Genomic DNA, 55134 nt, shown 5'->3' with positions numbered 1-55134 from the left:
CCGGAAGTGCTGCTGTTCACCATCCTCACGCCGCTGCACGTGACGTTGATCGAGGATGCGTTGAACCGGCGCTTCAATCCGTGGGCATTGGTCGCGGCATTGGTGGCGGTGCTGGGCGCGGCGGTGATTCGCTACGACCGGATCAACCCGGACTTCTTCATGGGTTTCCTGCTGCTGCAACTGGCCAACTTCACCTACGCCGCCGGGCAGGTGCTTTATAAGCATCTGGTGGCGCGTCACCCGAGTGATCTGCCGCATTACCGGCGCTTTGGTTACTTCTATCTCGGTGCATTGGCGGTGGCGTTGCCGGCGTTCCTGCTGTTCGGCAAACAGAACTTCCTGCCTGAAGCGCTGCTGCAATGGGGCGTGCTGGTGTTCCTCGGGCTGGTGTCGACGGCGCTGGGTTTGTACTGGTGGAACAAAGGTGCGTGCCTGGTCAATGGCGGGACGCTGGCGGTGATGAACAACCTGCATGTGCCAGTGGGGTTGCTGATCAATTTGTTGATCTGGAATCAACATGAAGAGTTGGGGCGGTTGTTCCTTGGCGGATCGGTAATTTTGATGGCGGTGTGGATTAGTCGGTTGGGCGTCAGACGAGAAGCTCTGCCCGCGCAGGAACGACAATGAAAGATCTGATCGCTACCATCGAGCAGGTCTACAAGCCCGCAGGCATGACGTTAACGCACGAGGCCCGACGCGAGGAAGAGAGTGCCGAGTACGGCGCCTGTCGCTTTGGCCTCGATGGCCAGACGATTGTCTTTCGCTTAGCGAAAACCACGCCGACCAAGATTGGCCAGTTCGTCACGCTGTGGAAACGGCCGACGCCGGCCAGCGAGATTGCACCGCTCGACGTCGGCGATGGCGTGGTCATTGTGGTGGTGAGTGTTGCTGATGCAACGCACTGCGGGCAGTTTGTGTTTGACCGGGAGGTATTGGCGGCCAAAGGGGTTATGTCGATTGGCGGTGAAGGCGGCAAGCGCGCGATTCGCGTCTATCCACCCTGGGTCAAACCCGTGGCCAAGCAGGCGATCAAGACGCAGCAATGGCAGCTCAAGTATTTCCTTGCGCTGGACCAGAGCGGTAATGCCGACGCCGTTGAAGTGCGCCGACTCTTCGGGCTGAACACAAAAAACCTGTAGGAGCTGCCGAAGGCAGCTACAGGGGGATTTTGGTGCTACATGACATGTTTTTCCGGCTCGGGAATATGGCTCGCGCCCAGCACCGCCGGCAGCAACCCGGACCGTAGATCCCCGCCACTCGGCTGCTGATACAAACTCAACCCAAACTCCGGCAGCACCGCCAGCAGATAATCGAAGATATCGCCCTGGATCCGCTCGTAATCGGCCCACGCGGTGGTGCGGGTGAAGCAGTAGATTTCCAGCGGGATGCCTTGGGCGGTGGTCTGCATCTGGCGGACCATGCAGGTCATGTTCGGCTGGATTTCCGGGTGGCTTTTCAGATACGCCAATGCATAGGCGCGGAAGGTCCCGATGTTGGTCATGCGCCGGCGGTTGGCTGACATTGCCGCGACGTTGCCCTGGGCTTCGTTCCAGGCCTTGAGTTCTGCCTGTTTGCGGCTGATGTAGTCGGTCAGCAGGTGCACCTGGGCCAGTTTCGCCTCTTCGTCATCGCGCACAAACCGCACGCCGCTGGCGTCGATGAACAGGCTGCGCTTGATCCGTCGTCCACCGGACTGCTGCATGCCGCGCCAGTTTTTGAACGATTCGGACATCAGGCGCCAGGTCGGGATCGACACAATTGTCTTGTCGAAATTCTGCACCTTGACCGTGTGCAGCGTGATATCGACCACATCACCGTCAGCGCCGACTTGCGGCATTTCGATCCAGTCACCGACCCGCAGCATGTCGTTGCTGGTCAGTTGCACGCTGGCGACGAACGACAGCAGGGTGTCCTTGTAGACCAACAGAATCACCGCCGACATCGCACCCAGACCCGAGAGCAGCAACAGCGGCGAGCGGTCGATCAACGTGGCGACGATGATGATCGCGCCCAGCACGTACAAGACCATTTTCGTCAGTTGCACGTAGCCTTTGATTGAGCGGGTGCGGGCGTGTTCGGTGCGGGCGTAGATGTCCAGCAACGCACTGAGAAGGGCACTGGCCGCCAGCAGCAGGAACAGGATGGTGAAGGCGAGGGCGACGTTGCCGAGGAAGATCAGGCTGGTTTTGCTCAGTTCCGGCACCAAGTACAGGCCGAACTGGATCACCAGCGACGGCGTCATTTGCGCCAGCCGATGAAAGACCTTGTTGTGTCGTAGGTCGTTGATCCAGTGCAGCGCGGGTTGGCGGCCGAGCATTTTGGTCGCGTGAAGAATGAGGTAGCGCGCCACTCGTCCGAGGACCAATGCCACCACTAAAAGCAGGATCAGCGCCAGGCTGGAATGCAGGAGTGGGTGCTGGTCGAGGGCGCCCCAAAGGTCTTGGGCATTGAGCCAGAGCTGTTTCATATCCATGGGTAAAAACGATTCTTCTGTAGGTTGCGACGGGGCGATTAGAGCATTTAAGACGTTGCCGATGAGGTTTGGAGACAAATCAGGCAACAAAAAAGCCACTGTTTACTGTCGATTGCATAAAGAAACTCGGCCTCGGCGCTCGAAACCGTTACCCTATGCAGCTGTTTTTTTGTATTTCTTCGAGGTAGCACCCGTGTTTTCCCAATTCGCCCTGCACGAACGCCTGCTCAAAGCCGTGGCCGAGCTTAAATTTGTCGAGCCAACGCCAGTGCAAGCAGCGGCTATTCCGCTGGCGCTCCAAGGGCGTGACCTGCGGGTGACAGCGCAAACCGGTAGCGGCAAAACCGCTGCTTTCGTTTTGCCGATCCTCAACCGTCTGATCGGCCCGGCGAAAGTCCGCGTCAGCATCAAGACCCTGATCCTGCTGCCGACCCGTGAGTTGGCCCAGCAGACCATCAAGGAAGTCGAGCGCTTCGCCCAGTACACGTTCATCAAGTCCGGCCTGATCACTGGCGGTGAAGACTTCAAGGTCCAGGCCGCCATGCTGCGCAAGGTGCCGGACATCCTGATCGGTACGCCGGGCCGGATGATCGAGCAACTGAACGCCGGCAACCTCGATTTGAAAGAAGTCGAAGTGCTGGTGCTCGACGAAGCCGACCGCATGCTCGACATGGGTTTTGCCGAAGACGTGCAACGTCTGGTGGAAGAGTGCACCAACCGTCAGCAGACTATGCTGTTCTCCGCCACCACCGGTGGTTCAGGCCTGCGCGACATGGTCGCCAAGATCCTGAACAACCCTGAGCACTTGCAGCTCAACAACGTCAGCGACCTGAACGCGACCACGCGTCAGCAGATCATCACCGCTGACCACAACCAGCACAAAGAACAGATCGTGAACTGGCTGTTGGCCAACGAGACCTATCAGAAGGCCATCGTGTTCACCAACACCCGGGCCATGGCCGACCGTATCTACGGCCGCCTGGTGGCGCAGGAATACAAAGCGTTCGTGCTGCACGGTGAGAAGGACCAGAAGGATCGCAAACTGGCGATCGACCGCCTGAAGCAGGGCGGCGTGAAGATCCTGGTTGCCACCGACGTCGCCGCTCGCGGCCTCGACGTGGAAGGCCTGGACCTGGTGATCAACTTCGACATGCCGCGCAGCGGCGACGAATACGTTCACCGCATCGGTCGTACCGGGCGTGCCGGCAACGATGGCCTGGCCATCTCGCTGATCTGCCACGGCGACTGGAACCTGATGTCGAGCGTCGAGCGCTACCTCAAGCAGAGCTTCGAGCGCCGCACCATCAAGGAAGTCAAAGGCACCTACGGCGGACCGAAAAAGGTCAAGGCTTCGGGCAAAGCCGTTGGCGTGAAGAAGAAAAAAGTCGACGCCAAAGGCGACAAGAAGAAAACCGGCGCCAAGGCACCGACCAAGCGCAAGATCGCTAACCGTCCGAAGACCGACGCTCTGTCGCTGGTCAGCAAGGACGGCATGGCGCCGCTCAAGCGCCGCAAGCCGGAAGCGCCTGCTGCTGAATAACGCAGCGTAACGACCGACGCTCGTCAGTTGGCGAGTGCAAACCTGTGGCGAGGGAGCTTGCTCCCGCCGGGCTGCGCAGCGGCCCTAAAAAAGGGACTGCTGCGCAGTCCAACGGGAGCAAGCTCCCTCGCCACAGGTTCAGTGTTGCTTCAGGTTGACTGGTATTACCCGCAGCATTCCAATAAAAAACCCGGACAGTGTCCGGGTTTTTTTATGGCCAGCGTTTGTCAGCTCCCCAATAGCCCACTGGTGTCTGCATCAAAGCGTTGCTTGGCTTGATCAGCCGCTGGCTTGAGCCGGGCGAGCAGCTTGGCTTCGCTGTACAACTGAGTGACCGCCAGCTCCTTGGGCGTCGGCTCAATCGGGATCAGCACGTCTTCACTGTCGGCATGCAGCCAGATCGCGACCAGGTGAACTGCCGAAACAAACAGCACCCGCAGTTCAACGGTTTTACCCTGCAGTTGCGGCGATTGCTCTGCCAGTTTTAACGCAGCGACCGTGGCGGCCGCCATGGCCCCGTGGTTCAGCGAGGAGAACTCGACATGGCCGCGGACTTCCGCCAGTTGTGCATCGGCAATGGTCACGCCACCGGAAAACACCAGGTAATGCCAATCGCCAACCTTGGCGTCTTTCAGGCCTTTGCCTTGGGTCAGGTCCTCCAGGCTGAGCGAGTAGCCGCGGTAGGCTTCGCTGAGGCTAATCTTGCTGGCCGTCGCGCTGGCGAACTGGCGATTAACGCCGAAGCCTTGGGATTGCAGGGCGGCTTGAAGCGCCGGACGCAGTGTCTGCACGCCGTTGGAAGGCGCCTTTGGATAAGTCAGTTGCATGATGTGCCCTCCTAGTTTTTACGGGTGAAGTAAGTGTTGGTCCAGTTGCCGCCACCGTTGTACGAACCGGGGAATGCATTCAGCGCTCGGGTCGAGTAACCGTAGATGGAATCCGCGATCAGCAGGTAGTTGCCATTGGTGCCATAGATCGCCAGAAAGTGCGCACCGCCGCCGTACCAGGCACAACGCAAGCCGATCGGTCGGCCCATGTTGATCTGGTTTTCGATAGCCGACAGCTGCAGCGAACCTTGATTCATACCGTTGAAACTGCGCGTGATCGTCAGCGCTGAATCCAGATAGCCGTAAACGTTGCACGGCCCCGGTTGATTGCAGCAGTTGCGGTCCAGCGCAGCGGTGGCAACGCCGCATTGGGTCCAGGACCCGGTGCCGTAATAGTTGCCGACCGAGGCGGAAACGGCCGCCCAGCACCAGTTGGTCTGGGTTTGCTTCTGCATCGTGAAGTTGAGGCTGGCAGCGGCCGACGCCTTGAGCGGTGCAGCCGATTCGACGTCGGACAATTGCGGGTTAAGCAGATGACCGGTCAGGCACCTTGGCAGTGTCTCGCCGATGAATTGCGTTGCTTCAGTGGTTAACATTTTTTCAATCCTCCATGAGTGAAAACAAGCGTCCAGCTTGTGGGTGTGTAGCGGTGTTGCTGAGCGATCGGCGTGTGCGGTTTGCCCTGTTTGATGGCGGCTCCGATCTCGGGCTCGAGGTGACCTTAGGCCTGTATATGCGTTTATGCAAATAATTAAATGCACTAATGCAAATTCCAGTTCGAAAGATCGTGATCTTGATCTTGCCTGTTAACCCTCAGCCTTTTTGCCCGCCGCATCCAGTTCCTTCAAACGCTGATCGATCAACTGGCACTTGTCCGGCAGATCCGCGCTGGCCGTGCCCAAGTCCATCTTCTGCAACTCATCGTTGATCTCCTTGGCCTTCTTCGGATTCTGTTGCGTGAGCTTGGCCACTTCCTGGGCCAGTTGTTCGCGCTTGGCGGTGGCTTCCTCTGGCGTGCAAGCCCAAACGGGGAGGGCGCAGGCGAGGGTCGCGGCGAGGGTGAGTTTCAGCAGGGCTTTCATAGACTAGGCCTCAGTTCCGGTTAAGGCGGGTTATCCGGTTGAGGGTTCGAGGATGGGAAAAGTTCATTGATCGTAGCGGTCACCGCCACCGTTCCGCCTTCTTCAACAATCCGCAGCGCTCCCGCCAGGCCGATGCCACGGGTGCCGCCAGTAATCAAAATGCGTTTTCCGGTAAATCTGCCCATCCGTCGTCTTCCTGCTGTTTTGAACACAGATCCAGTATTGCGGCAGGGGATTGCTTTGATAATGCGTTAGTATCCGGACGACTTATTAAGGAACCCATACATAATGCGAGGCAGTGAATACGCCCAGCTTCGGGCCTTTGTCGCGGTGGTCGAGCACGGCAGTTTCGTGCGGGCGGCGGCTCATTTGGGCATGTCGGCGTCGGCGCTGAGCCAGACCATCCGGCAACTGGAGGAGCGTCTGGACGTGCGCCTGCTCAACCGCACCACCCGCAGCGTGTCGCCCAGCGATGCCGGCGCGCGGTTGCTGCTGCGGCTGCAACCGGCCCTCAACGAGGTGGACGCGGCCCTGGCCGGCGTTACGCAAACACCGGATACGCCGAGCGGGCGCCTGCGCATCAACGCGCCACGGGTCGCGGCCATTCATTACCTGGCGCCGCTGATCGGCCCGTTCCTGAACACCTACCCCGGCGTGAGCCTCGACATCGTTACCGACGAGCGTTTGGTGGATATGGTCGCTGGCGGTTTCGACGTAGGTATCCGGCTAGGAGAAAGCCTCGATCAGGACATGATCGCCGTGGAACTGAGTGGGCACCTGGAAATGATGGTCGTGGCGTCCCCGGCGTACATTGAGCAATTCGGCACGCCGCACACGCCTCACGATTTGAGCGAGCATCAGTGCCTGTCCTATCGCTGGCCCACCGACGGCAGCCTGTATCGCTGGGAGTTCGAGCGTGCAGGCGAACGGCTCGCGATCTCGGTCAACGGCCCGCTGGTGGTCACCGAGCCGGAAATGCTCACCCGCGTCGCGCTTGAAGGTGCGGGCATCGCGTATCTGTTTGAGCATCAGGTTCGAGAGCACATTAGCGCTGGCCGGTTGGTCCATCTGCTTCAGGACTGGACGCCAGCCTTTCCGGGTTTTTACCTGTACTACCCAAGTCAGCGGCAAATGGCCCCGGCGCTGCGGGCGTTTCTGGACTTTGTGAAGAAGCCTTTGCGGCCGGATTCCTGATACTTGCTATAGCGGTGCATCAGTCACCATCGAGTTTAAATGGTGGTCAGTCATCGCGAGCAGGCTTGCACACGGGGGATCACATTCCAGTGTGGGAGCGAGCCTGCTCGCGAATAGCCGTGCCTCGATCTCCCGGGCTTATCCCCCATGACAGCAGCTAGAGGGCGATTTGCTTTCATACCGATCGTGATGCCTCACCCACTCCATGATTTCCTCTTCATTGCGGCCCTTGGGCGTGAGGTCCAGGTAGTTGTAGGCGCCCACCAACATGTCCAGGCCCCGGGCGTAGGTGGAATAGGTGTGGAAGATGTCGCCGGCGTCGTTGCGATAAAACACGCTGAGGCCGGGGAGTTCTTCTTCGGCACCGTCGGATTTTTCGTAGTTGTAGGTAGCCGTGCCTGCGGCGACCTCTTCGGCTCGGGCCGACACGCCAAAGTCGTAGTTGAAGTCGCTGTTTTCGGACGATACCCAGTCGAACTTCCAGCCCATGCGTTGCTTGAAGGCCTGGAATTCGGCGAGCGGTGCGTGGGAAACCGCCACTACTGCCACGTCATGATGGGCCAGGTGCTGGTTGGCACCGTCGATGTGGTCGGACAAAAACGAGCAACCGGGGCAGCCTTCATCCCAGCCTGGGGCGAACATGAAGTGGTAGATGACCAACTGGTTGCGACCGCCGAACAGGTCGGCCAGTTTCTGTTCGCCATGGGTGCTTTGAAAGCGGTAGTCCTTGTCGATTTTCACCCAGGGCAGGGCGCGACGCTCAGCGCTGAGTTTGTCGCGTTCCTTGGTGAAGGCTTTTTCGTTGGCCAGGTGTTGTTTGCGGGCGGCGAGCCATTCTTCTCGCGATACGACCGGATGATTCTGAATGTTCATGGGGGTTTCTCCTGCGCGGTGCTGGGAGGCGACGTACACAGCCTAGTCGTTTGACCTATGCAAAATTCGACATACCGCCGATCGGTGCCGTTCAAAACCTCGGCTGAACGGCTTCCCGCCGTGTCGGTCACAACCTATGAAGGCCATCACACTCACTGGCTTTGGAGGTTGAATCAGGATGACGACTTATAACTGGGATTTGATTGAACGCTTGCTGCACGAAGTGCAGAACAGTGCCGGCCATAGCTTTACTCCAAGGCCCTACGCTGAACAGCTTTCGGCGGAAAAGGCGGAAGAGGGCGAGCTAATTGGCAACCTCGACCACCTGAAAGTGATCGCCACCGAGTACGAAAAGTTGCTGCTGGATCGTGGCTTTATCGCATCGCGACCTGAGGACGAGGGGGGAAATGGCGAGAACTTCGTTTTGACGCCTCGTGGCTCGAGTTTGTTGAGCCTGATCGACAGCAGCATTCCGGGCAATGACCATCCGCGCCAGGTGCTGGATGAACAGGCGGATGCGCTGGATGACGTGACGTTTGATGAGGTGGCGTCGAAGGCACAGATTGCCTGACTTCCTGCAAACAGCAAAAGATCGCAGCCTTCGGCAGCTCCTACAGGTGTACACAAAACACTGGAGCTGCCGAAGGCTGCGATCTTTTGATCTTGTTTTTACCCCTGCTGCACCGCCTTCAAACATTTCAAATCAGTGAAGTCCTTCCTTACCCCATCAATCTTCTTCAACAACCGCTGACGCTGAGCCGGTGTGCTCTCGGCCATCAAATCCACCAGCAACCCCCGCGCTTGAGCCTCGGTGTTGGCGTAGGCCAAGCGGTAATCCGCTGTCCACAAACTCTCGCGATTGACCAGAAGTGTCTCGATTCGCTGTGGGAATTCTGGACTATGGCGCTGCGCGACTGCCGCACTGAACTGTTTTTGCCAATGGACGCGGTTGGCGATCCATTGCTGATTCTGGTCACTCAAGGCGTTCGACCAGGCCACAACCCGTTGTTGCTGACTGGGGCTGAGCGGGCCGAGCCAGTCGTTCAGACGTTTGTCCATGCGCACGCCACGCTCCTTGATTTGCTGATCAAGGGACGGCTTGAGGTATTCCTCCTGACGTTTGCGCTGGTCCTTGGCGAAGGCATCGTTCATCTCTGCCACCTGCTGGTCATCCAGCCCCTGCAACAACTCGATGGCGGATGGGGTTATTTCCCGAGCGGTCTGGGCGATGGCTTTTTTGGCTTCCTGGGTGCGGGCCTGCAGCGCTTCGTCAGTGACTTGATTGGTCTCGACCATGGCCTGCAAACGGTCCAGCCAATCCAGGTAGCCCGGCAGTTGGGTCGTGCAGTGCCAGCTCAGATGCTCCTTGAGGCGCTCGTTGAACCAGCCTTTTTGCTCGCCGTTCATGTCCAGATAGTCGCTGAGCGTCCACGGAATGATCACGTCGAGATTGCGGTACGCCAGCCCCACGCGGCTACATGCGCCGAGGGCGAGGGAGAGGGTAATCAGGACGGCAATGTGTTTAAACCAGCGCGACATGGGCGAGTCCTTGCGAAGGCCTGGCTTCTTTGATGAGGGTCTTTATGTGAACGCAAGATAAGCCCGGCAGTTCAAGCCGATCAATAAAAGCTGCGTTCAGCCTTGAGGGTCACTAGCCCATCGCACTGGCTGTTGTGCCCTGAGTAGGCGGAGCATTCACTGCCGCTGAGGTTGGAATCGCTGTAGATCAGGTTCAGGTCGACCCCCATGAACGCACGGGACAGTTGCAACGACCAATCGTTGAAACTGCTGACCGAGCCTCCGTCGACGGAGACCGGTGAATTGAGCTGGTGGGTGGTGTATTTCAGGCTGATCCCGATTCCGAACGGCTGATTGCCACCCAGATCGGCAAACACGGTGCTGTTCTGTTTGTCCGGGTCGTCGCTGAAGGCTGCGCCGAAACGGCTGCCCAGGAAGGTCAAGCCACCGAACAGCTCCTGGCTGTCGAGCGTGTCCAGTTTTGGATAGCTGTAATGGATCATGCCGACTTCGTAGCCGAGGGTGTGATCGAAAGGCTGTTTAAAGCCCATGTAGGAATCGACTTCGAGGTTACTGCCCGGGGTCAACCCTGCGCTTGGTGACCATTGGCCGACGTAGAATCCGCTGTCATGGCTCAAGTCGAGGCCGCCATGGAATGAGCCGGTACTGGCGGGCTTGACCAACCCCTGAGCCATGCTGCGGCTGGGAGTGGTGCCGAGTTTGAGGTCGAAGTCGCCCAGTTCGCGCTGGAAGATTTGCGCATTGGCAACCGGGCACGACAGCAGAAGGCTGCAGAGCAATAAACAGGAGGGTTTGAACATGCGTCACTCCATGATCAGCGAGGGAGCAGTCATCAAAGTCTGCTGAAACGCTTAATCTAGACGTGTGCAAGCATACCGGCGAATGCTCGGCATCGAGGGCCGTTCGTCGATTTTTGGAATATTGATGGGTTTTTCGGGGTGTTGCGGGAGGGTTCCAGTCCAAGCGCTTCGAAGCTCAAAGCGCTTATGGACCAGTTAAAGCACCGTGTTACTTTTTGCCGAGCGTGATTTGCTTGGACGGGCCGAATGTCTGGCCGCTGACGCCTTTGGCAATTTGCTGGATTTCACCGCCGGACTTGAGGAACGCAGCAATCTGGTTGTTGATCGATTCGCTGGTTTCAACGGCTGGAGCTGGCTTTGCTTTGCTGTTGGATGCTTTTACACGCATGGCGGCCATTAACCTGTAGAAAATTAACTTGGCCAGGCATCGTACAGGAAATACTTGACAATTGCTTGGTAAATATCCCCCTGAAATAACCTGGGCCATCACTCGATTATTCACAAGTTATTGTTCGAAATACCCGGCTAAGCTGCTGTTTTAAATAAGAAGACAGCTGGGAAAATAGCGCCTTCGGCTCGACGGATGATGGCCATTGGCGCCAGGTCAGTCTGACGAGCGGCCGCGAGCCTGGCGCCAAAACCCAGGAAAATTAAGGCCTTCGGAGGATTTTCTCGCGCCACCGGGCTGGCCGGCGAGCGCAGCCCGTAAAACCGGGTAGAATGCCGCCCACGCAATGAGGGTATTGGAAATGGCTTTAGTCGGGCGCTACAACAGTTTGCAAGTGGTTAAACACACTAACTTCGGTTTATATCTGGACGGTGGCGCGGATGGTGAAATCCTTCTGCCTAATCGTTATATCCCCAAAGATATTCCCAGCGAAGATGAAGACTGGCTCAACGTTTTTGTTTATCTGGACAGCGATGACAAACTCATCGCAACTACCGAAACGCCGAAAGTTCAGGTCGGTGAATTCGCCAGTTTGAAAGTCGTTGAAGTCAACAGCATCGGCGTGTTCCTGGATTGGGGTCTGCCGAAGGACCTGTTGCTGCCGTACTCCGAAGAAAAACGCCAGATGACCGCCGGCGAATATGTGGTGGTGCACGTCTACCTCGACAAGCACACCCGCCGCATCACTGCGACCGCGCGTCTGGACCGTTACCTGGACAAGACCCCGGCCAGCTACACCCCGGGCCAGGAAGTTGATTTGCTGGTTGCCGAAGCCACGGACATGGGCTTCAAGGCAATTATCAACAACAAGCACTGGGGCCTGATTCACAAGAATGAAATCTTCAAGTTCATGCGCGCCGGTAAAGAAGAGAAGGGCTTTATCAAAGAAGTCCGTACCGACGGCAAGATCAGCCTGAGCCTGCAACCGGTCGGCGAAGAAGCCGCCACCAGCCTGAACTCGAAGATCCTCGCCAAGCTGCGCGACAACAACGGCACGTTGCCGATCAGCGACAAGAGCGATCCGACCCTGATCAGCAGTATGTTCGGCGTCAGCAAAGGCAACTTCAAGAAGGCTATCGGCGCGTTGTACAAGAACGGCCAGATCGTCATTCATGCGGATCGCATTGAACTAAGCTGACCTCGCATCGGCTCCTGTAGGAGCTGCCGAAGGCTGCGATCTTTTGATCTTGATCTTATAAAGTCAAAAGATCGCAGCCTGCGGCAGCTCCTACACGGAGTTCACATGAGGTCGGGTGCTATGAAAAAAGCCTTGTTCGCCTACGCCGGCACCTTGCTGGCGTTTCTCCTGCTCGACGGCCTCTGGCTCGGCGTGTTGATGGCCCCGACTTACCGGGCGCTGCTCGGACCCCTGATGCTCGATCAACCGCTGCTGGTTCCGGCAGCGGTGTTCTATCTCCTTTATGTAATCGGTTGTGTGGTGTTCGTGGTATTGCCCGCGAGTACCTGGCAGCGAGCTGCGCGGATGGGCGCGTTATTGGGGTTGGTGGCTTACGGCACTTATGACTTGAGTAACTGGGCGACGCTGAACGGCTGGTCGGCGCAGTTGGCGGTGATGGATATGGCGTGGGGCACCTTGGCCACCTGCATTGCATGCACGGTCGGGTATTGGGTTGCGCGCAAGGCGCCGTGATCTGAGTTGTTTGCAATGACGCCTTCGCGAGCAAGCCCGCTCCCACAGCGGATCTGTATTTGGCCTAAGTTCTTCATTCCACATAAATCCCTGTGGGAGCGAGCCTGCTCGTGATTGACTGCATAGCAGTCACTCCCTTCCAGTTGTATACAGAAAATCCTGCACTGTTTGCAGGCGCTAGCGCCCTGTTCATGGGCAATTTCCCTTCCTATATGATTTTGAAATCAGTCCATGTTCCGGACTGAAAGCCAGCTCTGTCACAGCTTTCACACCTATGGCACGCATTCTGCGTAGCAACCCGTATACAAACCATGCCAGCTCCCGTACGCAGTGTGGTCGCCACATCAATCCCGGGGGCCGCGCCTGTACTGACGAGGAGCCCCGCGATGACCGAGCAAGTGCCCAACGGCTACAGCCCACGCCTGTATAACCAGGACTTGGGGCCGCTGCCGCAGAAATGGAATTGGTACAACATCTTCGCCTTCTGGATGAGCGACGTGCACAGCGTCGGTGGTTATGTGTTCGCCGCCAGCCTGTTCGCCCTCGGGCTGGCCAGTTGGCAGGTGTTGATCGCCTTGCTCGGCGGGATCTGCATCGTGCAATTGATCGCTAACCTGGTCGCCAAACCAAGCCAGCAAGCGGCGGTGCCTTACCCGGTAATTTGCCGACTCGCATTCGGGGTGTTCGGGGCGAATATTCCTGCGGTCATCCGCGGCCTTATCGCAGTCGCCTGGTATGGGATTCAGACATATTTGGCGTCTAGTGCACTGATCATCGTTGTGCTGCGGTTTTTTCCTACGATGGCGGCGTACGCCGAACCGCATTTCGCCGGTTTGTCCTACCTCGGCTGGTTCGGTTTCCTCAGCCTGTGGTTCGTTCAGGCGCTGGTGTTCTGGACCGGCATGGAATCGATCCGCCGCTTTATCGATTGGGCAGGGCCGGTGGTTTATGGCGTGATGTTCATGCTCGCGGGCTGGATCGTCTGGAAGGCTGGCTGGAGCAACATCAGCTTCACCCTCGCGGAAAAATCCCTGTCCGGCTGGGAGGCTTTCGGACAAGTCATCGTCGCGACGGCGTTGGTGGTGTCGTACTTTTCCGGGCCGACCCTGAACTTCGGTGATTTCAGTCGCTACTGCCGCAGCATGAAGGACGTGCGCCGGGGCAATTTCTGGGGCTTGCCGGTGAATTTTCTGGCGTTCTCGCTGGTGACGGTGGTCATCGTCTCAGGCACCTTGCCGGTGTTCGGTGAAATGCTCCACGACCCGATCGCCACCGTGGCCCGCATCGACAACAGCGTAGCGGTGCTGCTCGGTGCGTTTGCTTTCGTGACCGCCACCATCGGCATCAATATCGTCGCCAACTTTGTGTCCCCGGCGTTCGACTTCGCCAACGTCGCCCCGAGCAAAATCAGCTGGCGTGCCGGTGGCATGATCGCTGCGGTGGCGTCGATCTTCATCACCCCGTGGAACCTGTTCAACAACCCCGACGTGATCCATTACACCCTCGATGTACTCGCGGCGTTTATCGGGCCGTTGTTCGGGATTCTGCTGGTGGATTACTACCTGATCAAAAAGCAGCAGATCGATGTGGACGCGCTGTTCAATGATGGTCCCAGCGGGAAGTATTACTACAGCGGCGGGGTCAACTGGACGGCGGTCAAGGCGCTGATTCCTGCAACGTTGTTGGGCGTGGCGATTACCTTCACCCCGGTCCTGCAACCGATGGCCAACTTCGCCTGGTTTACCGGATGCTTCCTGGGCGGGGCGATTTACTTCCTTTTGGCTTGGCGCGAGCAGACCCAGCAAGCAGCAGTGGTCGCCACGGCGGGATAACGCAATCCCCTTGTGGGAGCGGCGGTGCGACGATTCGACTTGCTCGCGAAAGCGGTGTGTCAGTAGACATTTCTATTAACTGACACGGCCTCTTCGCGAGCAAGCCCGCTCCCACAGGGAATTTAAAGGTCTCTGGCAGGCGGCATTTTCTGGCCACCTGGTTGATAATCGACAGCATAATTTTTCGCCCCCGACCTTGAGTCGGGGGCTTTGCTTTTACTGTCGAGTCACTGCCATGGATTGTGTTGTCGAGGTGTTCCGGTGAGCGCCACCCGGCGTAGCGCCGATAAATTTGCCCTGCAAGTGATGATCGGGCTGTGCCTGATCTGGGGCGTGCAACAAGTGATGATCAAGTGGGCAGCGCCCGACATCGCGCCGGTCATGCAGGCTGCCGGGCGCTCGGGTATTTCTGCGTTGCTTGTAGGACTTCTCATCTGCTGGAAGGGCGGTTGGGATCAGGTCAGCACAACCTGGCGCGGTGGACTACTGGCCGGTGCGCTGTTTGGCCTGGAGTTCTTCTTCATTTCCGAAGGCCTGCAACTGACCACCGCTGCGCACATGTCGGTGTTTCTCTACACCGCACCGATCTTCACCGCGTTGGGCGTTCACTGGCTGTTGCCGAGTGAGCGTTTAAGGCCGGTGCAATGGTTGGGGATTTTTCTCGCATTCGTCGGGATCGCCATCGCGTTTGCCGGCGGTGTGTCCTGGGACAACCTCGACCACCGCATGTTGATGGGCGATGCCTTGGGCGTGTTGGCCGGTGCCAGTTGGGGTGCGACCACCGTGGTGGTGCGTGCTTCGCGCCTGTCGGAAGCGCCGGTGACCCTGACCCTGTTCTATCAACTGATCGTCGGTTTTGTCGGCCTGTTGCTGATCGCCATCCTTAGCGGCCAGGTGACCCACGTCAGCCTGACCACCGTGGCGGTGGCCAGTGTGCTGTTCCAGGGCCTGGTGGTGTCGTTCTTCAGTTACCTGACCTGGTTCTGGCTGTTGCGCCGTTATCTGGCGGCGAACCTTGCGGTGTTCTCGTTCATGACGCCGCTGTTCGGCGTCACGTTCGGCGTGGTGTTGCTGGGTGAAGACCTGAGCCTCAACTTTGTGGTCGGCGCGGTGCTGGTGCTGCTCGGCATCACGTTTGTCAGCGCTGAACAGTGGGTGCGCCGTCGTTTGCGCAAAGCCCTCGGCCAGCAGTGAGTGGGCCCAGCAGCAAACCGCCGGCGATCAGCAAACCGCTTCCGGCGATCACCAGCGCGGGTTGCAAACCGCCACTGAAATGGCTGCTCAATGCGGCCAGCAACGGCCCGCTGAGCTGACCCACGGCAAAGCACGCGGTCAGCAGCCCGGCGTTGCGCTGGGTGGCGTGGGGTGCCAGTTCCCGGGAGCGTTGCATCACCAATTGCATGCAGGCCAGGAACGGCGTGCCGCAGAGGATCACGCCCAACGCCAGGCCCGGGCCGCTGCCCAGCAAACAGGCGAAAACCCCGGCAGCTTGTAGCCATAACGTTGCCATCAGCCAGTGCCGCGTGGCGTTCGGGTTGTGCCGGCGCAAACTCACCAGTACGACCCCGATGGCCGCCGCAAGACCGAAGCACGGCCAGAACAGATCGGCCATCCACTGACCGTGGAACTGCGCGTTGGCCATTTGCGAGAGAAACGTGGCCGGGATGATGTAGCCCAAACCGTACAAGGCGTAGATCACCCCTAAACGGCCGATGCCTTGATTGCCTGATGTATTGGCCGTCGGTGTTGGTGCTGCGGCAGTCGATTGTGGCAGGAACGGCAGGATGACCAGCAGCATCACCAGCGCGACAGCGGCATACACCAGCCACAAGGTCGCGGAGGATTGCCCGAGGAGGTTCGAGCCCAAGGCCAGCAACCCCGTCAGAAAAATCCCCAACCCCGGTCCGGCAAACACCAGCGCGCCAAGCCGTGGACGACCGGCCGCGGCTGCCAGTGGCTGGCTCAATGCGGTGATCATCACCAACACCCAGGCGCTGGCGACGCCGGTGCCGAAGCGCAGCAGTAGATGAGACCAGAAGCCGTTGGCCCAGAACGATGCGAGGGTCAGCAGCACGCAGAGCCATAAGCCACCGAGCAGGCGCCGGCGGACTTGCTCGGGGCGGCGCGAGAACATCGCGTCCACTGCACCGACGAAATAGCCGAGGTAGTTGGCCGCTGCAATCAGACCGGCGGCGGTCAGGTCGATCTGCCCTTCGCTGAGCAGGTGCGGAAGTTGTGGCGTCAGGGCGAAACGCCCGATGCCCATGGCCATCATCAGGGCGATGAAGCTGGCGATTAAGCGAATCAGAGGGGACATGGTCTGAATTCCATTCGAGGATCAATGACCGTCAGGCTAGGACTGATTGACTTTCTTTTAAAATGAATAATAGTGAGTAACTTGTTCTGTATTGGAGAATGGTGTGGAATTCAGCCAATTGCGGATTTTCCAGGCTGTGGCGCAAGAGGGCTCGATCACTCGGGCTGCCGAACGCCTGCACCGGGTGCCGTCGAATCTGTCGACTCGGCTCAAACAACTGGAAGAGCAACTCGGTGTCGAACTTTTCCTTCGCGAGCGTCAGCGTTTGCAGTTGTCGCCTGCGGGAAAAGTCCTGCTGGATTACACCGCCAAGCTGTTTGCCCTGCACGACGAAGCCAGCGCGGCGGTGCAGGGCGGGCAACCGGCCGGTGACTTCGTGCTTGGCACCATGTACAGCACGGCGGCTATCCACCTTCCGGGGCTGTTGGCGCGCTATCACCGCACGTACCCGGCGGTGAACCTGCAAGTGCAGTCCGGTCCCAGCGGCGAATTGCTCGAAGGTTTGCTCACCGGGCGTCTCGATGCGGCACTGGTGGACGGTCCGCTGGAACTCGCGGGCCTCGACGGCGTGCCGTTTTGCGACGAACGGCTGGTGTTGATCAGCGAGGCCGATCACCCGCCGATCCACAGTGCGCTGGATGTGGAAGGGCGTTCAGTGTTCACCTTCCGGCAGGGTTGTTCCTACCGGATGCGCCTGGAGGCCTGGTTCGCCCATTACCACGCGGCCATGGGCCGGGCGATGGAGATCGAGTCTTATCCGGGGATGCTCGCCTGTGTGATCGCTGGCTCCGGCGTGGCGTTGATGTCGGAGTCGATGCTCGCCAGCCTGCCGGGTCGAGAAAGCGTGGCGGTGCACCCGCTGGCCGAGCCATTTGCCAGCGCCACCACGTGGCTGATGTGGCGTAAAGGCATGCTCGGGGCGAACTTGAACGCGTGGCTTGAGCAGCAGCAAGCGGTCTATCCGGCGCTGCCGAGTCAGGCTCGGGCGACGGCTTGAACTAACGGTCAGCTATTTGGATCAATTCAGTAACAGATCATTGCGATCTTGGGCGAGCATTGCGTAGGACTTCGGACTATTATCAGTGCGAAGTGGCTACAGAATTCCGGCCACTCGGCACTACCCTGAAGGGGGCACCATGAAAGAGAAAATCCAAAACTGGCTGCATGACCTGGGTGTCGCACTCGGTTTGATCGAACCGCCTCTGCAACCTGTGCCTATTCGCACTGACGACGAACAGCGTCGACGCCAGCAGCGCCGCCGGTAACTGCCAGAACGGAGCCTGCGGCAAGTGGGCTTGTTGTGGCGAGGGGGCTTGCCCCCGTCCGGCTGCGTAGCAGTCGTAAATCGGCTGCCTCGGTCAATCTGATTCAACTTGGGTGAATGGTTTTGGGGCTACTCCGCAGCCCAACGGGGGCAAGCCCCCTCGCCACAAAAGCGGCCCTTGCCAGAGATTTCGGGTGTATTTGGCAACCCCTCTCAATCCCTCCCGATCTTCACTAAAAACCGACTCAAATCATTCGCTGTCCTGGCGGTCTTGAGCATCCGGTCTTCCTCCGCCGTAAACGCGGTCAACCCCAGCTCATCTTCCAGATGGAAGATCAGCTCCTCGATATCTTCTTTATCCAATCCCAACTGCGCCAGGCTGACGTGGTCGTCGAAGTCCTTCCGATCTTCCAGCAGGCGGCTGATAAAGTGATGCACAGCAGCACGAACGGCAGCTCTTTTCATGGTCGCTCTTCGAGGGCGTTATTGTTGTTGTCCCTGCGCTGAGTACAGCAGGCTTCAGCCGTGCGAGCGCTGCCACTCGTCAATCATCGTGCGTAAATGCTCCCCGGAAAAACTCCCGAAATGCCCGCCATGTACCGTGCGGATCGGCAACGCATGCAAGCGTTGCAGGCTGCGGGCGTAGTCGTCGAGGTTGGAGTGGTAGGCGTCTTCGATCAGCGGCCCGTCGTAGATGATGTCGCCGCTGAACAGCGTCTCGGTTGCCGCTTCATACAGGCTGATACCACCCGGCGAATGCCCCGGCGTGTGCAGCACTTGCAGCACGCGATCACCCAGGTCCAGCACATCGCCTTCTTCAATCATGCCCGTGGCCGGCGCGGCTTTGACCCGGTATTCGGCGTAACACAGCGGGCAATCGGGATGCGCCTCGAACATCTCGTCGCCGACAAACGCCGTGCTCAAGGTGTTCTCGCCGTTGGGCGCAGCGAGAATCTGCGCTTCGGCCGGGTGCACCAGTCGTTCAGAAAATTCGTGATGCCCGGCGATATGATCGAAATGGCAATGGCTGGCCACCGCCACCAGCGGCCGCTCGGTGATCCACGGTAGTTGCTCGCGCAGGCTCACCAGCCCCGAGCCGCTGTCCAGCAGCAAATCCTTGTCGCGGCCCTGGATGTGCCAGAGGTTGCAGCGGTAGAAGGGACGGATGTAAGGCTCGTGAATCAGGCGAATGCCGTCACTGAGCTGTTTGACCTCGAACCACTGATCGCGGCTGACGATCTTCATAAGTTTTCTCCAGACGAAAAAAAACGGGTGTGGCAACCGACGCCACACCCGTCGAAGAAAGCATCAAGTCGTTATGTTCAGCTTAGGCGGCGCTAGCCACCACTGCCGGGCGACGGGACATCAGGCTGACCAGCACAAAGCTCACCAGACCTACGCCGAGGCTGTAATAGATCGGCGTGTTGGCGTCCAGACCGTCCTTGAACATGAACACCAGCGCGGTGGCGAAGCCCATGCCCATGCTGGCGATGGCGCCGGCGGTGGTTGCGCGCTTCCAGAAAATCGCACCGATCAACGGGATCAGCATGCCGCCCACCAGCAGGTTGTACGCCAGGGTCAGGGCGCTGATCACGTCGTTGACCACCAGGGCGATGCCGAGCACCACCAGGCCGGTCAGCAGGGTGAACAGACGGTTCATGCCCAGGCTCGACTGTTTACCGCCGCGCAGTTTCGGTAGCAGGTCTTCGGTCAGGGTGGTGGCAGCGGCGAGCAGGCCGGCGCTGGCGGTGGACATCATCGCAGCCAGTGCCGCGGCAATTACCAAGCCACGGATACCGTCCGGCAGGGACAGCTTAACGATGGCGGCGAAGGCGTTGTTGACGTTGTCCAGGTCCGGAATCAGTACGTGAGCGGCCATGCCGATCAGGGCGCAGGCCAGTCCGTAAAGGATGCAGTAGAAGCCTGCGAATGTACCGGCGACCTGAGCCACTTTGGCGCTCTTGACGGTGAACACCCGTTGCCAGATGTCCTGACCGATCAGGATGCCGAAGAAGTAGATCATGAAGTAGGTAATGATCGTGTCCCAGCCGATGGTGGTGAAGCTGAAGGCGCTCGCCGGCAGTTTCAACACCAACTGATCCCAACCACCGACGCGGTACAGGCAGATTGGCAACAGGATGAACATCAGGCCCACGGTCTTGATCACGAACTGGACGATGTCGGTCAGGGTCAGCGACCACATGCCGCCGATGGCCGAGTAGATCACCACCACGCCACCACCGAGCAATACCGAAATCCAGAACGGCAGGCCGAACAGCACTTGCAGCACGGTGCCAATGGCCAGGATCGAGACCACGCCGATCATCAGCGCGTACGCCAGCATGATCACCGCGCTCGCCGAGCGGGCCATCGGGTTGTAGCGTTTTTCCAGCACCTGGGTAACGGTGTAGATCTTCAGTTTCAGCAGCGGTTTGGCGAGGAACAGGTTCAGCGCGACGATCCCGCAACCCAGTGCGGCGCACAGCCAGAAACCGGAGATGCCATGGACGTAGCCCAGGCGTACGGTGCCAACGGTGGACGCGCCGCCGAGTACGGTGGCGGCCATGGTGCCCATGTAGAGGCTCGGGCCGAGGTTACGACCGGCGACCAAAAAGTCTTCGTTGGTCTTGGCTTTGCGCATGCCGTAGTAGCCGAGTAACAGCATCGCGGCGGCGTAGATGAGTACGACGGTTAAATCCAGTGCCATGATGGCGTGTCTCCGATTGTCTTTTTTATGGTGAGGCTGAATAGCATTGCTGTGATGCGGGCTTTTGTGGCGAGGGGACTTGCTCCCGCTGGGCTGCGAAGCAGCCCCAAATTCCGCAACCGAGTTTCTTCAGGGGAAACCCAATCGCCTGTTTTGCGACTGCTGCGCAGTCGAGCGGGAGCAAGCTCCCTCGCCACAGGTATTCACCACATCAGCATGTTTTGTTTATCAGGCGGCTTGGCGCATCGCCGGTTTAGCGAGCGAATCCGTGCCCTTGCTGCGTACATCGTCCGGGCCAAACACTTCCCGCGATTCCGGGAACAGGCTCAACAACGCCAGGTACACCAGCGACGCCAGGCCCAGGGTCACCGGCAGGCTGATGTCGATACCGCCGGCCAGGTTGCCCAGCACACCCACAAATTGCCCCGGCAGGTTCACGAAGCACAAACCTACCAACGCACTCGGGATCCAGGCACCCAGGCCACGCCAGTTCCAGCCGTGGGTGAACCAGTAGCGGCCACCTTTCTCGCCGCGGGTGAACACTTGCAGGTCATCCGGGCAGTAGAAGCCGCGGCGCACGACCAGGCCGATGATCATGATCACCATCCATGGCGTGGTGCAGGTGATGATCAGCACGGCGAAGGTCGACACGCTCTGCACCAGATTCGCCGCAAAGCGCCCGATGAAGATGAAGGCAATCGACATCACGCCGATCAGCAACGTCGCCTTGACCCGCGACAGCAGCCGAGGGAACACGCTGGACATGTCCAGCCCGGTGCCATACAACGAGGTTGTGCCGGTGGACATGCCGCCGATCACCGCAATCATGCACACCGGCAGGAAGAACCAGTTCGGCGACACCGCCAGCAGACCGCCGACGTAGTTGTTGGCCGCGATGTAGTCCGGTGCCTTGATCGCCACGATGGTCGCGGTGGCCAGGCCGAACAGGAACGGGATGAAGGTCGCGATCTGCGAAATCACCACAGCCGCCATGATCCGGCCTTTTGGTGTATCGCGCGGGATGTAGCGCGACCAGTCGCCGAGGAACGCACCGAAGGAAATCGGGTTGCTCATCGCCACCAGCGCAGCACCGATGAACGCGGCCCAGAAGCCCGGTTGACCCATGCTGACGGTGCCGGCGAAGTTCACATCGAAAGGCCCGGCGAAGGCGAAGATGCCCAGCAGGAACAGCAGGCTGGCGCTCCACACCGCGATCTTGTTGACCCACAGCAGGAAACGGAAGCCGTAGATGCACACCGTCAGCACCAGAATCGCGAACAGACCATAGGCCAGGCCCAGTGTCAGGTCGGTTTCCGGCAAGCCGATCAGGCGTTTGGCACCACCGATCAGCGCATCACCTGAACTCCACACCGAGAGCGAGAAGAAGGCGATGGCGGTCAACAGCGACAGGAACGAACCGACGATCCGCCCGTGCACACCGAAGTGCGCGCCGGAGGACACGGCGTTGTTGGTGCCGTTGATCGGGCCGAACAGGCCCATCGGCGCGAGGATCAGCGAACCCAGCAACACGCCCAGCACAATCGCCCAGACACCGGCCTGGAAAGACAAACCGAACAGCACCGGGAAACTGCCGAGCACGGCGGTGGCAAAGGTGTTGGAACCGCCGAAGATCATCCGGAACAAATCCGTCGGGCCTGCGGTACGTTCGCTGTCCGGGATCTGTTCGACCCCGTAGGTTTCAATTTGCGTAAGGCTTTGGTCTTTGTCTTTGTTGTTTTTATTCATGATCAGCTCCGATCATAAAGGCGCGCTCATCGTGCGTGAGCGTCACCTGTTTGGCTAAGGGGATGGCAGCCCTTCCGGCATTGCGGACAAATGTTCGTGGCAGGCCAGCCAATGGCCTTGTTGTTCTTGGCCAGACGCTTGTTTCTTGAAAACAATCGTCTCGCGCTCCTGGCTGAAGTGTTGCTCCCCTTGCATGCGCAGCTCGGTGGCTACGTCATGGATGAAAATCGCCACGTCACCCTGCAGGCTGACGAAGGCGTTGCTCGAGGTGCACGAGAGCACTTCAAAGCCATCCTCGGCGCGCCAGTTGTCCCACAACGCCTGATAGGCATCGCGCGACAGCAGGGGCTGTTCGAGGGTGTAGAACACGAAGCTCGCGTCGGTGCTGAACGCACCGAAGTAGGCTTCGCGATCGTTACGGGTAAAGGCTGTCACCAGGTCGGCGGCAGCTTTCAGAACCTGATCGCGTTCGTTCATGACCAATCCTCAGCGGTGGGCCACGCCAGGCAGTACGCAGAGCATTTCGTACAGCAGGTTGGCAGCCAACAGCGAGGTGTTGCCGGTGGTGTCGTAAGCGGGCGAGACTTCTACCAGATCGCAGCCGACCAGGTCGAGGCCTTGGCAGCCACGGACGATTTCAATCGCCTGAATGGTCGTCAGACCGCCGATTTCCGGGGTGCCGGTGCCAGGTGCCCAAGCCGGATCGATGCCGTCGATGTCGAAACTCAGGTACACCGGACCGCCGCCGACTTTCTCGCGAACTTCGGCCATCAGTGGTGCCAGGGATTTGTGCCAGCACTCTTCGGCTTGAACAACGCGGAAGCCTTGTTTGCGGCTCCAGTTGAAGTCTTCGGAGGTGTAGCCCTGGGCGCGCAGACCAATTTGCACGACGCGGTCCGGGTCCAGCAGGCCTTCTTCGACAGCGCGACGGAAGGTGGTGCCGTGGGCGATTTTCTCGCCGAACATGTGATCGTTCACATCGGCGTGGGCGTCGATGTGCACCAGGCCGACCTTGCCGTGCTTTTTATGGATCGCACGCAGGATTGGCAGGGTGATGGTGTGGTCGCCGCCTAGGGTCAGCGGGATCACATCGTGTTCGAGGATGCTGTGGTAGGACTCTTCGATGATCCGCACGGCGTCCAGCAGGTTGAACGTGTTGATTGCCACATCACCGATGTCAGCGACCGACAGGGAATCGAATGGTGCAGCGCCGGTGGCCATGTTGTACGGGCGGATCATCACCGATTCAGCGCGGATTTCGCGGGGTCCGAAACGGGTGCCGGGGCGCAGCGAGGTGCCGATGTCCAGCGGCACGCCAATGAAGGCAGCATCCAGGCCGGCAGCGGTAGGCAAATGGGGAAGTCGCATCATGGTGGCGATGCCGCCGAAGCGCGGCATTTCATTGCCGCCCAGTGGTTGGTGAAGAATCTTGTCCACGGGTAAGGCCTCATCGTCGTTGTTTTATTTATGTTGGTTGCACCGGTCGGGGAGACACGGGCGAACCTTGTGGCGGCGATTCTGCGAAATGTAGTGGGCGGGAAGAATCGCTATGGGCAAATACTTAGTTCAGATTTTTCTAAACTAATGGTGATGACGGCGATAGACTTCTGTCCACACGCAGGACCCTGTGGCGAGGGAGCTCCTGTGGTGAGGGGGCTTGCCCCCGTCCGGCTGCGCAGCAGTCGTCAACTGATGCATGCATTCTCTCTGATACAACGAGGTGAATGGTTTTGGCGCCGCTTCGCGACCCAACGGGGGCAAGCCCCCTCGCCACAGTGATCTGAATCGTGACGAGCACTGCGTGTTTTCCTGAAACTGGAGCAATCATGGCCAACGCTTTACCCGACCTGAAACTATTACGCATCTTCGTCAGCGTGGTCCGTCATCAGGGGTTCGCCAACGCCCAGCAAGAGCTCAACCTCTCGACCTCGGCGATCAGCACTTACATGAGCCAGCTCGAAGCCGCGCTTGGCCTGGTGCTCTGCCATCGTGGTCGCGGTGGTTTCAGCCTGACCAGCAAGGGCGAGTTGTTCCACCAGGAAACCCTGCGTCTGTTGGGCGAGCTCGAAGGCTTCGAACAATACGCGGCAGCGCTAAAGGGCGAACTGCGCGGCACGCTGAACCTCGGCGTCATCGATTCCACCGTCAGCGACAAGGCGTTGCCTTTCGCCGAAGCCATCGGCGCCTACACCCAGGAACACCCGGCCGTGCATTTGCACTTGTCGGTGATGAGCCCTTACGAACTGCAACTCGGCGTGCAGGACAACCGCCTCGATCTGGCCATCGGTGCGTTTTCCACACGCATGAGCGGGCTGGTCTATATGCCGCTGTACCGCGAACAGCACTGGCTGTATTGCAGCAGTCGGCATCCGCTGTTCACCGAACGGCGGATTCCCGAACAAGTCATCACCCAGCAACGCATGGTCGGGCGCGGTTACTGGAGCCAGGCGGAACTGGCGCGTCACGGCTTCAAACACAGCGCCGCCACCGTGGAAAGTATGGAAGCCCAACTGATTCTGGTGTTGTCCGGCGCCTACATCGGCTACCTGCCGGAGCACTACGCCCAGGCTTGGGCCGACAAGGGCGATCTGCGGGTGTTGCTGCCGGCGACGTTCGGCTATCAGGCACCGTTTTCGATGATCGTGCGCCGTGGCCGAAGCCGCGAACCGCTGATCCAGACCTTCCGCGACTTGCTCAAAGCACAGCTCAACCCGGCTGCTTAAAGGAAAAGCAAGCATGTCCAGAATCCAATGCCCGCGCTGCCTGCGCCCACAAACCCATTGCCTGTGTCCGCTGATCCCGAGCCTCGACAGCCGCACCCGGGTGTTGCTGTTGCAGCATCCCAGCGAAGTGAACCATGCGCTGAACACCGCACGACTAGCGGCGTTGGGATTGCAGAATGCCGAGTTGATCGTGGGTGAAGTGTTCGAGGATTTGCCGGCGCTGTTGAACCGGCCGGGCTATCAGGCGCGGTTGTTGTTTCCTGCCGAAGAGGCGCGGCCATTGCAGGCTTACGCTGCATCCGATGAACCGCTGCTGCTGGTGGTTCCGGACGGCACCTGGCGCAAGGCGCGCAAGATGCTGCACCTTAATCCGTTGCTGGCGGCGTTGCCCCGAGTGACGTTGCTGGATGGAGGTGTGTCGCGCTATCGGTTGCGCAAGGCGCCGGGGCCGGGGGCGTTGTCGACGGTGGAGGCGATTGTGCAGGCGTTGCAGACACTCGAGGCGCCGATGACGTTTGAGCCGTTGTTAAAACCGTTTGAGGCGTTGATCGAGGGGCAGATTGCGGCGATGGGGGAGGAGACTTACCAAAAAAATCACGGTGGTTAACAGCGAAAAGATCGCAGCCTTCGGCAGCTCCTACGCCGATCTCTGTAGAAGCTGCCGAAGGCTGCGATCTTTTGATCTTTTCTTTCCCGCATCGCCTCAGTCCGGGCCTTGAGCGCCGGTTTGAGCAGGTGTCCGACATCATTCCCTGTGGGAGCGAGCCTGCTCGCGAAGAACGATGACGCGGTGCAACTGACGGATACTCACATAGGCTCCGGCGGCCCAATCAACCGCCCCATCACCCCAAACAACCCAAGCTCCCTGATCACCTCCAACTCCCCCCGCGTCTCGACCATCTCCGCAATCAACGGCAAATCAATGCTGTTAGTCGCCCGGAAAATCGCCTCGATGAACAGCCGCTTATCATTCTGCTCATCAATCCCGCGAATATAGCTCCCATCAATCTTCAGGTACGCGAGCCCGAGTTGAGTCAAATTGCCGATCTGGCTAAAACGCCCGCCAAAATGCTGCAACCCGATGCGGTAACCGGTGTTGAGCAAGCTATGGCTCAGGCGCTGCAACTCGTCCGGGGGCGGCAGTTGGCGTTCGTCGATTTCCAGGGTCAGCAGCGGCGCCAGTTCCGGCAGGGAGTCGAGCGATTGCAGGAGCAGTTGCAACGACTCTGTATTACGCAGGCTGCTGCCGGACAGGCTCAACGCCAGGGGCCAGCGGTTGACAGCGAGGTAGTCGAGGGTGGCCTCAAGCATGGCCAGGTCGAATCGTGCCGACCAGCCGAGGCGTTCGATCCACGGCAGGAAGTGCCCGGCAGCAATCGCCTTGCCTTCGGGGTCGAGCAGGCGTGCGAGTACCTTGTGGTGCAGCACTTGGCTGGTGTCGGCGCATTGCACCACCGGTTGGAAATACAGTTGCAATTTGCCGTGGGTCAGGGCGTCGTCGATCCAGGTACGCCAGTCGTGCTGGGACTGGTTCGGCTCGGTGGTGGAATGATCCAGATGAGCCCACGGCCGCTCGGGGTGCTGCTGAGCCTGGGTCAAGGCCTGATCAAGGCGCAGCAGGACGTCGCCGGCCGGTTCGCCCGGTTGGTAGGCGACGATGCCCAGGTGCGCCACCGGCATGCTGTCGCTGGCGCCGGTCAGGCGCAGGTTTTCCAGGGTCGCGCTGATCTCGGCGCACAGGCGTGCGGCGTCTTTGTCGTCCAGGCCTGGGGTCAGCAGACTGAACTCGCCACCGCGATTGCGCGCCGCCAGCCAGGTGCGCCGCTCCGGGAGTTGCGTCAGGCGTTTCAGGAGTTCGCCGACGGCGCCAATCAACGCGTCGGTGCGCTGGCCGCCCAGGCGCTGGTTGAGCCCCGCCAGATCGTTGATCCGCACCATCAGCAAGTGGCCGTCGCTGCTCTGTTCGCTGATCAGCAAATGGTCGGCTAATTGCTCATCCAGCAAGCGCCGGTTCGCCAGCCCCGTCAGGCTGTCCTGGTAGGAGTCAGCCCGCAGCTTTTCACTGCGCGCAGCCTCTTCGGCGAACAGTGCCTTGAGCTTCTCGACCATCTGGTTCATGGCCAGCACCACTCGTTTCAATTCAGGCGTGCGTGGCAGTTTCGGCAGGCTGAGAAACTCCCGTTTACTGATGGCTTCGGCCTGCTTGACCATCTTGTCCAGCGGGCGCAATTGCCGGCGCAGCAGCCAGCCGCCGAACATCGCGCTAAGCAGCCCGCACAGCAGCAACCAGACCAGGCTGCCGAGTGTGCTGTCCCACAATTTGGCCAGGGCGAACTGCGGATTGCTCAACACTTCGACCCGAGCCGCTTGCTCCCAGCCGCGCATGATCAATGCGTCGCCCCCTTGCGGGTGCAGGTTTACCAGACTGACAAACCAGTCGGGCACACCGTTGATTTTCGCCGGTGCGTCACGTTCTACCAGAACTTGTTCATCGATGATGTTGACCACCCGGATGCTACTGAAATAGCCACTGTCGAAAATCGAGCTGACCATCAGTTCCATCGTCGCCGGGTCGTCTATCTGCGTCGTCAGCGACAACCCCAACGCGGTAGCGGCATCCTGGGCGTGGGAGCGCAACTGGCCGAGCATCTGCTCGCGGGAGTTCTCCAGGCCGACAAAAAAACTGCCGCTGAACGCCACCAGCAGAAACAGGCAAATGGCGAGAAACAGTTGTTTGCGCAGTGACATAAACACGCTCCTTGCTGAGGCGGCTAGCCGTCGCCTACTGCTAACCGTCGTCGGAGCATTGGCCATCCTGGACGACGCCGACTGCAAGACATGTCTGGCTGCGGGCGCAGATAACAGAAGTCTAGGCGGTGTTTTTGGTGAAGGAGGGTAGGTCGTCGGACGAGTGGGGCATTGCAGAACTGTTTTTGTGGCGAGAGAGCTTGCTCCCGCTCGGCTGCACAGCAGTCGTAAAACCAGCCAGCTCGATGTGTCAGGGGGAATTGGGTTGAAGGGTTTGGGGTCGCTTCGCAACCCAGCGGGAGCAAGCTCCCTCGCCACAAAAGCTCTTTCACCATAGAGGCGAGATCAAGGCTTCTGCAGGGTTTTCTGCTTGAGGATGTAAACCGTCACCAGTAACGCACTAGTCAACATAAACCCCCGCGCCCAAGGCAGCGGCACCAGGTAGCAGGAGAACAGAATGCTCGCCCACATCAAGCCGATGGCGTAGACCTTGCCCTTGAGCGGGATGCCGTTGCCGTCCAGGTAGTCGCGAATCCACGGCCCAAGGCGCGGATGCTCGACCAGCCATTGGTAGAAACGCGGCGAACTGCGGGCGAAACAGGCGGCCGCCAGCAGCAGGAAAGGCGTGGTGGGCAATACCGGCAGGAAAATCCCGATCACCCCCAACGCTACGCTCAGCCAGCCGATGGCCAGCAGCACGTAGCGCAACACCAGGGAGCGGTTGCCTATGGGGTGGTCCATAGGCAAAACCTTAGTGGTGACGTGGCTTGAGGATCGCCGGTTTTTCGTCGGGTGCCTGGCACAGCAAGTAGAGCGCGGTCAGGGCTTCCGGGATCTGCACGATCATATCGTCCATCAGGTTGGCGTCCTTGGCGATGTCTTCGAACTCAGGCTGTTCGTCGAACAGACCGGAACCGACCATGATCGGCAGCAGCATTTCGCTGACTTCGTCTTCGGCGGTTTCGAACCAGGCGGCTTCGCGCAGGAACACGCCTTCCATGAAACCGATGCACCAGCCGCGCAGGTCGGAATCATCCGGCTCTTCACCCAGGTCCAGGTCGCACGGCAGCTCGAACTCTTCGTCGGACGCCAGTTGGCGTGCGATGTGAGCCTTGAGGGCCAGCAGGGTGGATTCGATCGCTTCACGCTCGGCGTCGTCGGCGTAGTGCGGCTCTTCAGCGAAGAGTGCGTCGATCCATTCACGGTCGGGAACGCTTTCGGAACAGATCGACAGCGCAGTGAGGTAGCCGTGGGCGGCCACGTAGTCCAGCGCCTCGTCATGCAGTTCATCAGCGTCGAGGAAGACTTGCAGGCGGGTTAGTTGCTCAGCGAAGGACATTAAAAGCTACCTTGGGGAATTAAACAGATGCGGGAATTCTAGGCCTTCTTGAGCACTCAGGCCAGCCGCGCGGCATATTTGCAGCCCATGTACGCCACCATTCCCTGTAGGAGCTGCCGAAGGCTGCGATCTTTTGATCTTGTCTTTAAAAGCAAAATCAAAAGATCGCAGCCTTCGGCAGCTCCTACAGGGGATCTGCATTTGCCCCTGTGTGTCTTATCAGCGGCACCCTTTGCCGGGGAGGGCTCGGGTATACTCCCGCGTTTTGTGATGCCCTGCTGGCGTCGCGGCTGAGATGTGAAGCGTCATGCAACGCGCACTTACGATTTGTCAGTGCAGCCTGCGTGGTTCTGAACCAGCCTTGCAGGGATGTTTCGGTGATTTTTGGAGTTTTTATGCTCGAACAGGCTCAACGCGTCCTCAAGGACATCTTCGGCTACGACAGTTTCCGTGGCCGCCAGGGTGCAATCATTGAGCGCGTGGCCAATGGCGGCGACGCCCTGGTGCTGATGCCTACCGGTGGCGGCAAATCCCTGTGCTTCCAGGTCCCGGCGCTGCTGCGCGAAGGCCTGGCGGTGGTGGTGTCGCCGCTGATCGCCTTGATGGACGACCAGGTTGCGACCCTTGAAGAGCTGGGCGTAGCGGCCGCTGCGTTGAACTCGACCCTGAGCGCCGAGCAACAGCGCGATCTGGCCGCGCGGATCAAACGCGGCGAAGTGAAAATGTTGTATCTCGCGCCCGAGCGTCTGGTGCAGCCGCGCATGCTGGCCTTCCTGCAAAGCCTTGAAATTGCCCTGTTCGCCATCGACGAAGCGCACTGTGTGTCCCAATGGGGCCACGACTTCCGTCGCGAATACCTGCAACTGGGCCAGTTGGCGGAGCTGTTCCCCAACGTCCCGCGTATAGCCCTGACCGCTACCGCCGATAAGCGCACCCGGGAAGAAATCGTCGATCGCCTGCATTTGCAGGATGCCGAGCGCTTCCTGTCGAGTTTCGACCGTCCGAACATTTTTTATCGCATCGTCCCCAAGGAACAGCCGCGCAAGCAGTTGTTGGCGTTCCTCGCCGAGCGGCGCAGCGATGCCGGCATCGTTTATTGCCTGTCGCGCAAGAAAGTCGACGAAGTGGCAGTGTTCCTCAGCGAACAAGGCTTCCCGGCGCTGCCGTACCACGCCGGCCTGCCCAACGAGACGCGGTCCCATCATCAAAAGCGCTTCCTCAACGAGGAAGGCTTGATCATGGTCGCCACCGTGGCGTTCGGCATGGGCATCGACAAACCCAACGTGCGCTTTGTCGCTCACCTCGATTTGCCGAAATCCCTTGAAGCGTATTACCAGGAAACCGGTCGCGGCGGCCGTGATGGCCTGCCGGCGGACGCCTGGATGGCCTACGGCCTGCAAGACGTGGTGATGCTCAAGCAGATGCTGCAAAACTCCGAAGGTGACGAGCGCCACAAGCGCCTGGAGCAGCACAAACTCGACGCGATGCTCTCGCTGTGCGAAGAAACCCGCTGCCGGCGCCAGACGCTGCTGGCCTATTTCGACGAAGACATGCCTGAGCCGTGTGGCCATTGCGACAACTGCGTCGATGGCGTGCAGACCTGGGACGCCACCGAGCCGGCCCGTCAGGCGCTCTCGGCGATCTTCCGTACCGGCCAGCGCTACGGCGTCGGGCATCTGGTGGATGTGCTGCTGGGCAAGGACAACGAAAAAGTCCGCAGCTTTGGCCATCAGCATTTGTCGGTGTATGGCGTCGGCAAGGCGTTGGGGGAGAGTGAATGGCGCTCCCTGTTCCGACAGCTGGTTGCCCGTGGTCTGGCGGACATCGACCTTGAAGGCTACGGTGGCCTGCGCCTGAGCGACACGTGCCGGCCGCTGCTCAAGGGTGAAGTGACCCTGGAACTGCGCCGCGATCTCAAGCCGCAAACCACCGCCAAAAGCAGCAAGAGCCCGGCGAGCCAACTGGTCCGTGGCGAAGAGCGCGAACAGTGGGAAGCGCTGCGTGCCCTGCGCCGCAAGCTCGCCGAAGAACACGGTGTACCGCCTTACGTCATCTTCCCCGACTCGACCTTGCTGGAAATGCTCCGCAGCCAGCCGACCTCGCTGGCGGAAATGGCCACGGTCAGCGGCGTCGGTGCGCGCAAGCTCGAGCGTTACGGCGAGGCCTTCCTCGAAGTGCTTGGCGGCCAGGTCGAGGCGCCGAAAGTGGTGGCCGACGTGCGTCACGAGCTGATCACCCTGGCCCGGGCCGGCATGACGCCGCTGCAGATCGCCGGTCAACTGCAATGCTCGGAAAAGAACGTCTACACCATGCTCGCCGAGGCGATCGGCAAGCAGCAGTTGTCGCTGGAGCAGGCGCTGGACCTGCCGGAAGAGCTGATGGGCGAAATCCAGGACGCGTTCCTCGATGGCGAAGGCGAGTTACCACCGGTTGCGGAGATCGCCGCATTGTTCGCCGGTCGGGTGCCGGAAGGGGTTTTGTACTGCGTACGGGCTGCGTTGCAATCTGAATTCGAGATTTAACTGACCGAACTCATAGATGTAACGATTCAGTACAGAGCAAGCCTTGCCTATAGTGAAAGGTCATGCTTAGCTGACTAATAATTAGTTTTTCTCTATTTCAGTCTAATCATGAGTTTTTTATGCCGTTAACCGATCAACACCGCTTTGGCATGCAACTGGCCCAAATGTCCCGTGGCTGGCGTGCCGAACTGGACCGCCGTCTGGCTGGGCTGGGTTTGTCTCAGGCGCGCTGGCTGGTGCTGTTGCACCTGGCTCGCTTCGAGGACGCACCGACCCAGCGGGAACTGGCACAAAGCGTCGGCGTTGAAGGACCGACCCTGGCCCGACTGCTCGACAGCCTTGAATCCCAGGGTTTGGTGCAGCGCCAGTCGGTGCTGGAAGACCGCCGGGCAAAAAAAATCGTCCTGTGTGCTCCGGCCCGGCCGTTGATCGAACAAATTGAAACCATTGCCACGCAACTGCGCCACGAGCTGTTCGAAGGCGTTGATGAAGCGGATTTGAAGGTTTGCATGCGGGTTCACGGTCACATCCTGGCCAACCTCGAAAAGTCTTGAGGCAAAACCTTACGCCGTGTTTTTGAGATACCCCGTTGGGCAGACTATAAAGAACTACTAGGCAATATCGTGTTCGTACCGGATGTGCGAACGCATACAGGTTGGTTCTGCTTAATCTAAGGGATGCTCATGCTCGAGAGTTGGCACGTGGTTTTGCGGTATTGCACTCGGCTGCTACTGGTCGGTGGTGCGGTCACCTACTCGGCATTGGCTCCGGCTCTGGGGTTGGGTGATATAACCCTGCATTCGGCGTTGAACCAGCCGTTCAGCGCCGATATTGCGCTGGTGGATGCCGGCGGTCTGACGGAGGGCGATCTGTCGGTCAGCTTGGCGACGGCCGACGAGTTCAGCCGTGCCGGCGTCGAGCGGCTGTTCTTCCTCAATAATCTGAAATTCGCACCGATCCTGCGGGGCAACCGCGCGCTGATCCGGGTGACCTCCAGCAAACCGGTCAATGAACCCTTTCTGAATTTCGTGGTGCAGCTTAATCAGCCCAACGGGCGCTTGCTGCGCGAGTACACCGTACTGATCGATCCGCCGGGCTCACCGGGGATTGTGCCGGCGACCGACGAACCCGCAATCACGGCGCCGGCATCCGGATTCCCTACCGTCGAACCGAGCACTGCGCCACCGGTAGCCTCCCAAGGCAAACGTCCGGCGACGGTGCCTGCTGCGAGTGTTGATCAACCTGCCACTGCGCCGGTGAACGACGAGGTTGCCGAGCAACTGGCCGCCAGCGTGCTGCAAAACCAGCAGTTGCAAAAAAACATCGATGAGTTGAATACCAGGCTCAAGACCCAGGACGAGCAAATCGCCGACGGGAAAAAGCAGATCAGCGACTTGCAGACCCGAATGTCCGAGATTTCACCGACGCCTGCCGCTGCGCCGGTTGCCGTGGCTCCGGCGCCCGTTGTGGTTGAAGAACCTGAGACGAGCCATTGGCTACTGATTGCCGGGTTACTGGCGTTGGCGCTGCTTGTAATACTGGGGCTGTTTGTTCGTCGTCAGCGCCAGCAAGCGTTGACCGAGCCGTTGGCGATGACGCCGTCGCGTGAAGACCCTGTGCTCGATCAAGAGGCTCGGCCACAACCTGTCCGGGTTACGCCAGCCCCTGCTCACCGCGAAGAAACACCCGCTGGCGATGTGCTGGAAGGCGTAGGCATTTACCTGGCTTACGGTCGGTTCTCGGAAGCGGCCGGCCTGTTGCGGGAGGCGTTGGCCAAGGAACCGACGCGCACCGACCTGGCGTTGCAACTGTTGGAGGTGCTGGGCAAGCAGGGGGATACGGCGGCTTATGACGCGCAGGAAAGCAGCCTGCGAGAGTCCGGGTTTGACCCGCAGCAGTTGGTGGATATACGCGTTCGCTATCCGAAACTGGCGAGTGTCGCTCAGGTCGTACCGGTCGCGGCCATCACTCCTGTTGCCACAGTGATCCCCGAAACGCCAACCGGCGATGAGTTCCAGTTGAACCTGGACGACCTGTCGATGGATTCCAATTGGGATCTGGTGAGTCCTTTCGAAGACTCGCCATTGTCGGCGGCTAAACCGTCGAGTCAGCCGCCAGTGCCGGACGAGCCTGCGTTCACTTCAAATTTGCACGTGATGCCCCATGTCTTCGAAATGCCCGACGAGCCGGCACTGGGCGAGCCTGAATCCGAACAGGAATGGGACGCCGAAACCGGTTCCCAATCGCTGGATGACGACTTTCTCGACGCGTTCAACGAGCCTGGGCAGGCGCTGGAACTTGAACCACTGGCGCATCCCCTGACGGACAACGCCGGCAAACTTGAACAAGCCCAGACCTGCATCGATGACGGCGATCTGGACAGCGCCATCGAGTTGCTCAATCAGTTGCTCAAGGACGGCGACGAGCCACTCAAACAGACGGCCCGCAGTTTGTTGGCCGGTATCCGCTGAAGAGCAAAAGATCGCAGCCTTCGGCAGCTACAGGTGTACGCATATCCCTGTAGGAGCTGCCGAAGGCTGCGATCTTTTGCGTTAGAACGTCTGCCCCAGATTCAAATACACCGCCTGCTCATCCGCATCGTTGAAGCCATAGCTGAAGTTCAGTGGCCCCAGCGGTGTGTCGAAACCGATGAACACACTGGCGGCGTTGATGTAGCCGCTGTCGAACTCATTGTCGTTGTTCCACGCCCGGCCGCGCTCCAGCGAGCCGCCGATGTACAGCGGGAAATCCAGTGGCAGGTAGGAACGTGGCGTCAGGCGCCGGTAGTAAACCCCGCGCATCAGGCTGATGTTCTGCCCGGAAACCGCATCCTCGCGAAAGCCCGACAACTGCCGCGCACCGCCCAGCAGGAAGCTCGAAGTGACCACGTTGGCATTGTCCAGGGTTCGGCCGTAGCGCCCGCCGAGAATAAACGTGTCCGGGCCGCTGCTCATGGCCTTGTCCAGTTTGAACTCCCATTGCCGGTAACGCTTGTCTGAGCCCAGTCCCGGTTCGAACTGACGGAATGTCAGGCCAATGTCTTTGCCTTCATGGGGGAAGTAGACGTTGTCGAACGAATCGAATGAATACTTGAGCTGATAGAACCCCTCGTTAAAGCTTTCGCTCGGCAGATTCTGGTCGCCAATGCGTACGTCAGCCTTGCCCCAGGCCTCGCCGACGCCGAAGCGGATCTCGCCGCTGTTGCCGATCTGTCGACCGACGTTCAAGCCAAACCCGTAGCGTTCGACGCGGTACTGGGCAATCGGGTCGTTGTCCAGGATCGACTCGACGTTCTGCGCTTCAAACGCGGCGTAGGGCGCGATGAAGTAGCGTGAACCGACGTCCAGCGGTTGATAGAACTCGCTGTAGAGCTCCTGTTTGTCGCCGATTTGCGCCCGGGTCAGCCATTCGGCGCCGAGGCGGTTGATGCCGTTGACCCGGTAACTGGCGCCGAGGTTGAAAGCGCTGTCGCCACGCATGTCGTCCGACAGGTTCAAACCGACCCGCAGGTAATCGGTGCCGCTGCGTTTGCCTCGGGCGGTGATCACCAGCGTGTGATTCTGGCCCTTGTGCACCACGCGGTATTGCACCTGTTCGAAGTAATCGAGGCCGTACAGGGTGCCCATATCGGTTTGCAGGCGGCCGATGTCCAGCGGTTCGCCGACGTTTTGCCGGATGTAGTAACGGATCACGTCGTCGCCGACTTTCGAGTCGTTTTCCACTTTGATCGCGGTAATGATTGGCGTGCGCTGGCTCGGTGTGCGGGCGGCGGTCAGGTCGGCGTCCAGTGGTTGCACCGGTTTGAGTCGTGCCAGGCGCGCTTCGAGGATCTTGGTCGCGCGGTAACCGGCGTCGATCATTTCCTGGGCACGGCCGAAGTCGGTCACGCCGAAACTCGCCAGCGACGGCTGGATCAACACGTCGTCCTTGTGCAGGGCGGCGAGTTGTTCTTCGGAGTTGCGCCGGGTCATCAGGGTGATCGATTGGTTCAGCACATCGACCACGGTGGTCAGTTGTTTGCGGTTGCGCAGCGGGGTGCCGATGTCGACCACGATGGCGATGTCGACACCCATCTCCCGCGCGACGTCGAGCGGGATGTTATCGGTCATGCCGCCATCCACCAGCAGGCGGCCGTCCAGTTCGACGGGCGCGAACACGGCCGGGATCGACATGCTGGCGCGAATCACCTGGGGCAAATGACCTTTGCGGAATACCACTTTTTCGCCGCTGGCGATGTCCGTTGCCACGGCCCGAAACGGAATCGGCAGCTTGTCGAAATCACGTGTGTCACTGGCGTGGGCCAGCAGGCTTTCCAGCAGCAGCGCCAGGTTCTGGCCCTGAATCACTCCCAGCGGCAGTCCAAGGCTGCCGTCATCGCGAAAGCTCAGTTTCTGTTTGACCAGGAAGTCCCGGTCATCCTGCTTGCGCCGGAATGGCACGTCTTCCCGCGGCGGGGCATCGGACAGGGCTTGTTGCCAGTCGATGTTCAAGGCGAGCTTTTCCAACTCATCGATTTTGTAACCCGAAGCGTACAGCCCACCGACCACCGCGCCCATGCTGGTGCCGGCAATCGCATCGATCTTGATGCCTTGCTCTTCGAGAGCCTTGAGCACACCGATGTGCGCCAGGCCACGGGCAGCACCGCCGGACAGCACCAGACCGATTTTCGGTCGGGGAGCATCGGCGGCTTGGGCGATCAAAGGGAAGAGGCAAAGCAACAGGCAACACAGCAAACGGCGCATCGTGGATCTCGGGGCGAGCGATAAAGGCGGCTATTATAGCGGCGCCCCTCTGGCTCAGGAGTTTCAACGAACATGACCGTACAAAAACCGGAAATCGTCATCACCTATTGCACGCAATGCCAGTGGCTGTTGCGCGCCGCCTGGTTGGCCCAGGAGCTGCTCAGTACCTTCGGCGATGAGTTGGGCAAAGTCTCCCTGGTGCCGGGCACTGGCGGCGTGTTTCATATTTTTTGTAACGAGGTGCAGATCTGGGAGCGCAAGGCTGACGGTGGTTTCCCCGAAGCCAAGGTGCTCAAGCAGCGGGTCCGGGATCAGATCGACCCGGACCGCGACCTCGGGCACAACGATCGCACTCAGTGAGAGGCGGCTTCGGCGGCCACGGTTTTTTTGCTGGAGCTGCCTGACAGTCGGCTCGACACCACGATCGCGACGATGATCAACGCCCCGCCGATCAACATGCGCAGGGTCGGGTTTTCATCGAACAGCAGCCAGGCCACGGTGATGCCATAGACCGGCTCCAAGGCGAACACCACCGCGGCGGTCCGCGCCTTGATCACCGCCAGGCTGGCGACGAACAGGCTGTGGGCCACCCCGGTGCAGAAGACCCCGAGCAGGCCGATCCACAACCAGTCGAGGGTGCGCACTTCGCTCAATTGCGGTGCCGCCACCGGCAGCAGGCACAACGCGACGACCACGTTCTGGCACAACGCGGCCTGCACCGCCGGGATGCGCCCGGAGCTGGCGCGATTGGTCAGCGACAGCAGGGCGAACAGCAGGCCCGAACCCACCGCCCAGAGCAGGCCGATAGTGGCGCCGCTGGCGAGGTCGAAGTCCGGCGTGACCAGCACCAGACCGACGCTGACCAGCACTACCAGCAGGATTTCATTGGCGCGAATTCGCTCGCGGAAGATCAGTCCTTCGAGGATCACGGTAAACGCCGGGAAACTGGCAAACCCCAGGGTCGCAATCGCCACGCCCGCGACTTTTACCGCAATGAAAAAGCTGACCCAGTGCCCGGCCAGCAGCAAGCCGCTGAGCAGTAGACGACGCCAGTCCACGGCTTCGAGTTTTTGCCAGCGGGTGCTGCTGGCGAACCGCGCAAAAAACGCCAGCGCCAGCACCGCGAACGCCGCGCGACCGAAAACGATGACGGCGGGGGAGGCGGCCGCGAGTTTGCCGAACACACCGGTCAGGCCAAACATCAATGCGCCGATATGCAGGGCGCCGAGGGCGGTACGGGGAGTCATTGCATTCCTTGATAAACGTAAAAGCCAGGCAGACGACAGGTCCCCTGTAGGAGCTGCCGAAGGCTGCGATCTTTTGATCTTGATTTATGGCGGCTCTGGAGTCGCTAAAGATCAAAAGATCGCAGCCTTCGGCAGCTCCTACAGTGAACCGTGTTAACGCCAGTTATGTCTGTCGGCAAACTATCGTCTTTTGTCGCCAGCCTCACACCCGAGTAATTCCTGGCCAAGGCACCTGTCGGCCAAGCCTGACATTGAACCTGTGGCGAGGGAGCTTGCTCCCGCTGGGCTGCGAAGCGGCCCTAAAGAAAGGACTGCTGAGCAGTCCGACGGGAGCAAGCTCCCTCGCCACAGGTTATTCATCGCTTGTTCTAACTTGTCACTTACCGGCATTTCTCTCGCGGCGCAATTTCCCCGGCGAAGCACCAAACTCACGCAATACCGCCGCCGCAAACGCACTTTGGGAACTGTAACCGACCCGGCTGGCAATCTCGCCAATCGGCAACGGCGAATCGCGCAACAAGCCCACAGCAATATGCAATCGCCGGCTACGAATGTAGTCCATCGGCGTTTGCCCGCATTCCGCCACGAATCGCGCATGTAAGCGGGCGCTCGATAAACCGGCGACGCGCGCCAGATCGGCCACCTGCAGCGGATAAGCCGCGTATTGATCGATATGCGCATTCAGCGCCGCATAAGGCAGGCGCCGTCCACCGATGACGTCCGGTTTGACGTTGTTGAGGCTGGCCAGCAACAGCACCGCGCCTTGCTGGGCGATCAGCGGATCGCTCACCGGGCTGCCCGCCAGCCAACTGACCAATTGGCTTTGCCCGGCATCCAGTGGCAGTCGTCCGGCGTTGTCGAGCAAGCGGCGGCTGGCGTCGGCGTGCTCCCCCAGCGACTGGGCAATCCATTGATCGCCGGGCACATCCAGTACCAGGCAACGACTGCCGTTTGGGCTGCCGCAGGCGTGATGCATGCCGGCCGGCACCACCACGAAACTTTGCTGCACCACCTGACTGCCACGTCCGTCGACCTCGAAATCCAGTGCACCCGACAGCCCGAACACCAGTTGCGCGTGGGCATGGCTGTGGATGATCAGGTCTTCGGTGTATTGGCGCAGCGTGAGGATCGGTCTCATCGCAGGTCTCCTGGCAAGATGCGACCAGTCTACACCGGCCGGACGCTGTCACAGGATTGACTCGTCACTGTCATGGGCAATTAACCCGGCCGGCGCAAACTTGTAAAAACATCGCAGAGGGTTGTCCATGACCAGCGCCGAGCTCGCCAAACCCAGCCGTAAACAACGTGTGCGCACCTTATGGATTTCCGATGTGCATTTGGGCACAAGGGATTGCCAGGCCGAGCACCTGTCGCAGTTTCTCAAGGGCTACCACGCCGACAAGATTTACCTGGTGGGCGACATCATCGACGGGTGGAAACTGCGTGGCGGCATGTATTGGCCCCAGGCCCACACCAACGTGATTCGCCGTCTGCTGACCATGAGCAAGCGCGGCACCGAGGTGATCTACGTCACTGGCAACCATGACGAATTCTTGCGGCGCTATTCGAAACTGATCCTGGGCAATATCCAGTTAGTGGACGAGGCGGTGCACGTGACCGCCGATGGCCGTCACTTGCTGGTGATCCACGGCGATCAGTTTGACGTCATTACTCGCTACCACCGTTGGCTGGCCTTTCTCGGCGACTCGGCCTACGAATTCACCCTGACCCTCAACCGCTGGCTCAATCACTGGCGCGCCCGTTATGGCTATGGCTACTGGTCGCTGTCGGCGTACCTCAAGCACAAGGTGAAAACCGCGGTCAGCTTCATCAGCGACTTCGAAGAAGCCATCGCCCACGAATGCGTCAAACGCGAGTTGCATGGCGTGGTGTGCGGGCACATTCACCATGCCGAGATCCGCAAGGTCGGCGGGGTGGATTACCTCAATTGCGGGGATTGGGTGGAGTCGTGTACGGCGTTGATCGAGCATTGGGACGGGTCGATCGAGTTGTATCGGCTGGCGGATGCCCAGGCGCGGGAGGCGGAGTTGAAGGCGGTGAAGGTCGCGGAACCAGCGTAAGCAGGTCTGGCGCCTTCGCGGGCAAGCCTCGCTCCTACAGGTTTGTGGTGGTACACGATCACGTGCTCACCCCATAACCTGTAGGAGCGAGGCTTGCCCGCGAAGGGGACATCACAATCACCATTGATCTTAGGCCGGCGCGCGTTCTTCCATCGCAGCCTTGTAAATCGAGTTCTTCGGATGCGCAAACAACCGCTCCATCATCGGTTCGAAGAAGCTCAGCGGTAAATTCTCGTACCCCGGATCAAACGCCGCGGCATCGTATTTGGCGCAGAACTCGATGGTCGCCTGGTACTGCGGATGCCCGCTGAATTGCTCGCGCAGATGCCGATCCATGCCCAGGTGATGGAAGAAGTAGTACCCCTGGAAAATCCCGTGCTTCTCCACCATCCACAAATTTTCGGCGCTGACGAACGGCCTGAGAATTGCCGCCGCAATGTCCGGGTGATTGTAGGAACCCAGGGTGTCGCCGATGTCGTGGAGCAGGGCGCAGATTACGTATTCTTCGTCGCGGCCATCGCGAAAGGCGCGGGTGGCGGTTTGCAGGGAATGGGTCAGGCGATCCACCGGGAAGCCGCCAAAGTCACCCTCCAGCAGTTTCAGATGCGCCACAATCCGTGTTGGCAATTGCCGCGCATAGGCACTGAAGTCTGCGGCGATGATTGCCCAGTCTTCCTGCGTGCCGTCCTTCATGTGGGTAAAGCGGGCGTTGGCGTTCATCGGCGATCTTCTTGTTTTTGACGAGTGATGTATCGAGTGTAGGACTTGGATCCACTGGCGCACTGGCTGCGCGGGACGCATTGCTGGCCCGTGAAGCCTAGAACGGCACGCGGCCCAGGATCATGTCGCGGTACATGACGAAATCGCCGAGCAGGCTGTAAAGCGGATGCTGGAAGGTTGCAGGACGATTCTTCTCGAAGAAGAAATGCCCGACCCAGGCGAAGCTGTAACCGGCCAGCGGCAGGGCAATGAGCAGCGGCCACGCGCCTTTGCCGATGGTCAGCGCCAAAATGAAAATAACCAGGGAGGTGCCGACAAAGTGCAATCGTCGGCAAGTACTGTTGCTGTGTTCGCTCAGGTAATACGGGTAAAACTCAGCGAAGCTGTTGAAACGCTTTATGTTTTCCACGACTGCGATCTCTGTGGTTATTGTTCTGACGGCAAGTTGTTCTGCGGGTAGCCTATTTGAGTCTAGAGTGATCAATGGCATCAGCCAGTGACAATAGGCGCCACTTTAGTATCCTTCGCAAATTAGCCGCGTCAGACGGCTCATAAAGTAAGTAAACGCCATGAGCGAACGAACGACTTCTGCAAGTTGGGCGATGGGGATTGTCAAAGCACTGGAGATGGACGGCCTGGATTGCCGGGTTCTGTTCAAGCAACTGGGGCTTGATTACGCCTCGCTGGATGATCCGGATGCGCGCTTCCCGCAAGACTCCATGACGCGGCTGTGGCAGCGCGCGGTCGAGCTGTCCGGCAACCCGGCGATCGGCCTGAACATGGGCAAAGTGGTGCGACCGGCGTCCTTTCATGTGGCGGGTTACGCGTTGATGTCCAGTCAGACCCTGGCCGAGGGCTTTCAACGCCTGGTGCGTTATCAGCGGATCATTGCTGAAAGCGCCGACCTGAGTTTCCGCTTGCTCGACGAGGGATACGCACTGATTCTGACGGTCCATGGCGACCACCTGCCGCCGACCCGGCAAAGCGCCGAAGCGTCACTGGCCTGCGCGCTGGGCCTGTGCGGTTGGCTGACCGGGCGCACCCTGCAACCGCGCAAGGTGTTGGTGCAGGGAGATGAGCCCGCCGACCTCGAACCCTATAAACAAGCCTTCCACGCCCCGTTGGTGTTCAACGCACCTTACGATGCGCTGATCTTCGAGCGCGCCGACATGGAGGCGCCGCTGCCCACCGCCAACGAGGCCATGGCGCTGCTGCATGACCGGTTTGCCGGCGAGTACCTGGCGCGATTTTCCGAAAGCCGCGTGACCCACAAGGCCCGGCAGGTACTCTGCCGTTTGCTGCCCCAGGGCGAACCCAAACGCGATACGGTGGCGCAGACCCTGCACCTGTCGCAGCGCACCTTGCAGCGTCGCTTGCAGGAAGAAGGCACGAGTTTTCAGACATTGCTGGACGACACTCGACGGGAACTGGCCGAGCAATACCTGGCGCAGCCGAGCATGACGCTACTGGAAATTGCCTACCTGTTGGGATTTGCCGACCCAAGCAACTTTTTCCGGGCCTTCCGCCGCTGGTTCGATGCCACCCCCGGTGAGTATCGGGCGCGTTTGCTGGACGCGCCCAACCAGGTCAGTGACGCCAAAACGCCGGAATGCACAGAACAAACACCGTAATGATCTCCAGCCGGCCCAGCAGCATGCCTAACGACAGAATCCACTTGGCGGCATCCGGCAGGGTCGCGAAGTTGCCCGCCGGGCCAATGGTCTCGCCCAGCCCCGGGCCGACGCCGGAAACAGTACTTGCCGCGCCGGTCAGCGCGGTCATCCAGTCCAGCCCCAACAGCGACAGCATCAGCGCGATCACGCAGATGGTGATGGCAAAGAAGAACGAAAATGTCAGGATCGACCTTACGATTTCTTCGTCGAGCCGGTGACCGTTGTACTTTTGCTTGATCACCGCGCGCGGGTGAATCAATTGATTCAGGTTGGCCTTGAGCAGGATGTAGGCGACCTGGAAGCGAAATATCTTGATCCCGCCCGCCGTCGAGCCTGAACACCCGCCGACAAAGCCCAGATAAAAGAACAGCATCAGCGAGAAATTTCCCCAGATGCTGTAGTCCCCCAGCGCAAAACCCGTGGTGGTGACCACCGAAGTCACGTTCACGGCCACGTGGCGCAATGCGTCGAACCATTGCAGGTCGGTGGTCCACCAGTACCAAGTGCCGAGCACCAGCCAGGTCACCAGCAACATGCCGAGCAAGCCTTGAACCTGTTGATCCCGGATCAAGGCTTTACGATTGCCGCGCAACGTCGCCACGTACAGGGTGAACGGCAGGCTGCCGAGAATCATGACCACCACCGCCACCCAGTGCACCGCCGGTTGTTTCCAATGGGCCAGGGACTCGTCGGAGGTAGAGAAACCGCCGGTGGAAATCGCCGACATGGCGTGGTTGATCGCATCGAACAGGTTCATCCCGGCCCACCAGAACGCCAGGCTGCCGACAATGGTGATGCCGACGTAGGCCGCCACGATCAAGCGCGCCACCATGTGTGAGCGGGGCATGACTTTTTCGGAACGGTCCGAGGACTCGGTCTGGAACAGCCGCATTCCGCCGATGCGCAGCAAGGGCAAAATCGCTACCGCCATGCCGATAAAGCCGATACCGCCGAGCCAGTGCAGCAATGAGCGCCATATCAGGATGCCGGGGGACATGGTGTCCAGGCCGCTAAGCACCGTGGAGCCAGTGGCGGTGATGCCCGACATGCTTTCGAAGAACGAGTCGGTGTAACTGATGTGCTGGGTCAGCAGGAACGGCAGCGCGGCGAAAATGCACACCACCAGCCAACTGCTGACGGTCAGCAGGTACATGTCACGGGGGCGCAGGTGTATGTGTTCGGGGCGACCGGGAATGACCAGGGCCAGGCCGGCGACGAAGGTGATCATGCTGGCCCAGAGGAACGATGGCAGATCGCTGGTGCGGTCGAAAATCACCAGGGTGGCCATGGGTACGACCATGGCGATGGCCAGGGTAATCAGGAAGATGCCGATGATGAAACCAATGATCCGTAAGGTCGGCAACGCCATGAAGTCTGCTCGGGCTGAAAGTGAGGAGGGCGCCATTCTACCTGCGAGGTCTGCCATGTAAACCGGCAGCCCGGAGCGCTTCTGGCTAGAATAGCCAAACATTTTTTACAGGAGGTGGCCGATGCAGGCTCTCGACGCTTTGCTCAACCGTGTTTCCGTTCCACGACTGCTGGACCCAGCGCCGACTGCCGAGCAACGGGAAGTGCTGTTCGCTGCCGCGATGCGCGCGCCGGACCACGGCCATTTGCAGCCTTGGCGCTTCCTGACAGTCGAAGGTGCGGCTCGCGAGCAAATGGGCGAGTTGCTCGCCGAAGCGGCGAAGCTGCAGGACAGCGATGCGGCTGAGGCGGCGCTGGACAAGGCGCGCAACGGTCCGCTGCGGGCACCGCTGGTGGTCGTGGTGATTGCGCGGGTGCAGGATCACGTCAAGTATCCGAAGTCCGAGCAACTACTGGCGGCCGGGTGTGCGGCTCACGGGATTTTGTTGGCGGCTTATGCCCAAGGCATTGGCGCGGTGTGGCGCACTGGTGAACTGGCGTATTCGGCGCATGTCGCCAAAGGCCTGGGACTGGCGGAGGGTGAAGAAGTGATTGCGTTCCTCTACCTCGGGACACCGCAGAAAGAGCCGCGGGTTGCCGAGAAAGTTGACCTCGCTGAATTTGTCAGCGCCTGGCCCGACAAGGCCTGAAGACACTGATCTAATGTGGGAGCGGGCTTGCTCGCGAAAGCGGTAGGTCAGGCACTGCGATGTTGAATGTGCCTGAGTCATCGCGAGCAAGCTCACTCCCACAGGGGATTAAGGTTGGACCAAAGCCCCCGGCACCAACGGCAATTCCAGGCTGGCAATAAACCCGCCCTCCGGGTGATTGGCCAACACCAGGCTCCCGCCATGTCGTTCCGCCGCACGTCGGGCAATGGCCAGCCCCAGGCCATGTCCGGCCGTTGTCTGACCCGGCGCTCGGTAGAACGGTTCGCCCAACAGGTTCAAGTGCGCGGCCTCGACCCCCGGGCCGTGGTCACGCACGCTGACCACCATCCGCTCGCCCTGACGCGAGGCCTGCATTTCAATCGGTTGGCCCACCGGGTTAAAGCGCTGGGCATTGCGCAGCAGGTTGTCCACGGCGCGTTCGATCATGGTTGGCCAGCCTTTGAGGCTTAGCTGCGACTCGGCGTCCAAGCGCACGGTCTGTTCCGGGAAGCCCAGTTGCGCATCCTTTTGCAGGGTATGAAGCAAGACGTTGAGATCCACATCTTCGGCGCTGGCGTTATCCGCATCGACCCGAGCCAACACCAGGATTTCGCTGATCAAGGCTTCCAACCGGTCGCATTCGCGGGTCAGGCGTGGCCAGAGTTTTTCCCGCTCTTCAGGGTTGGCGCGTTCAGCCAGGGCCAAGGCAATACGTAATCGGGCCAGGGGCGAACGCAGTTCGTGGGACACGTCACGCAGCAGTTGCCGCTGGCTGCCGATCAGGCTTTGCAGGCGCGCACCCATGCGGTTGAAGTCGTTGGCCAGCACACCAAACTCATCGCGTCGGTTGGCCAGTTTGACCAGGCTGTTCTGCTGATAGGTGGTTTGCCCCAGATCATGCACCGCGCCGCGCAAACGGTTGAGCGGGCGGGTGATCGAGAGCGTCACCAACAGGCTGAACAAGGTCAGTACCACCAGCGCAATACCCAGCGCACTCAACGGCCAGAGCAGGCTTTCGCGGTGCCATGAGTCCAGTTCCGGATGCGGGATGCGGTAGATCAGCAGGTAAGTGTTGCCGGTTTTTTCGCTGGTGTACTCCGCGGTCAGGCGACGCCACGGCAGGCGGCGATCATCATCGTTCTGCCGAGCTTCAAACGCTGCGGCCCGACGTGGGAAAGTGCCGCGCACCACAGGGTCGCCGCTCTCGTTGAGTACCTGAACGTCGATGTGATACTGGCGTTTGCGTTGTTCCAGGATGGCCTGTGCAGCGTCTTCGCCCTGGGCTTCGTAAGTTTGCGTCCACTCTTCGGCCAGGGTGTTGAGGCCCGGGTGGCGGCTGAGAATCCACGCGTCCTGGTTGAGCATGTGCCCCAGCAATAGGGAGAGCCCTGCAACCAGAGCGATGGCCAGCCAGAAGCTGGCCAGAATACGCCAGAACAATGAGCGCACAGTAAATCCTCAACTAACGCAAATCCAAGTGGGAGCGGGCTTGCTCGCGAAGGCGGTGTATCAGTCGACAAATGCTTTGCCTGATACACCGCCTTCGCGAGCAAGCCCGCTCCCACATTTAAACTGAGTAACATAAGACCCAACAGTGTTGAGCTGTTGGGTCTGGAGTTAGCGCATTATTGCGCTTTTTGTGGCTGTTGCGCTTTCCAGGCCTTGAATTCGGCCCACTCGGCACGACGCTCTGCCTGTTTTTTCTGGATCTCGTCGAATTTCTTCTGTTGATCCGGTTTCAGAATGGCGCGCACATCGGCTTCGGCTTTCTGATGTTTGGCAGTCATTTCATCTTTCATGGCTTTCTGGTCAGCCGGGGAGAGTTTCTCCAGGTATTTCTCGACCAGTTGCTTACGACCGTGCATTTGCTCGCCAATGATTTTGCGGATCTGCTCACGCTGTTCGCGGCTCAGGTCCAGTTGGCTGTACGGACCTTTGCCGTGCATGCCGTGCATCTGACCGCCATGGTGCGAGCCGTCCATCGGCCCACCCATCGGGCCGGTACCTTCAGGCATGGCCATGGCAACGGTCGGCAGAGCGGCAGCGAACATCAGAGCGATAAGAGTCTTGCGCATGGTGAATCTCCTTGTCTCGTTCCCGGTACGTTCCGGATGAGTTCAGATTACGGAGATCAAGGTCAGCGGCGGTCAGCGGAGCGTAAAGCTTGGGTAAAGACGATTTTCAGCGAACCTGACAAATCTGCCACACCCGCCGACCATCACACGATGCCGACACGACTGTGCGCGGTCTGCGTAGGAGGATCGCGTTGCAATTAGAGGCTGTAGTAATAACCGCGGCTACGCAGGGCCACGATGCGCGGGCGACCGTCGGGGTGTGGGCCGATCTTTTTGCGCAGGTTGCTGACGTGCATGTCCAGGCTGCGGTCGTACAGGGTCAGCTTGCGACCGAGGGCGATTTGCGCCAGTTCCTGTTTATCCAGGGGTTCGCCAGGTTGCTTGATCAGGGCTTCGAGCAGGCGACTTTCGGAGACGGTAAGGGTGAATTCCTGTTCATCGATGCTGACCACGCCGCGTTGCGGGCTGAAACACAGGTCGCCCAGTTCGAGCTGGCTGGACACTGCCGCCGGATGACTGCGGCGCAATACCGCGCGCAGCCGGGCTGTCAGTTCCCGTGGGTCGCAGGGCTTGGCCAGGTAATCGTCGGCACCCAGTTCGAGGCCGAGGATGCGGTCCAGCGGTTCGCCGCGGGCCGAGAGCATCAGCACCGGCAAATCCGGGTGGTCGCTGCGCAACTGCTTGAGCAGTTCCAGGCCGCTGCCGTCAGGCAGCATCACGTCCAGCACCACGGCCGCCGGGGAGAATTCAGCCAGCGCACGGCGGGCACTCTGGCCATCGTGACAGGCACGGACCACGAAACCTTCCTGACTCAACCAACTGCTCAGGAGCTCGCACAGCTCCTGATCATCATCAATTAATAACAGCTCGCTCATGACTCACTCAATTTAGCCATTGCCGACGTTTTCGACTTGCCCCACTGGCAAAGATACCGCAGAGCAGAGCCAATAGCGCTACCCCGGCCCCGGTGACGAACCATTGCTGCTGGTCGGTCAGCAGACGCGGCAGCGGACCGCTGGCCTGGGCTTCCTTGAGTTGCAGCTTCAAACGCTGGTTCTCTTGGCGCAACCGGCTCAACTGGGCGCTTTCACGCTCGCTATCGGCATTTTGCAGTTGTTTGCTCAGTTCTTCTCGCTGCTGCTCGCTTGCTTTCAAACGCTGCTGCAATTCGGTGATCTGGCTACCGGCGCTTAAGGACAACGGCGTGGAGTTGCCACCATTGGCAGCTTCTTCACCGTGCACGGGGGCCACGATCGACAACGTCACCAACATCAGACACAACGGACCCTTGCGCATCACGACTCCTGATTCCAATCGAGTTATTGGGCAAGTTGTCGGCAGGCAAACGAGAATAATGAGCGATTGAGAGCGCGATGAACCGATAAGGTTCATCGCGAGGGAGGCTTTTAAGGCAGGACTTGCTTGAACGGCTTCACGGAAACGTTGGCGTAGACGCCTGCGGCGATGTACGGGTCGGCATCGGCCCAGGCTTGCGCGGCGCTCAGGGAATCGAATTCGGCGACGATCAGGCTGCCGGTGAAACCCGCAGCGCCCGGATCATTGCTGTCGACGGCAGGGTTAGGGCCAGCCAGCACGATGCGGCCTTCGCCTTTAAGCACTTGCAGGCGCTCAAGGTGTGCCGGGCGTGCAGCGAGGCGGGCTTCCAGGGAGTTGGCGACGTCTGTAGCAACGATGGCGTAAAGCATGTCAGTCCTCGGTTTTTGGTGTTGTGGTATCGGCGTCATGCAGGTGGCGGGACAGGTAAATGCCCTGCGCGACCAGGAACAGCAGCGTCATGCCCAGGCTGCCGAAGACCTTGAAGTCGACCCAGTAGTTCTGGAACGTGAACGCGACGAACAGGTTGGCGGCACCGCAGAACAGGAAAAAGCCGATCCAGGCGATGTTCAGACGGGTCCAGACCGCGTCCGGCAGAGTCAGCGCGTGGCCCATGATGCGTTTGATCAGCAGTTGGTCGCCGATGAAGTGGCTGCCAATGAAAGCCAGGGCGAACAGCCAGTTGACCACCGGGGCTTTCCATTTCAGGAAGGTTTCGCTGTGGAACGCCAGGGTCAGGCTACCGAAGACCAGGCAGGCTATGAGCGTCAGCCACTGGCTCTTCTCCAGCTTGCGCTGCTTGATGAAGAGCGTGCCGTAAACCACCAGGGAGCTGATGATCAGCATCGCGGTGGCACTGTAAATACCGCCTACAGTGACCTCATGTCCGGCGATGTCGACGACCCGTGGATCGATTTTGAAGACGATGAAAAACAGCAGAAGCGGGATGAAGTCGATGAATTGTTTCACAGTGGCAGCCAGAAGCAGGATGTGTCGGCATAATAACAAACATATTGGCGCGCGATAGCGCCAGCTGATTTGAGGTTACAAAGCCCTGTGAATGTTGATTTGCACTGCCATAGCACGGCCTCCGATGGCGCCCTGGCGCCTGCGGTACTGGTTGCGCGTGCGTTCGAGAAAGGCGTGCGAGTCCTGGCCTTGACCGATCACGACACCCTTGAGGGCCTCGCCGAGGCCCGCAGCACCGCAACGGCGCTGGGGATGCAACTGGTCAACGGCGTCGAATTGTCCTGCACCTGGGGCGGCGCGACCATTCACGTACTGGGCTACGGCTTCGACGTCAATGCCGCACCGTTGGTCGAGGCGATCGCCAAATTGCACGATGGCCGTTGGCTACGGTCCGAAGAAATAAGTCGCAAACTGGCGTTGAAAGGCATGCCCGGTGCGATGGAAGGCGCCCGGGAGATGCAGCAGGCGCTGGGCGACAGCGGCAACGCGCCGGCCCGTCCGCATTTTGCCGACTGGATGGTGCGTGAAGGTTTCGTCAAGGATCGCGCCGAAGCGTTCCGCAAATGGCTGGGCGCCGGCAAGCTGGGGGACGTCAAGCAACACTGGCCGACCCTGGAAGACACCGTCGCGACCCTGCGCGCGGCGGGTGCCTGGGTCAGCCTGGCGCACCCTTGGCATTACGATTTCACTCGCAGCAAGCGTCGCCGCCTGATTTCTGACTATATTCAAGCAGGGGGCCACGCTATCGAAGTGGTCAATGGTCATCAGCCCGCAGAACAGGTGGGCAGTCTGGCCATTCTCGCTCGCGAGTTCGGTCTGCTGGTCAGCGCCGGCAGTGATTTTCATGGCCCTGGAGGCTGGTCGGAAATCGGTGAATACCGCCCGGTTCCGGAGGATCTGCCACCGCTTTGGTGTCGATTCAAACATGACCCAATTATTGCCGCCGTCTGAACAGGTAGAAAATGTGAGTCAATTTTTCCAGATTCATCCGGAAAACCCGCAAGCGCGCCTGATCAAACAGGCGGTCGAGATCATCCGCAAAGGCGGGGTGGTGATTTATCCCACAGACTCGTCCTACGCCATTGGTTGCCAGATCGGCGACAAGAATGCCGTGGAACGCGTACGCCGCTTGCGTCAGCTGGACGACAAGCACAACTTCGCGCTGATTTGCAGCGACCTGTCGCAGTTGGGCATATTCGCCAAGATCGACACTGGTACGTTCCGTATTCTTAAGGCCCATTTACCTGGGCCTTATACGTTTATCCTCAACGCCACTCGCGAAGTGCCGCGCCTGTTGCTGCACGCCAAGAAGCGCACCATCGGCCTGCGGGTGCCGAGCCATCCGATTGCGCTGGCGCTGCTGGAAGAGCTCGGCGAGCCGCTGATGAGCGTGACGCTGATCATGCCCGGCGACACCGATCCGTTGAGTGACCCTCACGAAATGCGCCAATTGCTGGAGCACCAGGTCGACCTGATCATCGACGGCGGTTTCGGCGGGATCAAGGCGTCCACGGTGATCAACCTTGCCGACGGCGAGCCGCAAGTGATCCGCGTCGGTTGCGGCGACCCTGCGCCGTTCATGGCCGAGGCCTAGATGTCTGCAGTAGAACCCGTCGACAGTCAGGCCGGAGCCCAGCAAGAGCTGCCCTTCGCCATGGTCTATGGCCAGGCGGTCATGGAAATGCCGCTGGACCTGTACATCCCGCCGGATGCCCTCGAGGTGTTCCTCGAAGCGTTCGAAGGCCCGCTCGACCTGCTGCTGTACCTGATCCGCAAACAGAACATCAATATCCTCGACATCCCGGTGGCGGAAATCACCCGTCAATACATGGGGTATGTCGAGTTGATGCAGTCGGTGCGCCTGGAACTCGCCGCCGAGTACCTGGTGATGGCCGCGATGCTGGCCGAGATCAAGTCGCGGATGCTGCTGCCGCGCGCCGAATCCATCGAAGCCGAGGAAGACGATCCCCGGGCCGAACTGATCCGGCGCTTGCAGGAATACGAACGCTTCAAGGCTGCCGCTGAAGGCATCGACGGCTTGAGCCGGGTTGGTCGCGATGTGGTGGTGCCCAAGCTGGATGCCCCAGAAGCCCGGGCGCGCAAGCTGGTGCCGGACGTGAGCCTGGGGGAATTGCTGATGTCCATGGCCGAGGTCCTGCGCCGGGGCGACATGTTCGAAAGCCACCAGGTCAGCCGCGAGGCGCTGTCCACCCGCGAGCGTATGAGCGACGTGCTGGAACGGCTCAAGGGCGGCGGCTTCGTGCCGTTTGTCGAGCTGTTCACCGCCGAAGAAGGGCGGCTGGGCGTGGTCGTGACCTTTATGGCGATCCTTGAACTGGTCAAGGAATCCTTGGTCGAGCTGGTACAGAATGAGCCGTACGCGCCGATCCACGTGCGGGCCCGAGCCGAATAACGAGTTGAACCATGAACCTGACTGAACCCCGCGAGCTGGCGCCACTGCTTGAAGCCTTTCTGTTGGCCTCGGGAAAACCGCAATCGCTTGAACGCCTGTTCGAACTCTTCGAAGAAGGCGAACGGCCAGAGCCGCCGGTCTTCAAGAAAGCCCTGACGATTCTCGCCAAGTCCTGCGACGGCCGTGCCTTCGAGCTCAAAGAGGTCGCCTCTGGCTATCGCTTACAGATCCGCGAGAAGTTCTCGCCATGGGTCGGCCGCTTGTGGGAAGAGCGCCCGCAACGCTATTCCCGCGCCATGCTCGAAACCATCGCGCTGATCGCCTATCGTCAGCCGATCACCCGGGGCGAGATCGAAGACGTGCGCGGCGTGGCGGTCAACAGTCACATCGTCAAGACCTTGCTGGAGCGCGAGTGGATTCGCATCGTCGGTTACCGCGACGTACCCGGCAAACCGGCGATGTTCGCCACCACCAAGGCGTTTCTCGACCACTTCAACCTGAAAAACCTCGACGATTTGCCACCGCTGGCCGAGCTGCGGGAGATGGAACCGGACCCGGTGCTCGACTTCGACGACGCGCCGGTGCCAGCCGGGTTGCAGGAATTGGCCGATGCCAGCGCCGAGCCGGAAGAACCCAAGGAAGAAACCAGTTTCCATACGCTGTTGCTGGAACTGGACACCATGGAGGAGGGGATCAAGACCGACTTTGACGATTTGTTGCGTGATGGGGCGGTGACTGAGACCGAAGAAGGTCTGGATCTGCCAGCGCCTGAGCCACAAACCGAAGTTGAACTTCAGCCTGAGCCTGAAGCCACAGTCGAAGAAGAGCAGGAAGAAGAGCTAGAAGAAGAGCTGGAGGACGACGTGCTTGGCGTTGCCGAAGCGCGCGAGAAACTCCTGGCCGCCGTCGCTGCTCTGGAACAACACAAACCCGAACCCGAACTCAGCGACGAAGAAGCCGAAGCCCGAGCTCTGGCCGAAGCAATCGAAGCCGAACGCCGCGAATTCGAAGACTGACCAAAATTCTGTGGGCAATGGCGATCCCCTGTGGGAGCGGGCTTGCTCGCGAAGGCGGCGGATCAGGCAACCATGATGTTGACTGACACTCCCTCTTCGCGAGCAAGCCCGCTCCCACAATGAATTCTTGGTGTTCCCGAAAATGAGTTCACCACCATCCCGATTGTGGGAGTGAGCCTGCTCGCGATAGCGGTCTGTCAGTCACCCCGATATTGAATGTGCCGCCGTCATCGCGAGCAGGCTCGCTCCCACAGTGATTGGTGTTGACTGGAGTATTTGATGACCTCAACCAAAGACCCCTGCATCAACGTCTGCAAGTTCACCGACGACATTTGCCTTGGCTGCGGCCGCAGCAAGCGCGAAATCAAGGCCTGGAAGAAGCTCGACAAGACCGACAAACGCACCGTACTCGCCGAAGCGGCGCTGCGTTTGATCAAGCTCGGTGCCACCGTTCGGCGCAAAGGCAAGTAAGTCTCCATTGATCAGCTAGTCTCTGATGCGCAAACGCTTGCATGAGCGTATGATTCGCGACCCTCCGGCGATCCCTTCGCCCGAGTGCCCAGTTTTACATCGCTTCAGGACCCTCACTTCAGAGCTGCCTGAACAGACCACACCGGGAGGTGCCCAGATGAGTATCAACGACCAGAAAGACGACGCCGAAATCGGCCCAGCAGGCGAAAAACTGCAGAAAGTCCTCGCCCGTATCGGCGTCGGCTCGCGCCGTGACGTAGAAGCCTGGATCAGCCACGGCCGCATCAAGGTCAATGGCAAAGACGCCACCCTCGGGCAGCGCGTCGACATGCACGACGCCATCACCATTGATGGCAAGGTGATCAAGCGCGAAGAAGCCGCCGAGTCGGTACGCCGCGTGATCATGTACAACAAGCCCGACGGCGAAATCTGCACCCGCCTTGATCCGGAAGGCCGTCCAACCGTTTTCGACAAGATGCCGCGCCCCAAAGAAGGTCGCTGGATCAACATCGGTCGTCTCGACATCAACACCACCGGTCTGCTGATGTTCACCACTGACGGTGAATTGGCTAACCGCCTGATGCACCCTTCCTACGAAATGGACCGTGAATACGCGGTACGTGTCCGTGGCGAAGTTGACGACGAAATGATCGAGCGTCTGAAGGCAGGCGTCGTCCTCGAGGACGGCCCGGCCAAGTTCACCGACATCAAGCAGGCTCCAGGTGGCGAAGGTTTCAACCACTGGTACCACTGCGTGGTGATGGAAGGTCGCAACCGCGAAGTTCGTCGTCTGTGGGAATCCCAGGGCTTGGTGGTCAGCCGTCTGAAGCGCGTGCGTTTCGGTCCGGTGTTCCTTAACTCCGACCTGCCGATGGGTCGCTGGCGCGAAATGAGCCAGTACGAAGTCGACATTCTGAGTGCTGAAGTGGGCCTGACGCCTGTGGCCATGCCGCAGATGAACGCCAAGAGCAAAGACAAACTCGACCGCATGCAGCGTAAATCGTCGCGTCCGATGGGCAAGACCGAGCGCGTGCGCTCGTTGCGTCCAGCCATCGGTAACCAGACCGCTGCTACGCCGCGTGACTCCCGTGAACCGCAAATCGAAGGCGAGCGTCCAGCCCGCAAACCAGCAGCGCCACGCGCTGATGGCGAGCGCGGTCCACGCACGCCACGTCCGGCTAACGGTCGCACCGAACGTGGCGAAGGCCGTGGTGCTCCGTCCGGTGGTCGTAGCGATCGCGGTGCTCCAGCCGGTCGTGGTGAATCTCGAGGTGACTCGAGTCGCGGTACGCCAGTGGCCGACCGTCCGGCTGACACCAAGCGTCCGGCCAAGCCTGCCGGGAAGAAACGCCCAGGTATCGTTCTGGTCGACAGGGACACGCCATCGGGCAAGCGCCGCGGCGCGCCAGCCGGTTCGGGTCAGCGTCCGGGCTTTGGTCGTCGCAAGCCGGAATGAAGCAGCGGTAAGTTTCAAGCTGCAAGCTGCAAGTAAAAAACGCCAACCCTAGGGTTGGCGTTTTTTTGTATGGCCAAGCCGGATTTCAGAATGTAGATGAACCTGTGGCGAGGGAGCTTGCTCCCGTTGGGTCGCGCAGCGGCCCCAAAACCATCCCGCGCGTTCTGTCAGGCAAACCGCGTTGGCGGGTTTTGCGACTGCTGCGCAGCCGAGCGGGAGCAAGCTCCCTCGCCACAGGGGTTCGGTGTTGTTTGGAAAACAAACCTCTCATCAAGGTTCGGTGTTGTTTAAAAAACAAACCGCCCATCAAACACCGGCTCATCATCCAGCGCCAGCACGCCACTGGAGAAGATCAGGTCCAGGTGGTGACTGCCCTTGGCCCCACCGCCCAACCCCAGGTGCAAGCCGCAATGGCGCTCCTCGAACCCGGCGTTGCGCGCATAGAGCTCCTTCACGCCTTCGTTGGTGCCAATGCCCAGCTCCTCAATCCGCCGATTCGACGGATTGGCGTCCAGGTATTTGTTGAAGTCATGCTCAAGCCCCGGCACATCCGTGGCGATTTTTCTGATAGTCGAGTTCTCGATCCACAACTCCAGCGGCGACTCCAGTACCCCGTACTTGCGGGCGAAGGGGATCGTGCTGAGGAACGTCCCCATAAACTTCACCCGGCCATTAATCTCCTCACTGTGGGTCGCGATTTCGCCGGGCGCCAGGTCAAAGTTGCCGACGCCGTTGATGTCTGTCCACTTCTTGATACTGCTCAGCGGTGTTTCAAACCACGAGCCGTGGTCATCCTTGAAACTTAATGTTGTGGCGTGGGACATGCGCTGGATCAAGTGGCTATTGAGCCCGGCAATACGCTGAGGCGTGACACTGAAGGTGTCGTAGAAGTAATCGCCGTAATCCTTGAACAGCAGCGACTTCTTCCAGTTTTCCGCCATGACGCCTTGCAGCGCACGGACAAACTCCGGGCCGTCGGGGCGAGGGTTGGGCAGGGTGGAAGAGTCGTAGAAGAAAATGTACAGATCGCTGTCGGCAATCGCCTGGGCCAGCAAATCCGTGGGCTCCAGGTCCAGACGCATGGCGCTGAAGCTGAGTTGTGGGCTGTTACCGGCCTGTTCGGCGATGTTGCCAGTCAGTGCCTCGTAATCAGGGGTGTGGCCGAGCAAGACCTTCGCCGGGTTGATGCCGACAAGGGCCGGGTGGTGTTCGAGGTAGTAAAGGAAATGCGAAATGGCGCGTTGCTTATCCATG

At 59.8% G+C, this 55134-nt stretch carries 58 protein-coding genes (1 of these 58 cut by a window edge); 26 read left to right on the top strand and 32 right to left on the bottom strand.

The window, feature by feature from the left end; genetic code table 11:
* Together AC1MEW_RS29495 and AC1MEW_RS29490 are read left to right on the top strand one after the other, a co-directional pair.
* On the top strand, positions 1-627 hold the 3' portion of the coding sequence (locus AC1MEW_RS29495) for a carboxylate/amino acid/amine transporter (protein ID WP_201255733.1). The gene continues 252 nt to the left of window position 1, outside the view; only the last 627 of its 879 coding nucleotides appear in the window; its start codon lies beyond the left edge, outside the window; it ends in the stop codon at positions 625-627.
* Positions 624-1139: a MepB family protein gene (locus AC1MEW_RS29490; protein ID WP_480424552.1), complete on the top strand. Its 516-nt coding sequence runs from the start codon at positions 624-626 to the stop codon at positions 1137-1139. The genes AC1MEW_RS29495 and AC1MEW_RS29490 overlap by 4 nt, the downstream gene beginning before the upstream one ends.
* 35 nt (positions 1140-1174) lie before the next feature.
* Here AC1MEW_RS29490 and AC1MEW_RS29485 read toward each other — a convergent pair whose 3' ends face one another.
* Positions 1175-2473 (bottom strand): mechanosensitive ion channel family protein, encoded by a 1299-nt coding sequence (locus AC1MEW_RS29485; protein WP_480424550.1) that lies wholly within the window; start codon positions 2471-2473, stop codon positions 1175-1177.
* 193 nt (positions 2474-2666) lie between these two features.
* Here AC1MEW_RS29485 and AC1MEW_RS29480 point away from each other — a divergent pair, with 193 nt between their 5' ends.
* On the top strand, positions 2667-4013 hold the full coding sequence (locus AC1MEW_RS29480) for a DEAD/DEAH box helicase (protein ID WP_480424549.1): 1347 nt from the start codon (positions 2667-2669) through the stop codon (positions 4011-4013).
* 227 nt (positions 4014-4240) lie between these two features.
* Here the strand turns inward: AC1MEW_RS29480 and AC1MEW_RS29475 are convergent, their stop codons facing one another.
* The 4 genes from AC1MEW_RS29475 to AC1MEW_RS29460 form a co-directional block, all read right to left on the bottom strand.
* Positions 4241-4840, bottom strand: coding sequence for a hypothetical protein (locus AC1MEW_RS29475; protein WP_201201596.1), 600 nt, complete (start codon positions 4838-4840; stop codon positions 4241-4243).
* Positions 4841-4851: 11 nt separating this feature from the next.
* Positions 4852-5436, bottom strand: coding sequence for a papain-like cysteine protease family protein (locus AC1MEW_RS29470; protein WP_480424548.1), 585 nt, complete (start codon positions 5434-5436; stop codon positions 4852-4854).
* A gap of 210 nt (positions 5437-5646) precedes the next feature.
* Positions 5647-5922, bottom strand: coding sequence for a hypothetical protein (locus AC1MEW_RS29465; protein ID WP_201201600.1), 276 nt, complete (start codon positions 5920-5922; stop codon positions 5647-5649).
* Between the two features lie 20 nt (positions 5923-5942).
* Complete coding sequence (locus AC1MEW_RS29460; protein ID WP_201255730.1) at positions 5943-6107, bottom strand: hypothetical protein; 165 nt, start codon at positions 6105-6107, stop codon at positions 5943-5945.
* A gap of 103 nt (positions 6108-6210) precedes the next feature.
* Between AC1MEW_RS29460 and AC1MEW_RS29455 the strand changes: the two genes are divergently transcribed.
* Entirely contained in the window at positions 6211-7116 is a 906-nt protein-coding gene (locus AC1MEW_RS29455) for a LysR family transcriptional regulator (RefSeq protein WP_480424545.1), read from the top strand.
* A gap of 138 nt (positions 7117-7254) precedes the next feature.
* Here AC1MEW_RS29455 and AC1MEW_RS29450 read toward each other — a convergent pair whose 3' ends face one another.
* Positions 7255-7989 (bottom strand): DUF899 domain-containing protein, encoded by a 735-nt coding sequence (locus tag AC1MEW_RS29450; protein WP_201255728.1) that lies wholly within the window; start codon positions 7987-7989, stop codon positions 7255-7257.
* A 178-nt stretch (positions 7990-8167) separates the two neighbouring features.
* On the opposite strand from AC1MEW_RS29450, the gene AC1MEW_RS29445 reads away from it, so the two are divergent.
* Positions 8168-8560 carry a transcriptional regulator gene (locus AC1MEW_RS29445; protein ID WP_480424544.1) on the top strand — a complete coding sequence of 131 codons (393 nt, stop codon included), beginning with the start codon at positions 8168-8170 and terminating at the stop codon, positions 8558-8560.
* A gap of 98 nt (positions 8561-8658) precedes the next feature.
* Here the strand turns inward: AC1MEW_RS29445 and AC1MEW_RS29440 are convergent, their stop codons facing one another.
* The 3 genes from AC1MEW_RS29440 to AC1MEW_RS29430 all read right to left on the bottom strand — a co-directional run bounded on the left by AC1MEW_RS29440 (position 8659) and on the right by AC1MEW_RS29430 (position 10725).
* Positions 8659-9528, bottom strand: coding sequence for a DUF6279 family lipoprotein (locus AC1MEW_RS29440; protein ID WP_480424543.1), 870 nt, complete (start codon positions 9526-9528; stop codon positions 8659-8661).
* Between the two features lie 80 nt (positions 9529-9608).
* Entirely contained in the window at positions 9609-10328 is a 720-nt protein-coding gene (locus AC1MEW_RS29435; RefSeq protein ID WP_322270792.1) for a TorF family putative porin, read from the bottom strand.
* 208 nt (positions 10329-10536) lie between these two features.
* On the bottom strand, positions 10537-10725 hold the full coding sequence (locus AC1MEW_RS29430) for a hypothetical protein (protein ID WP_017337097.1): 189 nt from the start codon (positions 10723-10725) through the stop codon (positions 10537-10539).
* 352 nt (positions 10726-11077) lie between these two features.
* On the opposite strand from AC1MEW_RS29430, the gene AC1MEW_RS29425 reads away from it, so the two are divergent.
* From AC1MEW_RS29425 to AC1MEW_RS29410, 4 genes are all read left to right on the top strand, one after another.
* Positions 11078-11914, top strand: coding sequence for a CvfB family protein (locus tag AC1MEW_RS29425; RefSeq protein WP_201201609.1), 837 nt, complete (start codon positions 11078-11080; stop codon positions 11912-11914).
* A gap of 120 nt (positions 11915-12034) precedes the next feature.
* Positions 12035-12427 carry a DUF2177 family protein gene (locus tag AC1MEW_RS29420; RefSeq protein ID WP_322270793.1) on the top strand — a complete coding sequence of 131 codons (393 nt, stop codon included), beginning with the start codon at positions 12035-12037 and terminating at the stop codon, positions 12425-12427.
* A gap of 386 nt (positions 12428-12813) precedes the next feature.
* Positions 12814-14259 carry an NCS1 family nucleobase:cation symporter-1 gene (locus tag AC1MEW_RS29415; protein WP_480424541.1) on the top strand — a complete coding sequence of 482 codons (1446 nt, stop codon included), beginning with the start codon at positions 12814-12816 and terminating at the stop codon, positions 14257-14259.
* 261 nt (positions 14260-14520) lie between these two features.
* Complete coding sequence (locus AC1MEW_RS29410; RefSeq protein ID WP_201201612.1) at positions 14521-15453, top strand: DMT family transporter; 933 nt, start codon at positions 14521-14523, stop codon at positions 15451-15453.
* Here AC1MEW_RS29410 and AC1MEW_RS29405 read toward each other — a convergent pair.
* On the bottom strand, positions 15398-16576 hold the full coding sequence (locus AC1MEW_RS29405) for an MFS transporter (RefSeq protein ID WP_480424540.1): 1179 nt from the start codon (positions 16574-16576) through the stop codon (positions 15398-15400). The two genes, AC1MEW_RS29410 and AC1MEW_RS29405, sit on opposite strands and share 56 nt — an antisense overlap.
* A 103-nt stretch (positions 16577-16679) precedes the next feature.
* Between AC1MEW_RS29405 and ptrR the strand changes: the two genes are divergently transcribed.
* Both ptrR and AC1MEW_RS29395 read left to right on the top strand, forming a co-directional pair.
* On the top strand, positions 16680-17573 hold the full coding sequence (gene ptrR / locus AC1MEW_RS29400) for a putrescine utilization regulator PtrR (protein WP_201201616.1): 894 nt from the start codon (positions 16680-16682) through the stop codon (positions 17571-17573).
* Positions 17574-17712: 139 nt separating this feature from the next.
* Positions 17713-17841, top strand: coding sequence for a PA1414 family protein (locus AC1MEW_RS29395; RefSeq protein ID WP_007914492.1), 129 nt, complete (start codon positions 17713-17715; stop codon positions 17839-17841).
* 212 nt (positions 17842-18053) lie between these two features.
* Here AC1MEW_RS29395 and AC1MEW_RS29390 read toward each other — a convergent pair whose 3' ends face one another.
* From AC1MEW_RS29390 to speB, 6 genes are all read right to left on the bottom strand, one after another.
* Complete coding sequence (locus AC1MEW_RS29390) at positions 18054-18305, bottom strand: acyl carrier protein (protein ID WP_480424538.1); 252 nt, start codon at positions 18303-18305, stop codon at positions 18054-18056.
* 54 nt (positions 18306-18359) lie between these two features.
* A complete protein-coding gene (locus AC1MEW_RS29385; protein WP_480424536.1) occupies positions 18360-19085 on the bottom strand; it encodes an MBL fold metallo-hydrolase in 726 nt (241 codons plus the stop codon).
* Between the two features lie 82 nt (positions 19086-19167).
* Positions 19168-20547 carry a sodium:solute symporter family protein gene (locus AC1MEW_RS29380; protein ID WP_322270797.1) on the bottom strand — a complete coding sequence of 460 codons (1380 nt, stop codon included), beginning with the start codon at positions 20545-20547 and terminating at the stop codon, positions 19168-19170.
* Between the two features lie 228 nt (positions 20548-20775).
* Positions 20776-22293 carry a purine-cytosine permease family protein gene (locus AC1MEW_RS29375; protein WP_480424533.1) on the bottom strand — a complete coding sequence of 506 codons (1518 nt, stop codon included), beginning with the start codon at positions 22291-22293 and terminating at the stop codon, positions 20776-20778.
* Positions 22294-22347: 54 nt separating this feature from the next.
* On the bottom strand, positions 22348-22770 hold the full coding sequence (locus AC1MEW_RS29370; protein ID WP_201201625.1) for a YybH family protein: 423 nt from the start codon (positions 22768-22770) through the stop codon (positions 22348-22350).
* A 9-nt stretch (positions 22771-22779) separates the two neighbouring features.
* Complete coding sequence (gene speB, locus AC1MEW_RS29365) at positions 22780-23730, bottom strand: agmatinase (RefSeq protein ID WP_123515356.1); 951 nt, start codon at positions 23728-23730, stop codon at positions 22780-22782.
* Positions 23731-24119: 389 nt separating this feature from the next.
* Here speB and AC1MEW_RS29360 point away from each other — a divergent pair, with 389 nt between their 5' ends.
* Positions 24120-25016 carry a LysR family transcriptional regulator gene (locus AC1MEW_RS29360; protein WP_201201626.1) on the top strand — a complete coding sequence of 299 codons (897 nt, stop codon included), beginning with the start codon at positions 24120-24122 and terminating at the stop codon, positions 25014-25016.
* 13 nt (positions 25017-25029) lie between these two features.
* Complete coding sequence (locus AC1MEW_RS29355) at positions 25030-25623, top strand: tRNA-uridine aminocarboxypropyltransferase (RefSeq protein ID WP_201255340.1); 594 nt, start codon at positions 25030-25032, stop codon at positions 25621-25623.
* A gap of 200 nt (positions 25624-25823) precedes the next feature.
* On the opposite strand, the gene lapD is transcribed toward AC1MEW_RS29355, so the two are convergent.
* The 3 genes from lapD to AC1MEW_RS29340 form a co-directional block, all read right to left on the bottom strand.
* Positions 25824-27764: a cyclic di-GMP receptor LapD gene (gene lapD, locus AC1MEW_RS29350; protein WP_480424532.1), complete on the bottom strand. Its 1941-nt coding sequence runs from the start codon at positions 27762-27764 to the stop codon at positions 25824-25826.
* Positions 27765-28109: 345 nt separating this feature from the next.
* The gene (locus AC1MEW_RS29345; protein WP_201255338.1) at positions 28110-28505 is read right to left on the bottom strand and encodes a YbaN family protein; all 396 of its coding nucleotides are present in this window, start codon (positions 28503-28505) and stop codon (positions 28110-28112) included.
* Between the two features lie 10 nt (positions 28506-28515).
* Positions 28516-29103, bottom strand: a complete 588-nt coding sequence (locus tag AC1MEW_RS29340) for a YecA family protein (RefSeq protein ID WP_322270800.1) — start codon at positions 29101-29103, stop codon at positions 28516-28518.
* 395 nt (positions 29104-29498) lie between these two features.
* Between AC1MEW_RS29340 and recQ the strand changes: the two genes are divergently transcribed.
* The 3 genes from recQ (at position 29499) to AC1MEW_RS29325 (ending at position 34096) form a co-directional block, all read left to right on the top strand.
* Positions 29499-31625, top strand: a complete 2127-nt coding sequence (recQ, locus tag AC1MEW_RS29335; protein ID WP_323570376.1) for a DNA helicase RecQ — start codon at positions 29499-29501, stop codon at positions 31623-31625.
* A gap of 119 nt (positions 31626-31744) precedes the next feature.
* Positions 31745-32179 (top strand): MarR family transcriptional regulator, encoded by a 435-nt coding sequence (locus AC1MEW_RS29330; RefSeq protein ID WP_201195114.1) that lies wholly within the window; start codon positions 31745-31747, stop codon positions 32177-32179.
* A gap of 129 nt (positions 32180-32308) precedes the next feature.
* A complete protein-coding gene (locus AC1MEW_RS29325; RefSeq protein ID WP_480424529.1) occupies positions 32309-34096 on the top strand; it encodes a motility hub landmark protein FimV in 1788 nt (595 codons plus the stop codon).
* An 81-nt stretch (positions 34097-34177) separates the two neighbouring features.
* Here the strand turns inward: AC1MEW_RS29325 and AC1MEW_RS29320 are convergent, their stop codons facing one another.
* Positions 34178-36367, bottom strand: coding sequence for a patatin-like phospholipase family protein (locus AC1MEW_RS29320; RefSeq protein WP_480424528.1), 2190 nt, complete (start codon positions 36365-36367; stop codon positions 34178-34180).
* 72 nt (positions 36368-36439) lie between these two features.
* Here AC1MEW_RS29320 and AC1MEW_RS29315 point away from each other — a divergent pair, with 72 nt between their 5' ends.
* Positions 36440-36727, top strand: a complete 288-nt coding sequence (locus AC1MEW_RS29315) for an Rdx family protein (RefSeq protein ID WP_201201644.1) — start codon at positions 36440-36442, stop codon at positions 36725-36727.
* Here AC1MEW_RS29315 and AC1MEW_RS29310 read toward each other — a convergent pair.
* Together AC1MEW_RS29310 and AC1MEW_RS29305 are read right to left on the bottom strand one after the other, a co-directional pair.
* Complete coding sequence (locus AC1MEW_RS29310) at positions 36721-37614, bottom strand: DMT family transporter (protein WP_201201645.1); 894 nt, start codon at positions 37612-37614, stop codon at positions 36721-36723. The two genes, AC1MEW_RS29315 and AC1MEW_RS29310, sit on opposite strands and share 7 nt — an antisense overlap.
* Before the next feature lie 376 nt (positions 37615-37990).
* On the bottom strand, positions 37991-38752 hold the full coding sequence (locus AC1MEW_RS29305) for a helix-turn-helix transcriptional regulator (protein ID WP_201255456.1): 762 nt from the start codon (positions 38750-38752) through the stop codon (positions 37991-37993).
* Positions 38753-38879: 127 nt separating this feature from the next.
* On the opposite strand from AC1MEW_RS29305, the gene AC1MEW_RS29300 reads away from it, so the two are divergent.
* Positions 38880-39695, top strand: a complete 816-nt coding sequence (locus AC1MEW_RS29300) for a UDP-2,3-diacylglucosamine diphosphatase (protein ID WP_201201647.1) — start codon at positions 38880-38882, stop codon at positions 39693-39695.
* Between the two features lie 129 nt (positions 39696-39824).
* Here the strand turns inward: AC1MEW_RS29300 and AC1MEW_RS29295 are convergent, their stop codons facing one another.
* Entirely contained in the window at positions 39825-40415 is a 591-nt protein-coding gene (locus tag AC1MEW_RS29295; protein ID WP_480424525.1) for an HD domain-containing protein, read from the bottom strand.
* A 97-nt stretch (positions 40416-40512) separates the two neighbouring features.
* Positions 40513-40824, bottom strand: coding sequence for an Mpo1-like protein (locus AC1MEW_RS29290; RefSeq protein WP_201201651.1), 312 nt, complete (start codon positions 40822-40824; stop codon positions 40513-40515).
* A gap of 160 nt (positions 40825-40984) precedes the next feature.
* On the opposite strand from AC1MEW_RS29290, the gene AC1MEW_RS29285 reads away from it, so the two are divergent.
* Positions 40985-42046, top strand: coding sequence for an AraC family transcriptional regulator (locus tag AC1MEW_RS29285; RefSeq protein ID WP_201201653.1), 1062 nt, complete (start codon positions 40985-40987; stop codon positions 42044-42046).
* On the opposite strand, the gene AC1MEW_RS29280 is transcribed toward AC1MEW_RS29285, so the two are convergent.
* Complete coding sequence (locus AC1MEW_RS29280) at positions 42003-43457, bottom strand: TrkH family potassium uptake protein (RefSeq protein ID WP_201201654.1); 1455 nt, start codon at positions 43455-43457, stop codon at positions 42003-42005. The two genes, AC1MEW_RS29285 and AC1MEW_RS29280, sit on opposite strands and share 44 nt — an antisense overlap.
* 121 nt (positions 43458-43578) lie before the next feature.
* Between AC1MEW_RS29280 and AC1MEW_RS29275 the strand changes: the two genes are divergently transcribed.
* A complete protein-coding gene (locus AC1MEW_RS29275; protein ID WP_201201656.1) occupies positions 43579-44145 on the top strand; it encodes an NAD(P)H nitroreductase in 567 nt (188 codons plus the stop codon).
* Positions 44146-44253: 108 nt separating this feature from the next.
* Here AC1MEW_RS29275 and AC1MEW_RS29270 read toward each other — a convergent pair whose 3' ends face one another.
* The 6 genes from AC1MEW_RS29270 to AC1MEW_RS29245 all read right to left on the bottom strand — a co-directional run bounded on the left by AC1MEW_RS29270 (position 44254) and on the right by AC1MEW_RS29245 (position 48524).
* Positions 44254-45594 carry a sensor histidine kinase gene (locus AC1MEW_RS29270; protein WP_201201657.1) on the bottom strand — a complete coding sequence of 447 codons (1341 nt, stop codon included), beginning with the start codon at positions 45592-45594 and terminating at the stop codon, positions 44254-44256.
* 176 nt (positions 45595-45770) lie between these two features.
* Positions 45771-46220, bottom strand: a complete 450-nt coding sequence (locus AC1MEW_RS29265; RefSeq protein WP_201201659.1) for a Spy/CpxP family protein refolding chaperone — start codon at positions 46218-46220, stop codon at positions 45771-45773.
* Between the two features lie 197 nt (positions 46221-46417).
* Positions 46418-47095 (bottom strand): response regulator transcription factor, encoded by a 678-nt coding sequence (locus tag AC1MEW_RS29260; RefSeq protein ID WP_201201661.1) that lies wholly within the window; start codon positions 47093-47095, stop codon positions 46418-46420.
* Positions 47096-47102: 7 nt separating this feature from the next.
* The gene (locus AC1MEW_RS29255; protein ID WP_201201663.1) at positions 47103-47516 is read right to left on the bottom strand and encodes an SH3 domain-containing protein; all 414 of its coding nucleotides are present in this window, start codon (positions 47514-47516) and stop codon (positions 47103-47105) included.
* A 110-nt stretch (positions 47517-47626) separates the two neighbouring features.
* The gene (locus AC1MEW_RS29250; protein ID WP_084320523.1) at positions 47627-47926 is read right to left on the bottom strand and encodes a YciI family protein; all 300 of its coding nucleotides are present in this window, start codon (positions 47924-47926) and stop codon (positions 47627-47629) included.
* A gap of 1 nt (position 47927) precedes the next feature.
* A complete protein-coding gene (locus AC1MEW_RS29245; RefSeq protein ID WP_123509093.1) occupies positions 47928-48524 on the bottom strand; it encodes a septation protein A in 597 nt (198 codons plus the stop codon).
* Between the two features lie 87 nt (positions 48525-48611).
* Between AC1MEW_RS29245 and AC1MEW_RS29240 the strand changes: the two genes are divergently transcribed.
* From AC1MEW_RS29240 to rluB, 6 genes are all read left to right on the top strand, one after another.
* The gene (locus tag AC1MEW_RS29240) at positions 48612-49475 is read left to right on the top strand and encodes a PHP domain-containing protein (protein WP_480424520.1); all 864 of its coding nucleotides are present in this window, start codon (positions 48612-48614) and stop codon (positions 49473-49475) included.
* A 13-nt stretch (positions 49476-49488) separates the two neighbouring features.
* Positions 49489-50118, top strand: a complete 630-nt coding sequence (locus tag AC1MEW_RS29235; protein ID WP_201201672.1) for an L-threonylcarbamoyladenylate synthase — start codon at positions 49489-49491, stop codon at positions 50116-50118.
* A gap of 60 nt (positions 50119-50178) precedes the next feature.
* Positions 50179-50937, top strand: coding sequence for a segregation and condensation protein A (locus AC1MEW_RS29230; protein ID WP_201205169.1), 759 nt, complete (start codon positions 50179-50181; stop codon positions 50935-50937).
* A gap of 11 nt (positions 50938-50948) precedes the next feature.
* Positions 50949-51953, top strand: coding sequence for an SMC-Scp complex subunit ScpB (scpB, locus tag AC1MEW_RS29225; RefSeq protein WP_480424519.1), 1005 nt, complete (start codon positions 50949-50951; stop codon positions 51951-51953).
* A gap of 279 nt (positions 51954-52232) precedes the next feature.
* Positions 52233-52424: a DUF1289 domain-containing protein gene (locus tag AC1MEW_RS29220; RefSeq protein WP_322267727.1), complete on the top strand. Its 192-nt coding sequence runs from the start codon at positions 52233-52235 to the stop codon at positions 52422-52424.
* A 157-nt stretch (positions 52425-52581) separates the two neighbouring features.
* Entirely contained in the window at positions 52582-53880 is a 1299-nt protein-coding gene (gene rluB / locus AC1MEW_RS29215) for a 23S rRNA pseudouridine(2605) synthase RluB (protein WP_201255427.1), read from the top strand.
* Between the two features lie 287 nt (positions 53881-54167).
* On the opposite strand, the gene AC1MEW_RS29210 is transcribed toward rluB, so the two are convergent.
* The gene (locus AC1MEW_RS29210; RefSeq protein ID WP_480424516.1) at positions 54168-55133 is read right to left on the bottom strand and encodes a M29 family metallopeptidase; all 966 of its coding nucleotides are present in this window, start codon (positions 55131-55133) and stop codon (positions 54168-54170) included.
* Position 55134: the final 1 nt, after the last annotated feature.

This window comes from Pseudomonas sp. ASL4 (assembly GCF_056680395.1).
The sequence above is the reverse complement of the archived record's forward strand: the minus strand, read 5'-3'. Positions and strand labels throughout refer to the sequence as shown.

Bases quoted from the DNA above. Each gene is read 5' to 3' on its own strand.
- AC1MEW_RS29490 (WP_480424552.1), top strand. From the start codon at position 624: ATGAAAGATCTGATCGCTACCATCGAGCAGGTCTACAAGCCCGCAGGC.
- AC1MEW_RS29485 (WP_480424550.1), bottom strand. From the start codon at position 2,473: ATGGATATGAAACAGCTCTGGCTCAATGCCCAAGACCTTTGGGGCGCC.
- AC1MEW_RS29475 (WP_201201596.1), bottom strand. From the start codon at position 4,840: ATGCAACTGACTTATCCAAAGGCGCCTTCCAACGGCGTGCAGACACTG.
- AC1MEW_RS29470 (WP_480424548.1), bottom strand. From the start codon at position 5,436: ATGTTAACCACTGAAGCAACGCAATTCATCGGCGAGACACTGCCAAGG.
- AC1MEW_RS29465 (WP_201201600.1), bottom strand. From the start codon at position 5,922: ATGAAAGCCCTGCTGAAACTCACCCTCGCCGCGACCCTCGCCTGCGCC.
- AC1MEW_RS29460 (WP_201255730.1), bottom strand. From the start codon at position 6,107: ATGGGCAGATTTACCGGAAAACGCATTTTGATTACTGGCGGCACCCGT.
- AC1MEW_RS29455 (WP_480424545.1), top strand. From the start codon at position 6,211: ATGCGAGGCAGTGAATACGCCCAGCTTCGGGCCTTTGTCGCGGTGGTC.
- AC1MEW_RS29450 (WP_201255728.1), bottom strand. From the start codon at position 7,989: ATGAACATTCAGAATCATCCGGTCGTATCGCGAGAAGAATGGCTCGCC.
- AC1MEW_RS29445 (WP_480424544.1), top strand. From the start codon at position 8,168: ATGACGACTTATAACTGGGATTTGATTGAACGCTTGCTGCACGAAGTG.
- AC1MEW_RS29440 (WP_480424543.1), bottom strand. From the start codon at position 9,528: ATGTCGCGCTGGTTTAAACACATTGCCGTCCTGATTACCCTCTCCCTC.
- AC1MEW_RS29435 (WP_322270792.1), bottom strand. From the start codon at position 10,328: ATGTTCAAACCCTCCTGTTTATTGCTCTGCAGCCTTCTGCTGTCGTGC.
- AC1MEW_RS29430 (WP_017337097.1), bottom strand. From the start codon at position 10,725: ATGGCCGCCATGCGTGTAAAAGCATCCAACAGCAAAGCAAAGCCAGCT.
- AC1MEW_RS29425 (WP_201201609.1), top strand. From the start codon at position 11,078: ATGGCTTTAGTCGGGCGCTACAACAGTTTGCAAGTGGTTAAACACACT.
- AC1MEW_RS29420 (WP_322270793.1), top strand. From the start codon at position 12,035: ATGAAAAAAGCCTTGTTCGCCTACGCCGGCACCTTGCTGGCGTTTCTC.
- AC1MEW_RS29415 (WP_480424541.1), top strand. From the start codon at position 12,814: ATGACCGAGCAAGTGCCCAACGGCTACAGCCCACGCCTGTATAACCAG.
- AC1MEW_RS29405 (WP_480424540.1), bottom strand. From the start codon at position 16,576: ATGTCCCCTCTGATTCGCTTAATCGCCAGCTTCATCGCCCTGATGATG.
- AC1MEW_RS29395 (WP_007914492.1), top strand. From the start codon at position 17,713: ATGAAAGAGAAAATCCAAAACTGGCTGCATGACCTGGGTGTCGCACTC.
- AC1MEW_RS29390 (WP_480424538.1), bottom strand. From the start codon at position 18,305: ATGAAAAGAGCTGCCGTTCGTGCTGCTGTGCATCACTTTATCAGCCGC.
- AC1MEW_RS29385 (WP_480424536.1), bottom strand. From the start codon at position 19,085: ATGAAGATCGTCAGCCGCGATCAGTGGTTCGAGGTCAAACAGCTCAGT.
- AC1MEW_RS29380 (WP_322270797.1), bottom strand. From the start codon at position 20,547: ATGGCACTGGATTTAACCGTCGTACTCATCTACGCCGCCGCGATGCTG.
- AC1MEW_RS29375 (WP_480424533.1), bottom strand. From the start codon at position 22,293: ATGAATAAAAACAACAAAGACAAAGACCAAAGCCTTACGCAAATTGAA.
- AC1MEW_RS29370 (WP_201201625.1), bottom strand. From the start codon at position 22,770: ATGAACGAACGCGATCAGGTTCTGAAAGCTGCCGCCGACCTGGTGACA.
- AC1MEW_RS29360 (WP_201201626.1), top strand. From the start codon at position 24,120: ATGGCCAACGCTTTACCCGACCTGAAACTATTACGCATCTTCGTCAGC.
- AC1MEW_RS29355 (WP_201255340.1), top strand. From the start codon at position 25,030: ATGTCCAGAATCCAATGCCCGCGCTGCCTGCGCCCACAAACCCATTGC.
- lapD (WP_480424532.1), bottom strand. From the start codon at position 27,764: ATGTCACTGCGCAAACAACTGTTTCTCGCCATTTGCCTGTTTCTGCTG.
- AC1MEW_RS29345 (WP_201255338.1), bottom strand. From the start codon at position 28,505: ATGGACCACCCCATAGGCAACCGCTCCCTGGTGTTGCGCTACGTGCTG.
- AC1MEW_RS29340 (WP_322270800.1), bottom strand. From the start codon at position 29,103: ATGTCCTTCGCTGAGCAACTAACCCGCCTGCAAGTCTTCCTCGACGCT.
- recQ (WP_323570376.1), top strand. From the start codon at position 29,499: ATGCTCGAACAGGCTCAACGCGTCCTCAAGGACATCTTCGGCTACGAC.
- AC1MEW_RS29330 (WP_201195114.1), top strand. From the start codon at position 31,745: ATGCCGTTAACCGATCAACACCGCTTTGGCATGCAACTGGCCCAAATG.
- AC1MEW_RS29325 (WP_480424529.1), top strand. From the start codon at position 32,309: ATGCTCGAGAGTTGGCACGTGGTTTTGCGGTATTGCACTCGGCTGCTA.
- AC1MEW_RS29320 (WP_480424528.1), bottom strand. From the start codon at position 36,367: ATGCGCCGTTTGCTGTGTTGCCTGTTGCTTTGCCTCTTCCCTTTGATC.
- AC1MEW_RS29315 (WP_201201644.1), top strand. From the start codon at position 36,440: ATGACCGTACAAAAACCGGAAATCGTCATCACCTATTGCACGCAATGC.
- AC1MEW_RS29310 (WP_201201645.1), bottom strand. From the start codon at position 37,614: ATGACTCCCCGTACCGCCCTCGGCGCCCTGCATATCGGCGCATTGATG.
- AC1MEW_RS29305 (WP_201255456.1), bottom strand. From the start codon at position 38,752: ATGAGACCGATCCTCACGCTGCGCCAATACACCGAAGACCTGATCATC.
- AC1MEW_RS29300 (WP_201201647.1), top strand. From the start codon at position 38,880: ATGACCAGCGCCGAGCTCGCCAAACCCAGCCGTAAACAACGTGTGCGC.
- AC1MEW_RS29295 (WP_480424525.1), bottom strand. From the start codon at position 40,415: ATGAACGCCAACGCCCGCTTTACCCACATGAAGGACGGCACGCAGGAA.
- AC1MEW_RS29285 (WP_201201653.1), top strand. From the start codon at position 40,985: ATGAGCGAACGAACGACTTCTGCAAGTTGGGCGATGGGGATTGTCAAA.
- AC1MEW_RS29280 (WP_201201654.1), bottom strand. From the start codon at position 43,457: ATGGCGTTGCCGACCTTACGGATCATTGGTTTCATCATCGGCATCTTC.
- AC1MEW_RS29275 (WP_201201656.1), top strand. From the start codon at position 43,579: ATGCAGGCTCTCGACGCTTTGCTCAACCGTGTTTCCGTTCCACGACTG.
- AC1MEW_RS29265 (WP_201201659.1), bottom strand. From the start codon at position 46,220: ATGCGCAAGACTCTTATCGCTCTGATGTTCGCTGCCGCTCTGCCGACC.
- AC1MEW_RS29260 (WP_201201661.1), bottom strand. From the start codon at position 47,095: ATGAGCGAGCTGTTATTAATTGATGATGATCAGGAGCTGTGCGAGCTC.
- AC1MEW_RS29255 (WP_201201663.1), bottom strand. From the start codon at position 47,516: ATGCGCAAGGGTCCGTTGTGTCTGATGTTGGTGACGTTGTCGATCGTG.
- AC1MEW_RS29250 (WP_084320523.1), bottom strand. From the start codon at position 47,926: ATGCTTTACGCCATCGTTGCTACAGACGTCGCCAACTCCCTGGAAGCC.
- AC1MEW_RS29230 (WP_201205169.1), top strand. From the start codon at position 50,179: ATGGTCTATGGCCAGGCGGTCATGGAAATGCCGCTGGACCTGTACATC.
- scpB (WP_480424519.1), top strand. From the start codon at position 50,949: ATGAACCTGACTGAACCCCGCGAGCTGGCGCCACTGCTTGAAGCCTTT.
- AC1MEW_RS29220 (WP_322267727.1), top strand. From the start codon at position 52,233: ATGACCTCAACCAAAGACCCCTGCATCAACGTCTGCAAGTTCACCGAC.
- rluB (WP_201255427.1), top strand. From the start codon at position 52,582: ATGAGTATCAACGACCAGAAAGACGACGCCGAAATCGGCCCAGCAGGC.
- AC1MEW_RS29210 (WP_480424516.1), bottom strand. From the start codon at position 55,133: ATGGATAAGCAACGCGCCATTTCGCATTTCCTTTACTACCTCGAACAC.